The sequence below is a fragment of the Pantoea sp. X-Soil-ISGK-355 genome, from assembly GCF_059730805.1.
In genome coordinates, this window is the sequence record NZ_AP035971.1 from 574,225 (window position 1) to 631,895 (window position 57,671).

Annotated in this window: 35 protein-coding genes, 1 tRNA gene and 2 pseudogenes (1 of these 38 running past the window's edge); 18 read left to right on the top strand and 20 right to left on the bottom strand. The window is 50.9% G+C overall.

The window, feature by feature from the left end; all coding sequences use genetic code 11:
* Nucleotides 1–169 precede the first annotated feature (169 nt).
* A complete protein-coding gene (gene rtcR / locus AC6I8J_RS02525; protein WP_497825050.1) occupies nucleotides 170–1,750 on the bottom strand; it encodes an RNA repair transcriptional activator RtcR in 1,581 nt (526 codons plus the stop codon).
* A gap of 182 nt (nucleotides 1,751–1,932) precedes the next feature.
* Here rtcR and AC6I8J_RS02530 point away from each other — a divergent pair, with 182 nt between their 5' ends.
* The 12 genes from AC6I8J_RS02530 to AC6I8J_RS02585 all read left to right on the top strand — a co-directional run bounded on the left by AC6I8J_RS02530 (nucleotide 1,933) and on the right by AC6I8J_RS02585 (nucleotide 20,256).
* Nucleotides 1,933–3,156, top strand: a complete 1,224-nt coding sequence (locus AC6I8J_RS02530; RefSeq protein ID WP_497825051.1) for an RtcB family protein — start codon at nucleotides 1,933–1,935, stop codon at nucleotides 3,154–3,156.
* Between the two features lie 4 nt (nucleotides 3,157–3,160).
* Nucleotides 3,161–3,958: a nucleotidyltransferase domain-containing protein gene (locus AC6I8J_RS02535; RefSeq protein WP_497825052.1), complete on the top strand. Its 798-nt coding sequence runs from the start codon at nucleotides 3,161–3,163 to the stop codon at nucleotides 3,956–3,958.
* A 22-nt stretch (nucleotides 3,959–3,980) separates the two neighbouring features.
* On the top strand, nucleotides 3,981–5,600 hold the full coding sequence (locus tag AC6I8J_RS02540) for a hypothetical protein (protein WP_497825053.1): 1,620 nt from the start codon (nucleotides 3,981–3,983) through the stop codon (nucleotides 5,598–5,600).
* A 157-nt stretch (nucleotides 5,601–5,757) separates the two neighbouring features.
* Nucleotides 5,758–6,219 carry a hypothetical protein gene (locus tag AC6I8J_RS02545; protein WP_497825054.1) on the top strand — a complete coding sequence of 154 codons (462 nt, stop codon included), beginning with the start codon at nucleotides 5,758–5,760 and terminating at the stop codon, nucleotides 6,217–6,219.
* A gap of 29 nt (nucleotides 6,220–6,248) precedes the next feature.
* Complete coding sequence (locus AC6I8J_RS02550) at nucleotides 6,249–6,635, top strand: hypothetical protein (protein ID WP_497825055.1); 387 nt, start codon at nucleotides 6,249–6,251, stop codon at nucleotides 6,633–6,635.
* Nucleotides 6,636–6,784: 149 nt separating this feature from the next.
* Entirely contained in the window at nucleotides 6,785–7,816 is a 1,032-nt protein-coding gene (locus AC6I8J_RS02555) for a DUF1176 domain-containing protein (RefSeq protein WP_497825629.1), read from the top strand.
* Between the two features lie 122 nt (nucleotides 7,817–7,938).
* Nucleotides 7,939–8,023: transfer RNA gene (locus AC6I8J_RS02560), tRNA-Leu, on the top strand.
* Nucleotides 8,024–8,748: 725 nt separating this feature from the next.
* Complete coding sequence (gene dptF / locus AC6I8J_RS02565; protein ID WP_497825056.1) at nucleotides 8,749–10,398, top strand: DNA phosphorothioation-dependent restriction protein DptF; 1,650 nt, start codon at nucleotides 8,749–8,751, stop codon at nucleotides 10,396–10,398.
* Nucleotides 10,399–10,402: 4 nt separating this feature from the next.
* Nucleotides 10,403–11,728 (top strand): DNA phosphorothioation-dependent restriction protein DptG, encoded by a 1,326-nt coding sequence (dptG, locus tag AC6I8J_RS02570; protein ID WP_497825057.1) that lies wholly within the window; start codon nucleotides 10,403–10,405, stop codon nucleotides 11,726–11,728.
* Nucleotides 11,709–16,787, top strand: coding sequence for a DNA phosphorothioation-dependent restriction protein DptH (gene dptH, locus AC6I8J_RS02575; RefSeq protein ID WP_497825058.1), 5,079 nt, complete (start codon nucleotides 11,709–11,711; stop codon nucleotides 16,785–16,787). Before dptG ends, dptH begins: the two co-directional genes overlap by 20 nt.
* A 129-nt stretch (nucleotides 16,788–16,916) precedes the next feature.
* A complete protein-coding gene (locus AC6I8J_RS02580) occupies nucleotides 16,917–18,983 on the top strand; it encodes a ParB N-terminal domain-containing protein (RefSeq protein ID WP_497825059.1) in 2,067 nt (688 codons plus the stop codon).
* Nucleotides 18,970–20,256 carry a hypothetical protein gene (locus tag AC6I8J_RS02585; protein ID WP_497825060.1) on the top strand — a complete coding sequence of 429 codons (1,287 nt, stop codon included), beginning with the start codon at nucleotides 18,970–18,972 and terminating at the stop codon, nucleotides 20,254–20,256. Before AC6I8J_RS02580 ends, AC6I8J_RS02585 begins: the two co-directional genes overlap by 14 nt.
* A 33-nt stretch (nucleotides 20,257–20,289) precedes the next feature.
* Here the strand turns inward: AC6I8J_RS02585 and AC6I8J_RS02590 are convergent, their stop codons facing one another.
* From AC6I8J_RS02590 to dndB, 6 genes are all read right to left on the bottom strand, one after another.
* Entirely contained in the window at nucleotides 20,290–21,411 is a 1,122-nt protein-coding gene (locus AC6I8J_RS02590) for a PIN-like domain-containing protein (protein ID WP_497825061.1), read from the bottom strand.
* A gap of 95 nt (nucleotides 21,412–21,506) precedes the next feature.
* Nucleotides 21,507–22,627, bottom strand: a protein-coding gene (locus AC6I8J_RS02595) for an IS3 family transposase (protein ID WP_145032956.1) whose coding sequence is annotated in 2 segments (ribosomal slippage) — nucleotides 21,507–22,369 and nucleotides 22,369–22,627 — 1,122 coding nt in all. Because the reading frame shifts where the segments join, the coding sequence is not laid out codon by codon here.
* Between the two features lie 304 nt (nucleotides 22,628–22,931).
* A complete protein-coding gene (dndE, locus tag AC6I8J_RS02600; protein ID WP_497825062.1) occupies nucleotides 22,932–23,285 on the bottom strand; it encodes a DNA sulfur modification protein DndE in 354 nt (117 codons plus the stop codon).
* Complete coding sequence (dndD, locus tag AC6I8J_RS02605; RefSeq protein WP_497825063.1) at nucleotides 23,285–25,285, bottom strand: DNA sulfur modification protein DndD; 2,001 nt, start codon at nucleotides 25,283–25,285, stop codon at nucleotides 23,285–23,287. Before dndD ends, dndE begins: the two co-directional genes overlap by 1 nt.
* Entirely contained in the window at nucleotides 25,275–26,909 is a 1,635-nt protein-coding gene (dndC, locus tag AC6I8J_RS02610) for a DNA phosphorothioation system sulfurtransferase DndC (RefSeq protein ID WP_497825064.1), read from the bottom strand. Before dndC ends, dndD begins: the two co-directional genes overlap by 11 nt.
* Complete coding sequence (gene dndB, locus AC6I8J_RS02615) at nucleotides 26,906–27,991, bottom strand: DNA sulfur modification protein DndB (protein WP_045140816.1); 1,086 nt, start codon at nucleotides 27,989–27,991, stop codon at nucleotides 26,906–26,908. Before dndB ends, dndC begins: the two co-directional genes overlap by 4 nt.
* Nucleotides 27,992–28,298: 307 nt before the next feature.
* Between dndB and AC6I8J_RS02620 the strand changes: the two are divergent.
* The 4 genes and pseudogenes from AC6I8J_RS02620 to AC6I8J_RS02635 form a co-directional block, all read left to right on the top strand.
* Nucleotides 28,299–28,433 (top strand): annotated as a pseudogene (locus tag AC6I8J_RS02620) (helix-turn-helix domain-containing protein); the annotation flags it as partial.
* 380 nt (nucleotides 28,434–28,813) lie between these two features.
* On the top strand, nucleotides 28,814–29,143 hold the full coding sequence (symE, locus tag AC6I8J_RS02625; RefSeq protein ID WP_497825065.1) for an endoribonuclease SymE: 330 nt from the start codon (nucleotides 28,814–28,816) through the stop codon (nucleotides 29,141–29,143).
* A gap of 513 nt (nucleotides 29,144–29,656) precedes the next feature.
* Nucleotides 29,657–29,965 (top strand): contact-dependent growth inhibition system immunity protein, encoded by a 309-nt coding sequence (locus tag AC6I8J_RS02630; RefSeq protein ID WP_497825066.1) that lies wholly within the window; start codon nucleotides 29,657–29,659, stop codon nucleotides 29,963–29,965.
* 109 nt (nucleotides 29,966–30,074) lie between these two features.
* Nucleotides 30,075–30,851: a CDP-diacylglycerol diphosphatase gene (locus tag AC6I8J_RS02635; RefSeq protein WP_497825630.1), complete on the top strand. Its 777-nt coding sequence runs from the start codon at nucleotides 30,075–30,077 to the stop codon at nucleotides 30,849–30,851.
* Between the two features lie 76 nt (nucleotides 30,852–30,927).
* Here AC6I8J_RS02635 and AC6I8J_RS02640 read toward each other — a convergent pair whose 3' ends face one another.
* The 10 genes from AC6I8J_RS02640 to AC6I8J_RS02685 form a co-directional block, all read right to left on the bottom strand.
* Nucleotides 30,928–31,788, bottom strand: a complete 861-nt coding sequence (locus tag AC6I8J_RS02640; RefSeq protein ID WP_161736823.1) for a ketose-bisphosphate aldolase — start codon at nucleotides 31,786–31,788, stop codon at nucleotides 30,928–30,930.
* Nucleotides 31,789–31,793: 5 nt separating this feature from the next.
* Complete coding sequence (locus AC6I8J_RS02645) at nucleotides 31,794–33,218, bottom strand: PTS fructose transporter subunit IIC (protein ID WP_161736824.1); 1,425 nt, start codon at nucleotides 33,216–33,218, stop codon at nucleotides 31,794–31,796.
* A 109-nt stretch (nucleotides 33,219–33,327) separates the two neighbouring features.
* Nucleotides 33,328–33,801 carry a PTS sugar transporter subunit IIA gene (locus AC6I8J_RS02650; RefSeq protein WP_161736825.1) on the bottom strand — a complete coding sequence of 158 codons (474 nt, stop codon included), beginning with the start codon at nucleotides 33,799–33,801 and terminating at the stop codon, nucleotides 33,328–33,330.
* A gap of 15 nt (nucleotides 33,802–33,816) precedes the next feature.
* Complete coding sequence (locus AC6I8J_RS02655; protein ID WP_237566774.1) at nucleotides 33,817–35,334, bottom strand: BglG family transcription antiterminator; 1,518 nt, start codon at nucleotides 35,332–35,334, stop codon at nucleotides 33,817–33,819.
* 254 nt (nucleotides 35,335–35,588) lie between these two features.
* Complete coding sequence (locus tag AC6I8J_RS02660; RefSeq protein ID WP_260058988.1) at nucleotides 35,589–36,770, bottom strand: beta-barrel domain-containing protein; 1,182 nt, start codon at nucleotides 36,768–36,770, stop codon at nucleotides 35,589–35,591.
* Nucleotides 36,767–38,974 carry a type I secretion system permease/ATPase gene (locus AC6I8J_RS02665; protein ID WP_161736826.1) on the bottom strand — a complete coding sequence of 736 codons (2,208 nt, stop codon included), beginning with the start codon at nucleotides 38,972–38,974 and terminating at the stop codon, nucleotides 36,767–36,769. Before AC6I8J_RS02665 ends, AC6I8J_RS02660 begins: the two co-directional genes overlap by 4 nt.
* Nucleotides 38,975–39,002: 28 nt before the next feature.
* The gene (locus tag AC6I8J_RS02670; RefSeq protein WP_497825067.1) at nucleotides 39,003–40,475 is read right to left on the bottom strand and encodes a TolC family outer membrane protein; all 1,473 of its coding nucleotides are present in this window, start codon (nucleotides 40,473–40,475) and stop codon (nucleotides 39,003–39,005) included.
* 106 nt (nucleotides 40,476–40,581) lie between these two features.
* Complete coding sequence (locus AC6I8J_RS02675) at nucleotides 40,582–45,441, bottom strand: beta strand repeat-containing protein (protein ID WP_497825068.1); 4,860 nt, start codon at nucleotides 45,439–45,441, stop codon at nucleotides 40,582–40,584.
* Nucleotides 45,410–52,633, bottom strand: a complete 7,224-nt coding sequence (locus tag AC6I8J_RS02680; RefSeq protein WP_497825069.1) for an Ig-like domain-containing protein — start codon at nucleotides 52,631–52,633, stop codon at nucleotides 45,410–45,412. The genes AC6I8J_RS02675 and AC6I8J_RS02680 overlap by 32 nt, the downstream gene beginning before the upstream one ends.
* Before the next feature lie 1,174 nt (nucleotides 52,634–53,807).
* On the bottom strand, nucleotides 53,808–54,476 hold the full coding sequence (locus AC6I8J_RS02685; RefSeq protein ID WP_150010999.1) for a YecA/YgfB family protein: 669 nt from the start codon (nucleotides 54,474–54,476) through the stop codon (nucleotides 53,808–53,810).
* A gap of 355 nt (nucleotides 54,477–54,831) precedes the next feature.
* Here AC6I8J_RS02685 and AC6I8J_RS02690 point away from each other — a divergent pair.
* Nucleotides 54,832–54,987, top strand: a pseudogene (locus tag AC6I8J_RS02690) (serine hydrolase domain-containing protein); the annotation flags it as partial.
* Nucleotides 54,988–55,112: 125 nt separating this feature from the next.
* Nucleotides 55,113–55,628, top strand: coding sequence for an RcnB family protein (locus AC6I8J_RS02695; RefSeq protein ID WP_161735949.1), 516 nt, complete (start codon nucleotides 55,113–55,115; stop codon nucleotides 55,626–55,628).
* Between the two features lie 46 nt (nucleotides 55,629–55,674).
* Here the strand turns inward: AC6I8J_RS02695 and AC6I8J_RS02700 are convergent, their stop codons facing one another.
* The 3 genes in view from AC6I8J_RS02700 to AC6I8J_RS02710 are tightly spaced (at most 19 nt apart) and all read right to left on the bottom strand, a layout consistent with a single transcriptional unit that may run on beyond the window.
* Nucleotides 55,675–56,787, bottom strand: a complete 1,113-nt coding sequence (locus AC6I8J_RS02700; RefSeq protein ID WP_161735950.1) for an NAD(P)/FAD-dependent oxidoreductase — start codon at nucleotides 56,785–56,787, stop codon at nucleotides 55,675–55,677.
* A gap of 19 nt (nucleotides 56,788–56,806) precedes the next feature.
* Nucleotides 56,807–57,559 carry an amino acid ABC transporter ATP-binding protein gene (locus AC6I8J_RS02705; protein WP_061061528.1) on the bottom strand — a complete coding sequence of 251 codons (753 nt, stop codon included), beginning with the start codon at nucleotides 57,557–57,559 and terminating at the stop codon, nucleotides 56,807–56,809.
* Nucleotides 57,552–57,671, bottom strand: partial view of an amino acid ABC transporter permease gene (locus AC6I8J_RS02710; RefSeq protein WP_285086527.1) — the 3' portion only. 687 nt of this gene lie beyond the right edge of the window; only the last 120 of its 807 coding nucleotides appear in the window; the start codon falls outside the window, past its right edge — the gene reads right to left on this strand; it ends in the stop codon at nucleotides 57,552–57,554. Before AC6I8J_RS02710 ends, AC6I8J_RS02705 begins: the two co-directional genes overlap by 8 nt.

A 57,671-nucleotide genomic window follows, 5' to 3' on the forward strand; every position in this document is an offset into this window, starting at 1 on the left:
GAGGAGTCGACAAGCAACAGATTGGCAATGTAATGCTGCTCAAAAATAGAGATAACTATTATTGAGGCAATGCCAGAAATGGCGACAAAGCTCTGGCGCGACCTGGAAATTAATGGCCAGCGTTATCTGGTGCAGTGCAGTATTACAACTACGAAGGCCAACAGGTGCTTTATCTTTTAACCTCTTCCCAGCTCAGCCCAAACCGTGCCAGATACTTACGCAGGCGATCAGCATCGTTGGGCTGTTTTTTCCCCTGGCGGGAGACGGCAAACAGGCGTCGCCCCGCTTCGGAAAGCGAATCTGCCGTGCGGCAGACGCTTAACACCGTCTGTAGCTGGCACTCATCAAACAGATCGTACTGCGCTAAAGGGGGATCTGGCTGGGCAGCCAGCACAACCGGAGAGCACCAGTTGGTGCGCAGCCGGGCAATCTCTTCTTCTACCAGTTCCAGAGAAATCCTTCCCTGTTCCGCCAGGGTCGCCATACGTGTGACGGAAGCGCTTAGTTCGCGGAAATTGCCTCGCCAGCTGGCTTCTGCCGAGCAGGCGAAACGCAGAAAGTGACTTCTCGCTTCTTTATCAAATCGCACCTGCGTTTGCTGTTCACGTGTGTAACGCGCCAGCTCAAAATCCAGATTGGGTTCAATATCTTCGCGGCGTTCGGCCAGTCCCGGCAGTTGAAACGTCCACATGTTGATGCGGGCAAACAGATCTTCGCGAAAGCGGCCTTCGGCAATCCACTGTTGCATGTCCCGGTGCGTGCCGGCGACCAGCTGGAAATCGCTGCTGACTTCTTTATCAGAGCCGTAAGGGAAAAAGCGTTTCTCTTCAATGGCGCGCAGCAACATCGCTTGCTCATCCAGCCCCAGTTCGGCGATCTCGTCCAGAAACAGCATGCCGCCATCGGCTTCTCTCAGCAGGCCGCCGCGTGCCTGCTGCGCACCCGTAAAAGCGCCTTTGACATGGCCGAACAGCGTGGACATCGCATTGTCCCCGCGCAGGGTCGCGCAGTTAACCGCCACGAATTTCCCCGTCAGCCGGTGGCGGGCAAGTCGTAACTGATAGATCCGCTCCGCAAGGAAAGATTTGCCCGCGCCAGTTGGGCCGGTCAGCAGCATCGGGGCGGTGGAGCGCAGTGCAACACGTTCAATCTGTTCAATGAGACTGTTAAAGGTTGAGTTTCGCGTCTCGATGCCAGATTTTAAAAACGAGGCAGATTGCTGCTGTTCGCGCTGAAAACGGCTGGTCAGTGTGGCGTATCGGTTAAGATCGAGATCGATTATGGAGTAGTGGCCGAGTGCAGTAGGCGTCTCAGATCCCTTACTGGCTGGTGAGGTCTGCAAAAGACGTGCGGGCAGATAGCGGGCTTCAGTCAGTAAAAACCAGCAGATTTGTGCCACGTGTGTACCGGTAGTGATATGCACCAGGTACTCTTCGGCGTCGGTATTAAAAGGATAGCGGCTGACAAAATCGAGGAAGCTGCCGTAAACCTCTTCAAAATCCCAGGGATCGGCCAGCTTAACGCTGTGCAGCACAACTTCAGTGGCGGGGGATGCCTGAATGATATCTTCAGCCACTCGCTGTGCCATGTTGATATCGCGTGGCTGATAGAGCAGTTCCAGCCGATCGATCCTGAGATCTTCCTGCTGGCAAAGCGCGACGGTTGGCCGCCATTTACTCCAGCGATTTTCCCGCTTGCCACGCCTGTCCAGCACAGTACCCAGCACACCTATCACCACGTTAGCTTTCATTTTTATCCCATAAGATAAATAATTTATCCGATAAGATAAGTTCCATTATGAGTTGTGGCAATGCTGTGCGGTGCCCTGATTGTAAATAACGTTAATAATCAAGGTGATAAATTTTATTGTGCAGGGTGAGCTTTTTGGCACGGCATTCGCAATACCTAAGCCACAGCAACTAGGAGAACAAAATGAAAAATAGCTATCAGACCCTCCAGCAGGAAAAGGGCGTGCCGATAAAAATGTGGACTAACGGCGTGCCGGTTGAGCCAGAAGCGCGCGATCAACTGCTGAACACGGCAAAAATGCCGTTTATCTTTCGCCATCTGGCGGTGATGCCAGACGTGCATCTGGGCAAAGGATCCACCATCGGCAGCGTGATCCCGACTAAAGGCGCCATTATCCCGGCGGCGGTCGGCGTGGATATTGGCTGCGGCATGATTGCGGTGCGCACCTCGCTGATGGCCAGCGATCTGCCGGACAATCTGTCGGGCATACGTAGCGCCATCGAACAGGCAGTCCCGCATGGCCGCACGAATACCCGCTCCCGTCGTGATAAGGGGGCCTGGCAGACGCCACCACAGGAAGTGGATCGTCACTGGGCTGAACTGGCACCAGGATTTAAGACGCTGACGCAAAAGTACCCGACGTTGTTTAAAACCAACAACTATCAGCATCTGGGAACGCTGGGGACGGGCAATCACTTTATTGAAGTCTGCCTGGATGAGTGCCAGCAGGTGTGGGTGATGCTGCACAGTGGGTCGCGCGGTGTAGGGAACGCCATCGGCAACCTGTTTATCGCGCTGGCGCAGAAAGATATGCAGCAGCATATCGCCAATCTGCCGGATCGTAACCTCGCTTATTTTAGGGAGGGCAGCAGGCATTTTAACGACTATGTGGAAGCGGTGAGCTGGGCGCAGGATTTCGCCCGCCATAATCGCGAAGCCATGATGGAGCGTGTGCTGGCGGCGATGTCCCGTGTCATCAGTAAGCCTTTTAGTACGCACCTGGAAGCAGTGAACTGCCATCACAACTATGTGGAGCGGGAAATGCACTTTGGCGAGTCGGTGTTGGTGACGCGCAAAGGCGCGGTATCAGCGCAAAAAGGGCAGATGGGTATTATTCCCGGCTCAATGGGTGCGAAAAGTTTTATCGTGCGCGGCCTGGGTAACGAAGAGAGCTTCTGCTCCTGTAGTCACGGCGCGGGGCGAACCATGAGCCGCACGGCGGCGAAAGCCCGGTTTACCGTGGAAGATCAGCGACGTGCTACGGCGCATGTGGAGTGCCGAAAAGATAAAGAGGTTATCGACGAAATCCCGATGGCTTATAAAGATATTGATGCCGTAATGGCCGCCCAGTCTTCGCTGGTGGAAGTGGTGCATACGCTGTCACAGGTTGTTTGCGTAAAAGGATAAAAAAATGAGAACAGGATTGCATGGAGTGGATAGCGCAATGCGCGAGCACGTACGTGGCGTGCTGCGCCAGATAGAAGAAGAGCATTCAGTCAAAGTGCTGTATGCCTGCGAGTCGGGCAGTCGCGGCTGGGGCTTTGCCTCGCCAGACAGCGATTACGATGTACGTTTTCTCTATGTGCATAAACCGGAGTGGTATCTGCGTATTGAGCCGCCGCGCGACGTCATCGAGCTACCGATCGACGATACGCTGGATGTCTGCGGCTGGGAGTGGCGAAAAGCGCTGGGTCTGTTAAAGCGAGCTAACCCTACACTGATCGAATGGCTGGATTCGCCCGTGGTCTATCAGCAGGAAGCGGCTATCGTTGCTGATTTACGGGAAAGAATACCGGACTGGTTTTCACCATTACGGGCGCGCTGGCACTATCTCTCCATGGCGAAAAAGAACTTTCGGGGATATCTGCAGGGCGACAGCGTGCGGCTAAAAAAGTACTTCTACGTGTTGCGCCCGCTGCTGGCGGTGCAGTGGATAGAGGCCGGAAAAGGCGTGCCGCCGATGCGTTTTGAAGAGCTGCTGGCAGGGACGGTAACGGATCCCGCGCTGCTGGCCGAAATCGAACAACTGCTGGCGCGCAAGCAGCGTGCAGGCGAAGCGGAATATGGTGAGCGTATGGATCGCATCCATGCTTTCATCCACCAGTGCCTGGATGAAGGGCGCGTCAGTGAAACGCTGCCGGATAGCGAGCGGCGCGACTGCCGCGATCTTGATGCGTTGCTGATGAGAACCGTGCTGAGCATGGCGTAACTGACAAATAAGGGAATATAAAATGAAAGAGTGGATCGCCAACATCTTCCGTCAGCCTGACGAACAGCGTTTTCCGGTCGTGTGGCCACCAGAGCAGCGCGCCATCTATGACTGGCTGGCGCAGTGGTCGGAAGAAACGGGCGTGTTGCCTTACGCGGCTCAGACGTTGCCGGATGAGTTTTCACCGCAAGAAGATGAGGAAACGCTACGCTGGGCACCCGGTGCGCTGGACGGGGCCTTCGGTCATCATGTCGCGCGCGGCGACAACGAGGAACAAGCGACTCAGGTGATGCAGGCGATAAGCCGCGTGCTGCGGCGGAGCAGCAGTAAAAACATGCAAGCGCTGTATCAACTGGCAAAGCAGGATACACCGCTGAATTTTATCGACGATCTGCTGAAGATGATGAGTACTTCTCAGGCCATAGATGCCCGCCGCCTGCGGGCGCTGACGGTGTTCCTCGCGACACAGGCACCTGACCGTCAGGTGGTGAAATTAGCGATGGCGCTAATGGCGTTTTTCCCGTATCAGCAAAGCGTGAATATTCTTCAGACGTTAGGCAGCCATGATGAATTCACCCTTTATGCCGTGGTGGCGATGCGGACTATCCTGCCGCCAGAGGAGTTCGCGCTGGCGTGGCTGGCGCTGGCAAAACGCACCACAGGCTGGGGACGTATCCAGCTGATCGAGAGGCTGCCAGAAGCGCTGGATCAAACCGTTCGTCAGTGGCTGTTAAGGGAGGGCTATAAGAATGAAGTGATGGTGGAATATACCGCCTGGCACTGTGCCGAATATGGCCAGCTGCACTATGCGCTGGAAGGCGAGGTCAATGCGCAATTACTTCAGGGAGCCGGTGAAATCCTGCTCGGGATGATTAGCGGCGAGCCCGGCCCCGGTATCGAACAATATAGCTTTGCCGTGCAGGCCTGTGATCGTTACCTGGCGCATATCCTGCCAGGCTCAGCAGGCGACCTGCTGCATTATAAGGTTGCAGGCGAAATCGGCAGGCTGATGGGTGAAGAAACGTTTGCCAGCGAGGCGGAGAGGGAGCATCTGAGGGGGCTATGCGAGCAGATCCGTGCTTTACCCGAGTGGCCCGCGCTGATTGAGGCCGGGTTGCATGATGATGACAGCATGATTTTTCATACGGCACTTCAGCTTTGCAGAGAGCAGGGCGGCGATCCGTGGCCAGCAATTTATCAGCGGCACCGTGAAAAACCGGAAAGCGTCCTCTGGTATCAGTTGATGCAAACCGATAATCCGGATCATATCGCGCAGGTTATCGCGCTGGCAGAAAGCGAACTGGATCTGACTGCCATCAGTTGCGGACCGCAAAAATCCCAGGGGAGAGGGCCGCTATATCAGCAGCATTCGGCGCTCAGTTTTGTCCTGCAGGATTTAAGCCGTTTTCCCGGACAGGGCTGGATACTGATCCGGACAGGCTTAAAAAGCCCGATGACGTTTAGCCGTAATAAAGCACTGAATGCGCTGGAAGCCTGGCCGCAAGCCTCACTGCCAGCAGAAGCTGTTGCAATACTGGCAGAGGCTAAGAGCAGGGAGCCGGAAAAGGAGCTTCAGGATAGGCTGGCACAGTTACTGGAGCAACTGGTGGATAAGCATAAACGTCTGATTTGCCGCTTATGAAAATTGTCTGAAGTGGGGCCAGCGCTTGCCGATGCAGGCGGCTGGCTCGCCTCTGCAATTGCTGGAAAAGGCGCTGCTCAGAGCGGTAAAAACGGATAACGGCGTCATATCTTCCTGGATATAATCAGGAACTATCCGCGCAGTCCGGGATGTTTAAATGCATCAGATTTTTTCGTTTATTATTTCACTGCTGTCGTCAGCATTTTTCATTTTGCTCATCTGGTCTTTCTTCAGACCTTTGCCCCTTAAAAAAGGGCCCCCTCCTTCTCCAGGAGAGATGAAAAAGATATCGGCTAATACGCCGATATTAAAAAATTTGGGTATGAACACGGAAGATTATTACTATGACAGCGACTTTCTGTATCAGCAGCGTGAAGGCGAAACACTCTGCAAAGTGCCGCTGGAAAATATTATCAGGATAAAAGTCACCGGAACCAAAGTCAGTAATCGTAGAGTATGGCTGGTGCGTTACGTCACCGGGTCTTATCGCACCGAAAGGGAGTTCAGAGTCCTGAACAACTACAGCCTTTTTAATCGGGATTTTGCCGGTTTTCTTGCCGCCGTGAAAGAGGCCAATCCAGCGGCTGAGGTGCAGGAAATGACCCTGGGGCGACTGTAAATTGGCAGGATAGCGCGGAGCGCTTTAGCATGAGCAATGATATGGAACCCTCAATGGCGGACGTTATCGCTTTTGTCCGCGATTTTTCAGGATGCAGACGTGAAATAATCTATGAAAATACCTGGCTGGAAAAGGATCTGGGGATTACCGGCGATGATGGTGTTGAATTGCTGGAGGAGGCCGAAAAAGTTTTCGGCGTGAGCATTTCTGCAGAAGAAGGTGGTTTCAGGAAGGCGTTCTCTCTGAAAGAAAACGAATATCTTTTCCATAGTGAAGGCATCGATTTTTTTGGCATTGTTTATCTTTGCAGACGACTGCGCGGTATTCCTGCGCCTGTCATCCGCGATCTCTCTGTCGGCCAGCTGCATAGTGTGCTGGTTGAAGCGCTTAACAAAAAAGAAAGAGTTACCCGATAAGCGCATCGCCCAGGACGGGACGTAGCCTTTTTTCAAAGCCTGGCGGCGATTAACAATGGCTTTGGGTTCCCTCACACCGATGGTGAAAGAGTGATACCTGTGCTGATATCAGAAATAAAACCTGAGGGATTAAAGTGAACTGTAAACCGATGCTTTTCGTGCTGGCGGCGCTCTCCCTGTCGGCTCAGGCCGCCCAGAGCGGAAAAACGCTTGAGCACAAAGACTGGGAAGTTGTCTGTGATAACACTCTGACCTGCCGCATGGCGGGTTATGCCAAAGAAGAGGATCCGTCCGGCTCCATCCTGCTCACCCGTGCCGCGGGACCTGGAACGGAGACCGTGGGAGAAGTGACGCTGGGCGACACCGAAGATGACAGCGAACCAGCGGAAAAGCTGACGCTGTGGATCAACGGGAAATCAGCCGGCGATCTGGTAGCGGCTGATGATAACTGGCGAATGTCAGCTAGTCAGACCGCTGCGGTAATCAGCGCCGTTAAAGGCAGCGGTAAAGTTGAATTTAAAGGCGGCACAAAGCCATTCCAGCTGTCTGGCGAGGGCGCGTATGCCGTGCTGCTGAAAGCGGACGACGTGCAGGGCCGTATCGGCACGGCAGGCGCGCTCACCAAAAAGGGCAATAAACCGGAAAGCAGCGTGGCTAAGGCTGTGCCCGCACCGGTTATTCAGGCGGCTAAAACCCTCGGCGGCGAACCCCGTTTGCTGACTGCAGCAGAAAGCGACGCACTCAAAACCCGACTGCTTGCAACGGTCAATCATAACGACGATGACACCTGCGACAGCCTCTATTCACCGGCCGAAAACAGCGATCCGGAAACCGACGGACTCACGCTTACGCCACTGGATGACACACACGCCTTGCTTTCAGCGCTCTGCTGGCGTGCCGCTTATAACGAAGGATATGGCTACTGGGTCATTGATAATCAGCTGAAAGGCAAGCCTGAACTGGTGACCATTTCCGGGTCCGATTACGACAAGGGCGAGATTACCAGCGTGCAGAAAGGCCGGGGTATCGGTGACTGCATGAGCCAGGAAAGCTGGGTATGGGACGGCCTGGCCTTCCGCAAAAGCTATGAGGGCGGGACCGGCATGTGCCGGTATATCCATGCAGGCGGCACGTGGGATCTTCCGACGCTGGTGACTGATGTGAAGGCTGTATCGGGTTAAGCAGGTGAACCTGAGAACCCAAAAGACGGTTTTTTCAGCAGTTGCACATTCGCCTGCGGATAAGGGTTGCGGAAACAGGGGGTAACGGTATAATCCTCAACGTTTTCCGCATACCCTTCAGTGCCGAAGTGGCGAAATCGGTAGACGCAGTTGATTCAAAATCAACCGCCGCGAGGCGTGCCGGTTCGATTCCGGCCTTCGGCACCACGTATGCAAATTAAAGTCGCTTAAGGGCGGCTTTTTTTGTGTCTGATGCTCTGGAACTGAGCGTTTTGCATCCGATTCAACCTTTCAATATTTACAGTGAACCTTCTGTTTACAATCCCCTTCAACAAATAATTCTGCCCATACAATTTGCTTATATCTGGGTTAGTAAAATTATCAGCTAGATGTGATGAATAACAATAGCCTCACTAAGTTCTGCTGATTTGTGTTATGAGAGGGAAAGTAATGAAATAGAGTAATGTAACTATTACGCAATATGGTCTTTTGAATAAATCAATGACTGTGAAGACTTTCAGAAAATCTTCCTTAAAACCCACATTTTTACTTATGCTGAGTTAAAAACATATTTCCCAGATAATCTTTACAGCAACACACTGCATAACCATTTGACTAACAAGGACTTATGGCCGCTGTGAACAATACAAAATAAACCATAGTAGCTTACTGACCTCGTACAGCCTTCTGCCAGAAATAGTAGGTAAACAGCAGACAGAATCTATATATTATGAGAATCAGGTTCTTCTGGCTTTGACCAGAGGCAAAATCTGAACATCTATGTCCTGTAATCAACCAGATTGCTTTAGAGTCTGCTCTCGCAAGGCATGGATGGAGTATTATCAAACTAATAAATTTTCTCAATGTTCAGTAGAGTTAATATTTTCGTTTATATAGAATAGTTACAAATCCACATCAGAGACCGTGCGGTTATGAGCGCAATCACATTACAAAAGGCTTTGGGTGTACTTGCGAAGTCATCTTCGTTTTCCGTCACCACCGTGACACACCGCCAGAAAGATGAGTTCGATCAGTTGAAGGAACAACTCTTTGTTAAACAAGAGATTGAAGCCGAATTGCAACGCTATCTTGATGTTGCTAAACCTGGCGAAATCATTTTTTTGTGCGGTAGTAGCGGGGACGGAAAGTCAGAAATTTTAACCCGCTGTCAGTCAGATCCGCGTTATCAGCGGCGATTTAGTTTCCATCTGGATGCCACTCATAGCTTTGCCCCTCGACAATCAGCCATTGATGCTTTGAATGAGTTATTTGTTAATCATCATCAGCAGTCATCTCCATTGCTTATTGGCATCAACACCGGAATGCTTGCTAACTTTGCCCGAGAAGGCGCTGAATGCCATAAGGTGATTCGGTCTGCAATTGACTCATTTTTATTAGGGCAGCAGGATGCAAGCCGTCCATACCGTAACGGGAATTGTTCTTTTTTTGATTTTGAACACTATCCTAAATTCCAGTTTAACGAAAATAAAAACTATTCATTATTTATTAAAACCTTATTAGATAACTTAACTCGTGACGATGACAATAATTTATTTCAGTTTATCTTTCGGCGCGATGAGTCCATTAATCCAGAACTAAAAGAGGTCGCAAACTATAAATTGCTTTGCATGCCTGGCGTGCAGAATGTATTAATTACGCAGCTCTTTAAAGCGCGGTTGATTAAAGACCAGTTTGTAACGACCCGAACGCTGCTGGACTTTCTGCATCATCTGTTAATGGGCCCTGGCTACTTATTTGATAATCTCTTCATCGGTGCAGAAAATGATCTGATTAAAAAAGTTTCCGATTTTGATCCCGCCAGACTGCACACCTATGAACTTGATCAGTTTGTTTTGCGCTATGAACTGGGACTGGTTGACGCTGATCTCGATGATTTTTTAGCCGCACTTGAGCCGTTACACATTAAGTTTGATCGCCAGAGCGTTAAGGCCGGTGACGCAACCTCCTTGATCCGGCTTTTCTGGCTGTTGCAGCACGAGTCGTTGGGTAATGATTATCATCGGAGATTTTCCGCGTTCTTTAACGAATCATTGTTTGAACGTTACTCAGAAATCTGGCATTTGCATAGAAATTACACAGCAGATCCGGAGCAAAAAAGATCACTTAATCGCTTCTATACTTTTGAGCTTATCGCGGGTATCCAGCGCTATGCTAACCGCAAAGCACCTGAATTAAGTATGCAAAAAGAAGAGTTCTTTTTGGGTGAGTTTGGTGGGGTAAAAATAACCGCACCGGTAGAAGTGAAGCCCGATTGGGATGCTATCCGTAATAAACATACGGCTCATCCAACTGGCTTCGATGTCTATTTAAAGGTGGGGCGAAATCCACTGCCGCATATCCATATCGGGCTTAATTTGTTCGAATTATTAGACAAGTTGAATAATGGCTATCGTCCGAATAAATACGATAAAAATGCCATCGTGTTACTGGATGAAATTGTAGAGTTGATCGCGGAGCAGGCTAAATCCAGCAGCGAAATAAAATTTTATGATGGCAGACAACGGGTTTATCGTGCAAAGGCGGATGACGATATGATCACTATTAGTGGTATGGAGGGTTAGCAGAATGTACCCTATCGCAAACGAGTTAAAAGTAGGTAACAATCTACTGGATAGTTACCTGCCTGTGCGCAATAAGAACAACGATATTAGCTGGCAGTTCGTCACCGGGTTGGCCCTTAGCTACGCTCTGAAACGCAAAATCGAAGCCTACGATCCTGACCAATTCCGTGAAGATTGTAAAACACATATGCAGGAGATGCTTGATGAGCCTGCATTCTGGTCGGTGCTAGAACGCATGTATTTTTCTAGCCAGGATATTTTCCGTGTATCGCCTCTTTTTTTACTGTTTCACGCTCAGTTTGTGGGTGAAAAAATAAGTGCGGGTTCAACGGCAGATAAACGACTTGGCACGCTGTTTGCCAATTTGATGGGAGATTTCAGTCTTCCTTATCCCATACAGGACAGACTGAACTTCATCGAGCAGCAAATGCTGAATAAGCTCAATGGAAAAATAAAGCTGTTGGGTAAAGGACCGTTTGCCGAAGAGCAACCGTATCTTCCGTATATGGTCACGTGTTTTCAGTCCGATTTGGAGTTTTTGGCGGAGCACCCACAATACCTTTTACAAGAATTGACTAACACCCTACGTTTGTACGCCTTTAGCTGGTGCGCTCAACTAGCGCTCAATCTGGACAACTGGCAGGACGGCGAACCACAAAGCAAATCACTGTTTTTTATTCTTGATAGCGAAAAAGCCAGCTCCGAACGGGAAAAGGTGAAACGTTATGGCTATAAGCTGTTCGCCAGCCAGAGCGAAAAACTGTTCCCGATACTTTCCGCGCTGGAAGTGTTGCAGGTAAAAGGGGAGAAAAAACGCCCTCTCTGGCAGGTATATCAGGATTGTTTGAATTATCCGGATCCTCCAAATCAAGTGTTAGATGAGATTAATGCTTACATACAGAAATTTATTAGTAAGGAAGAACGAGATCTTCCTGCGCGTGACCGCGCAACAAACTTGGAAAGTGCTTTCAGGCAGCTATTATCCGTTGCCGTAGAGCAATTCCAGGATAAAAAAAATACCCGCGCGGATATAAATAGAAACTATATCAAGGAGCTGGAAAACCAGATTTGCACTGACTTCATTCAGGTGCGCGGTCGGGCAGGGAAAGTGCTGGTGCTGAATCAGGATCGTCTTCTGTTACTGACCAATCTCACTGTGGGCAAAAATGACAAACTTCGCCTGCATGAACTGCTGCGTGGTTTTGAACAGCGTGGCTTTTATCTGGACAACCAGTCGGCGCAAACGCTAGTGGCGTTTTATGAACGCATGGGAAATGTAGAGCGAATGAGTGATAGTGGAGACGCCGTGTATGTCCGTAAAACAGTATGAAACCTATCTGGCAGAAACCTTTATTGAATGGGTAGGTGGCATCATTCAGCCCGGCGAGCGCTACCAGTTCAAATCTCCCGATCCCGATAATGCCCTGAAACTCTGGGAAGCATTCGTCTCTCTGGCGGACGGCAATCAGTTGGAAATTGCACCAGGGCAATATATTGATTGCCTCCCCTGCAATGGTGTTCAGCTTATTCCTGTACTGCATGGAGCCGAGGCTCCAGCATTCACAGAAAACTACATTTCTCATTTGCGCGATGAAGTTGCAGGGCGCAGCGGCGTTTTTGCCCAAACAGCGCTGTTGATTATTCACAACAGTATGCTCGATACCCTGATTAACAGCACGAAAGACGTGGCGGCACCGGATGCTATCTGGTACCCACAAACTTTCAGTCAGCAACTGGAAAAGCTCATTACCACTGGCAGTAACCGTTCGGAATTGTCCCGCTGTTTGCTGGAAGATCAACTGTCGACGGTACTGGATGAAGGCGCGACCGTATTTGGTTTCTCTTCGCTGTATCGCTTGCTGGATGATGGCAATCTGGATTTCTCCGAGCTTCATCTGTTTAAAGATGATGAACTACTGAACTATAGCCAGAAGCAGCTACGCACTCGACTGAATGAAAACCGGAAATTATATCGCCAGATAGAAGATAGTGTTGAACGCTACAGTGGACAGCTAGAGAATGTGCTGCCTGAATTTAGTACAAAATTCATTCAAGAGCATTTTTACGATAAAGATGACTGGCGTGAGCTCGATTTTTCCGACTACAGGAAAGAGAAAGAACAGAATAGTGAACAAAAACTGGTGTTGGAGAACGTCTCTGTCGAAAACGGCGAGGTTTGGCAACGGGCGAAAAGCGCCAGTAAGGCAGGCAAACGTGACATCAGTCTGCTGGTGCAGGTGCAGCCAGGGCAATCAAAAGCTGAGCTGGAGTTCAGTTTTCAGGGTAATGATCTTCAGGATAACCAGATAAAAATTGCCCATAATCGCCAGTTAAAGAAAGCACCTTTCTGGCGCACCAGCCGGGCGGGAGGCAAGACTTCACGCATTATGGCATCGGTGCCTTTCGACGGGCATCCTTGCTTCTTTAGTCTCGAACTGACCAACCGCAATAATTCAGCTGAAGAGTATAAATTTCGCCTGTTGTTGGTCGAGCAGGGACAATTCTGGCTGAACGATATTCAGCACTGTTACCGCATTGAGCCAGGTAAAGAACAAATAACCCTGCAACTGGAAGATAACACGCTGCGTATTACCGAGTTTGGCAACCTGACCTGTACGTTGAATGACGAGAGCGAAGACATAGACTGCCAGCATTATGCTCAGGTGAATTTTGAGACGCTGGCAAATCAAAGTGACCTGGTTCAGTTTGCGATCGTTTCTGGCGATTCCCGTCTGTCGTTTAACATTGAGGGACCGGGAGCAGAAGAAGGGCTAACGCTGCCACTGCTTTTTGACCAAAGTCGTTTCAACAAATTGTTTAAGGAAGAGGGTAATGCAACCTGGAACCGACTAAAAGGGCGCATCATACTCGATAATACTGAACACAAGGTCGTCGGTGTACGCCAGCAGTTGTTGATACTGGAAGCCTCATTAATTGAGCAACGTCTGCTGGGTACGGGAAGTGACGATAGCGAGTTTGCGCTGGATGAACTTCTTGCCAGCTACCCCGATCTCCATAACGCTTTTGAGCAATTATTTGCCTACTATCATCATCGTAACACTCTGCCGAGTCTGGTGTCGTGGTCAGCGGAATATCGAACACTGGTCAGCTACATCGTTACTACGTTCGAACAGTCACTCCAGCAAATAGGCCTGAGCAGAGCGCTGACAGCACAAGAGAAACGTCTTCTGCATCTTGGAATCTGCCGCAATGAGAGCCATGAGCGCCTCTCTCCGCTGCATCCTCTGGTACTGGCTTACCATTTACAACTGGCAGAAACTATCGTTGCGGAGTCGGAACAGCACGATTCGGCATCATTTGCCACACTACCGCCGATCACTCTTGATCGCTTGATGGTTTCCGGGTTAGTGCCGTTTGTTTATCACAGTGAGCATGAATACGCGCAACTACAGCCGGTGGATGAAAACCGCTTCTGGATTGATGTGGTTCCCCAGCGGCAGGTCAGCCATGACTACGTTAAACGTTTGGTAAAAGACAAACTTAATGAATTCACGGACGCTTACGCCCGGTTGTTCCAGAGCGCTGAAAACAGTGCGTTGATTATCAATGCTATTAATCAAGGGAACGCCAAAGAACTGTTTCTGGGATTAGTAGAATATTTTAAGCAAGAAAAAGAGAAGGCTATTTCGGTTCATGTGAACTGCTACGATGAACGTTTGCTACCCAATATGTTCGATCACTTTGCAGAAAGTGGTAGCTATGAGCAACTTAAAAACGATCTCGATCTGAACAGCGGCGTATGGCGGGCGGAAGCCGATATGCTGATTGACCTGCTGCGTAGCCGGTTAACGTTCAGCAAGTTTGTTCTACCGTCAGAAAGCGACAAGCTGGCCTATGCACATCTGGCATTTTTCACCAATACAGCACCTGTGGATTGCCGCCAGATCCGCATTGAAGATGCGTCCAGTGGGGTATTGTGTCATGGGTTGATTGCTGGGGAAGGTGCTGAAACTCAGGGGGATGCTTACTTTACCGCGTTTGGACTGCGTGATGTGGATACTGAGTCCTACTGCGCCCTGCGTCTTGCCCGACTAATCGGCTGCCTGTGGCAACCTGCACGTCAAAGCAACACCCAGTATCATGGACAAGGGATCGGCCTGGCTGTGAGCGGCAATTTTAAGCAGCTGCTGAATTACTCCTACAATAGCGCGCTCTGGACCACCATTATTGATCCAAAAGTCACTCTCGATTTTTTCACCAGTCAGAAAGATGTGGTGCTTATCCACTATTCTGACCAGTACACCAGTTGCGCAGGCTACGATGCCGTCACCGTCACGAAGCAGGTTGATTTGTTCCTGCGGTTGCTTCAGACCGGAAGCCAGTCAGGGCAACCTGCTATTGATAGTCAGCATTTGCTGGCTGAATTTAATGCCTTTAACGGCGAATGGCTGCTGAAAATGCTGCGCTCCAATGAAAGAGAGCGTAAAGAGAAGCACGGCATTATAGGTGCATACAAATTTGTACAATCTATGTTGCACCAGTCAGACATTTGCTGGATTCCGTTATCGGTGGCCGAAATGATCCGTGTGTCCGGCAATGTCGGGCTGAAAATGAAAGAGAGCGATTTATCGAGAAATTTACAGGGTTATCGTAACGGCGCGATCTCCGATGATGTGCTCTTTGTGGGTTTCAAAGAAAACCGCCTCTATCTGTTACCGCTGGAAGTTAAAACCGGGGCGCGGCCTGACTACAGCTATGCAGGCCAACAGGCTCGTGAGTTGAAACGCTACCTACAGCAGGACCTTCTGGAACCACAAACGCTGGCATCACAATTGTACCGGGCGCTCTTTATTCGTCAGATACTTATGCAGGTGGAGAAACTGCGTCTGTACGGTGTGCTGGATGGCAACAAACTGGCTACCTTGCTGGAACGACGCGAATGGTGGTTAACGGGCGACTATCAGTTAGGTGAGTTAGCCGACTATGCGGACGGCTTCGTCGTGGCTCATGTAGACAGTGGAACTTGTTTCGATCTTTCTTATAAAGAGACAGCTGAGAATATTTTACAGATCGAAATCCCTTATTCACTGCTTCCTTCGTTGATTGCTTCGCAGGGGGATGAACCACCGTTGGCGGAACGTTACCGGGTGCCGGAAAAATATCGGCTTAAGCCAGAGTGTGATGCCAGTTCGTCACAACCCGAAGTCGTAGTAGAAGTAGCAACGCCGACTGCTGCACAGTCAATTTCAGAACCAGAGTTGTTACAGCCTGCTGTTCCGGTGGTGACACCTGATATTAGCGATACTCCATTACAGATCCTGTTTGGTCATGATGCAGTGCGTCAGAGCCCGTTACATTGGGAGCCAACCAACACCGCCAAGTTCATGAATACCAATACCGGCATTATTGGAACGATGGGCACCGGTAAAACCCAGTTTACTAAATCACTGGTCACACAGTTGATGCGTAATCAGTCCTGTAACGTTGATGGTAAACCTATCGGTTTGCTGATCTTCGACTACAAATCAGACTATGTAGACGAGGCTTTTCTTGATGCCACGGGTGCTAAAAAGTACAAGTTATTTAAGCTACCTTACAATCCCTTATCTCTGTTTGGCGACACGCCAATGTTACCAATCCACACCGCTGGTGGACTATCGGAAACAATGGCGAAAGCTTATGGGCTGGGCCATAAGCAGCAGCTCAAACTAGAAAATCTAATTTTAGAATGCTACGAAGCGGCAGGTATTTCGCCGGAAGATCCGACAACATGGTCAAGGACTGCACCGACGATTGAAGATGTATGGCAGCGCTTCCTCGATCAGGAGAAGGTTGAAGAAGATTCACTTTACGCAGCACTTTCTAAACTGGCGCGTTACAAGATATTCGAGACCATTCCGGAGAAGATGACCAGTTTGTACGAATTGATTAACGGCGTCACCGTGATTGAACTGGCTGGCTACCCGCCAGAAGTGCAAAACCTGGTGGTCGCGCTAACGCTGGATCTTTTTTACGCACAGATGCAAAAGCGTGGTAAACCAGTGGTGCGAGGGGATTATCGTCAGCTCACCAAAATGATTCTGGTGGATGAAGCCGATAACTTTATGCGTCAGGATTTTTCCAGTCTGCGTAAGATCCTAAAAGAAGGCCGTGAGTATGGTGTTGGTGCCATCCTGTCAACGCAGGAAATTACTCACTTTAAGACCGGGGAAAATAATTATGCTTCCTATATTTTGACTTGGATTATCCATCGTGTTTCTGAGATTAGGAATGCGGATATCAAGGCGGTATTTAACGTTGATGATAAAAGTGAGCAGGAGTCTTTGATGGGACAGATTCGGCAGCTTGAGAAGCATTTTAGTCTTTATGTGGATGGGGATAAGCGGGTAAATAAGATGCGTGATCGGGCGTTTTGGGAGTTAATCTAGTGACAGTTATTGAAGTGTTAGAAGACGTACTAATAAACATAGTTGATTACTTCAATTAACTAAGCTTGCGATCTCTCTATGGTGGCCTTAACCTTAGGACGGTAGCATTGATAATCAAGGGGAATTATTGTGTCAGGAATCAGAAGAAGCACTACAACTGGCTATACATACGCATTTGAAAAAGCAGGATCTTTTGGAATATTCAGTTCAAATGGCTCTGTTCCAGTTGAATATATGATGACATCATTCTCTGTGGATGATCTTGCGCAGTTATCTTATTCGAAAGATATTAACACCGATTTAAATTTTGATTATCTTATTCAGCGAGATATTGATGAGGAAAGAGCTAGGGTAGAAATAAGTCAATATATCAGTTCTAGCGAAGATCGAGTTCAGAAAGATATTGTATTTTTACCCCCTTTACTTGTCTCTATCGTAAATGTTGATTCAAACAATAAGCTTATAGACTATTATCCTAATTGCAGTTTGAATAGTACAGATGATAATGGAGTGATATTTGAGCGAGTTTGGCCTGGTATATTTAAAATTCGTAATTTTGAAATACAAAATGGTAAAGTCATATCTGTAAAGTATTATGGTTCAGAAATAAAAGATGAAGTGATTACGGTCGACATTAATCAGGCGATTATAAATATTAACAGTACAAGAGAAGGTGTCGCCGGAGCTAGACTTGTAGTTATTGATGGACAGCATCGACTTTTTGCTCTTAATTACTTAAGAAAAGAACATCCGGATAAAATAAAAAATATAGTGGTTCCGGTTTGTATTGTTTACTCTCCGTATTCTACGTTAATTAACTCAACTGTAGTACAAGTACCAACAATACCAGAGGTTTTAAGGAATTTATTTGTTGATATTAACTCAACTGTAGAAAGAGTCAGTGGACATTTCCTTACCTTACTTTCGGACAGATCGTTAGGCTCGATAATATGCAGGGAGTTCTGTAAAAAAATATTAAGTGAAAGACAGGAGTATGGATTAGGGTTGATTGAATGGAATACTAAAAAGCATAAAGAATCTCTCGAAATTTCTAGAGATTACACAATAACAAGCATTGGTGTTATCAATAATATCCTAGAAGATTGCTTTGGGACAAGAAATGGCATAAAAATACTAACGTCAATTTTAGGAATCCAAGAGTCAGCTAATGAATTTGATTTCTCAGAATTCGAGAACGACGAAGATGATGAGGATAATATCGTTTCAAATATCCCGGAAACTTTTCCATGGAGTGGTTTCCTTTCTAAGCATAAACCTATTTTAACAAAATTAGTAAATGAAACTTTAACAAAAACATTAGTAACTTTATTTTTTGAGACGAAATTTTTTGCAGACTACTACGACAACTTAAGAGGTTTTTTCGAAGAGCAAGAGGCGCAAATTAAATCGAATAGAAGTTGTGACTCAGGGGTGTTTTATTTTGCCAAAAAACATATTTTACTTAATGACCCAGAAACAAAAAAATCATTACCATTAATAAATGAATTAATCTCAGAGTTAAAGAGTCGAAAAGAAAAAATTGTTCCAAGTCTGGCTTCTAAATCAATATGCCATAAAGCTATGGTTGAAGCTTGGTTTTTATTATGCTCTAAAATAATTGTGCACAAGAAAGATCTTAAAATTGTTGATAGAATAATACAGTACTGCGTTGAAAGTGCATTCTCACCAAATGTTCAGTTATTTAACGAGCAGAGGCTTTTTATACAAGATACAATTTATATTAATCAGAGAATTAAAGTAACAAAAGTAGCCAGAAGGCAAATTGTCAGATTATTTTTCTCACAATTACTTCTAAAGTCTAATGTTGAAAGATTAGTAAACGACTTAAAAATAGATAATGAACTTCAAGATGTTCTCATTAAGTTTGCAAAAAGTGAAGTGGGTGCATATCTTAATCAAATGAGTAAAGATAAAACTAACACATTTATTAAAACATTTCGTAGTAATTATAACCTTGATGACATTGATAGAGATAAATTACTTGCGGCTGAAGCAAATCGTACAAAAGAAATAAAACAAAAAAATGCAAGCGAGGTATATACTGAGTTTGATGACTTAGTAAAATTCTATACTAAAGAGGGAATAGTGAATGCTTACCAAGATTTAACAAATTGCTTAAAATCAAACGACTTTGATTTTTCATTTGATAATGAGCCTTTTGATGATGAAATTTAAAACGACAAAAGAAATATATTTTTCGATTTTATATGATGATTCGTTAGACACGAAATTATCAGCTGCTGCGGCAGCTGATTGCTTCAAACATAAATTATTTTTCTTAATCAGTAATTCATCGGAAATAATTGAAAATGTTGTTACATTTTTGAAAAATAATTTTGATCTAAAGTGTGATATTGTTTTGCTTGATAGAAATTGGTTGCTTGATACAGTACCGTTCTTTATCTATGATATATTTGAAAGCCAAATTAAGATAACACAGATAATTCTTGAGGATAACTTAAGCCAGAAAAAAATGCTTCCGAGCAAGGAAGTGATTAATTCAGCCATAAGTAAACTAATTTCTGGCGAATCAGTAGATGCCAGCATCATTAGCAACCCAATAATTCGTAATAAAGTATCAAATGAAGTTAAAGTGTTAATTGCTGCAAGAAATTGCATTATAAATTATTATATTGGCGCAAGTGTGTTTTATCCATCGGTGAATATTTCTAACAGAACAAAAACTGACTTTGAAGGATTAAAACTAGAAGAGTATATTACTTCATTGCAGGATATTAGAAAACTAACTAATAATCATTCTCTTATAATAAATCAATACCTAAATAAAAAACTTGCCACTTTAGGGCGATACCTTCCCGTCGTTCCACAAATACCCAATGATGTTATAGACAAAACACGTCCGAGCAATTCTTTGCATGACGGATTCCCAACGATATATAAACTGTTGTCATGCTTTCAATATAAATCTGCATTATTATCTATTGAGTATAAAAATCCCAATTCAGCTTTTTTACATTCAATAAGAACTATAGAAACATATATAGAAGGTTTTTTAATTTATGCCAATATTGCAACAATTAGTGATTGCTATAAGAAAAATGCACTATTCGAAAAAGATGCATTTTTGATTAATAATCAAAAGGTTAGTGGGTTTGGGAAGAAGTATGCCTTGGCAGGAGATATTAATAATATAAAGAATCATAAATTTTATAAAAATATCAGGGAAATGATAGATCTGAGAAATAAATTATATTTAACCCATGGAAACATGAAAGCTTGCTCAATACTAACAAAAACATCCCTTAATTATATTAAAGCTATAATAAATCATATTGACTTACTTTATAATCAAAAAAGTCTTCCATGGAGTAAAATTTATCGAGACATAGATAAAAGTTTACAATTTGATTTTTATGGAGTAACTAAGTCATCATTATCGAATTCATTTATCCATAAAATTTCTATCCATTTAAATCGAGATGAATAAAAAATAAAAATTTTACCCTGGAAAGTGATAATGTTATGGCAGTAATTTATAAGTTGAGTCATCTAATGCCTCAAATAATATTTCTTTGCCAAGAAATAGGTCTCTTTCTTTACAATAATAATATATGGTTTTCCTAGCTGTTGCTTTCCAGTTAGCGGTTAGGGCGCGCAGAGGATTTTCTTCAATCCAAGAATATAACTCCTCCAGTTTCACAATTGGTCCAATAGCTCTAAAAGCTTGTAATATAAATTCTTTCCATGATGGAGATAATGACTGTTCAATGTCAGCTAAAGTAGATTCTGATATGCTGATTTTTCTTATTTTACTTGCAACTGAAATAAATTGAGTGGATGAAATAAGTCTAAAATCAACACCAGCTTTCATTGATACTTCAGTAACGAGTTCAGGTCTGGCTCCTAATATAATATTATTCTCCTTCCAGCACCAATCTTCCTTTCGCTCATCGGTAACCAGAATAATTGGCCTACTTGTAATTTTAGCTTGATTTAGTATTTCATGCCAAATTATAAAATCTGCATATTTTGATTTTATAATTAAGTCACCATATAACTTAACTTCATGTTCCTTATTTTTGGCATCTTTGAATCCAGGTGGTATTTTATTCTCAAATCTAAATTCTCCCTCCTTATAAAGAATTTCAAGTGTGTCTTTTGAAGGGATATCACCAATTCGGCCATCAAATAAATTCATTAATTGAATCTGGACTGGATCATGTCGAAAATAATTTGGATGCTTTTCCTTAACACTCTCGATAAAAGTTCGAAACTCCTCATCGAATCGCTCAACTAAATGGGCGACATCACCATACGGTATAGAGTGATGTTGCTTATCCGAAAAGAGACCTAGTACATCATCTTTAAATTTTCTACTTTTTCCTAGTAACTCATCAAATACCCTTGCTTGCTGTTGTAAGACAGTTACTCGATTGCTTTGATACTCTAGGGCGACAAAATAAGGTAGCCATATATTCTCTTTAAAATATTCAATAGCCCTTATAAAATCATCTGCAGCATTTTTAGGATATCTATATATATTAAGTAATGCACTAGTATCAAAACATATTGTAGCTTTCTTGAGCTCTATTGATTTAAGCTCTGGCAAAAAAGCTAAGTATCCTTTAAACATATTTTTCATTACCAATAACCCTCTATGTTTTCTCGGAAATCTTTTATTTGTTTATAACTTCTAAAAGAGGCTTTATGACCTGCCCCCAAGATTAGATACAACCTTCAGTTAGTAATGTCGGTTGGTTTTTCTTCATATTTCCCGTTTCGCCAGTCCGCTGCAAATTCAGCTGGCGTCTGGTAATCCAGCGATGAATGTGGACGGCACTCGTTATAATCCTGCCGCCAGTCGTTAATGATTTTCCTGGCGTGAACGATATCGCTGAACCAGTGCTCGTTCAGGCATTCATCTCTGAATCGGCCGTTAAAGCTCTCAATAAATCCGTTCTGTGTCGGCTTGCCCGGCTGGATAAGCCGTAGTTCCACACCATGCTCAAAAGCCCATTGATCGAGCGCGCGGCAGGTAAATTCCGGGCCCTGATCGGTTCTTATCGTAGCCGGATAACCGCGAAACAACGCGATACTGTCCAGAATACGCGTGACCTGAACGCCTGAAATACCGAAAGCAGCGGTGATCGTCAGACACTCCTTCGTGAAATCATCCACACAGGTCAGGCACTTGAGCCTGCGACCGTTGGCCAGTGCGTCCATAACGAAATCCATCGACCATGTCAGGTTCGGCGCATCCGGACGTAGAAGCGGAAACCGTTCGGTCGCCAGCCCTTTACGGCGTCGTCTGCGTTTTACGCTCAGTCCATTAAGGTGGTAAATACGGTATACCCGCTTGTGATTGACGTGAAGGCCCTCCCGACGCAGTAGCTGCCAGATGCGCCGGTAACCAAAACGTCTGCGTTCAAGCGCCAGTTCAGTGATACGCCCTGATAAATGTGCATCAGCAGATGGACGCTGAGCGTCATAACGGCAGGTCGACAGGGACAAACCTGTAAGCCTGCAGGCACGACGTTGCGACAGACCGGTCGCATCACACATAAACTCAACGGCTTCCCGCTTCTGGCCTGTCGTCAGTACTTTCGCCCCAGAGCCACCTGAAGCGCCTCCTTATCCAGCATGGCTTCGGCAAGTAGCTTCTTGAGGCGGGCGTTCTCCTCTTCAAGAGATTTAAGCCGCTTCACCTCAGGGACTTCCATGCCACCAAACTTCTTGCGCCAGGTGTAGAAAGTGGCATCGGAAATGGCGTGCTTACGGCAGAGCTCACGGGCAGAAACCCCGGCTTCCGCTTCGCGAAGAATACTGATGATCTGTTCGTCGGAAAAACGCTTCTTCATGGGGATGTCCTCATGTGGCTTATGAAGACATTACTAACATCGGGGTGTGTTAATCAACGGGGAGCAGGTCAAACATTATCAATGTTAACACAAAAGCTACGATAACATCACTAAACCTAGTCGTCTTACCCTGTTGTCGCGGTTGTGGATGCCTGTTTCAGGAGGTGCACGGCGCTCCTGTCCGCCGTGCTGTGTCTGGCTTAATGTTCCAGCGCGGTAACTGCACTATCTAATTTGTAGCTACGAACCATTCGCATATTTTGGAAAATATAGAGTGGATATATATTTATTGTTTCCCACTATTTTACACCCCAAATACAAAGTCTTTTAGAGAGCGATAATTTCTTAACGCCGAAATCCCATCCTCAACATGCGCCGCCCACGCCTTAATCATCGCCTTCTGATCTAATTGTGGATAAAGCATCTTTAACACCAGTTCTGTAGCTTGCAGTGTTTCCCCAAGCCATGTAATTTTATCCAGCACTAAAGAGCCATCCAGCTTCTTACTATCCCGCTCAGGCAAATAGCGAAACTCACTCTCCACCGAGCGGAAAAATGCCAGCCGAGCCGCGACATTGGGCGTAATTCCAGTATATCCCTTTAACTTCTTAAGCTGGTCTTCAGTCTGACGACTGAGCTGCATTCTGTTTGGGAGCATCAGACTGCCTCCTTGGTTAATTCCCAGAAATAACCGGGTTTCAGCGCCGATGATTTTGTGTGCGCATTAAACACAATTTCATAAGCATGAGAGATATCATCACGCAATTGATCGACAAAATAACGCTCATCCACTTCCGTATCTGTAGACAGCAACACTACCTGATGGCTGGCAAACGGGAAGTAATGATTAATCAGTTTATCTCTATGTTGAGAGTCTAAACGGCCCAATGGAGTATCAATGATTACCGGCAAATCACGACCAGAAGTTTTTGCCAGGGCCTCAAGAATCGCAATCGCATAGATCTGTTTCTCTCCGGCAGAGAGTAATTTGCGATTGATCACTGAGCCGTTTTCATCCACTAATTCCACATCAAACGTTTCAGGGTTGATGTGTGCACTGAGCTGTAAATCTTCTTTACGAGCTAATTTACGGTAAGCACCTTCAAAATTCGCTGATAGCGTTTTCACCCTTGCTTGAGTTAAAAGTTCGCTGTAGCGGTCAAGCAGGTTGATTGTTTCTTGGGCATTATTAAATGCACTATCGGAGTTATATTGATTACGTGCCAGATCGTGTGTTTTTTGTACCTGACGAGCACAGTCCAGTTGCAGCTGTTTAGTTTGTTTTGCTTCTTCCAGCAGCGAGCGATACTCCTGCCGTTTACTCTCGCGTTTACGGTCAAGTTCCCGAAGTTTTTCAAATATATCGATAAGTTGATCATCTTCCGGTGCACGAGCAATGTTTGCCGCGGCTTGCTCAAGCTGCTCTTCAACTTCAGCCAATTGGTTACGATAAAGATCAAAACGCTGCCACGCTTTCTTGCTGTCCTTTTCGATCGATTGTTGGATCATCCCAGCTTCACGTTCGGAGATGTCAAATAACAGCTCACCTTTCGGTTTTCCAGCCAGATAATCTTTCAGATTATCTTCAATTGATTCGGCAGCAATTTTGCCAGTAGTTCCTGAGCGGAATGAAATATCATTTTTCAGCTGCGTAAGAAATTGAGTTAATTCCTTTTCAAAACTGTTCGCCTGCTTAATTTTTATCTCTGCACTAATTTGCTCAAGCAAAAGTCCTAGAGTCTTAGGTGCCAGAGCGTAAGGTAGTGAGCTATCGCATTCATGGCGCAATGCTTTTTCAAGGCGATCTTTATCTTTTAACAGAGTGTCAACTTTCTGTTTTTCCTGTGCTTTTGTCTGAGCAAAAGCACCACCTTGTGCATTCAGAAGTGCTTCATATCGGTTGATTTCTTTTGATAGCAAGTCAATTCGTATTTTGGCAAAATCAGCTTTTTCTAAAATACTCTCTGTCTGGAAAGCAAACTGCTTAACCTGTTCTTCAAGTTCAGCAAGCTTTTGTTGTTGGGAGTGTGCTAATTGGCTGGATTGCTGACGCTTAACAAAGATCATTAAATCATTTCGAAGTTTCGCGATGAGATCTAAACCTAACAAGCGACGTACGGCTGTACGCAGAACATTACCAGAGTCATCTTCAGCCAGCTCTGCAATTTTTTCACCATCAAAGAAGAACAAATCGGCAATTCCATGCGGAATTAATTCATTCAAGAACCCCTGGCATTGATCATAATCCAGCTCTTCAAGGAGTTGGTTATCTTGCTGGAGGGATAGTTGATCTTTTTTCCCTTTTTTCCATGTTCGCGTGACAGTAAACTCAGCTTCATGCCCGCCTTTATTATAGGTGAAAACAAGTTCAATCGACGCTTCACTTGGCCGTTTATCCGTCGTTAATCCGTTGTGAATTAATGCGCTGAGTTCTTCAACATACTCTTGTTGTTGAGTTGCTGGGCCAAACGCTAACCGACCATACAATGCCAGTCGGATTGCAGACAGAATTGATGTTTTTCCTGCTCCGTTAAGCCCACCGAAAAGAACTATCGGACGCGGGTTATCATTGTTTTGGCGCTTTCTCGGGGCCAAATCAATGACATGAGTACCATTAAATACACGGAAATTACGCAATACCAGCTGTTTAATTAACACGTTCTTTTTCCTCACTGGTAAGCAGAGTCGGCTCGCTCACTTCGGCAATTCTGCGCTGCAAGATCTGTAGTTCGGCTTCCAATTTTGCTACTTCATCCTGATGAATATCTCGGTCGTTCCGTTTCTGTAAGGCTTGTTGTTGCTGTTTAATCTCTTCGAGACTGCCCCAGTCTTGTTTCAAGATGGTGCCAAGTTTTTCGAAGATACCTTGACGGCGGCTGAGTCCTTCCATAGAAACCTCAAGCTCAATCAGTTTCATAACCATCTCAGGAACCACCTCAAACCCTTGGGCGATCTGCTCAAGCAGTTCCGCATCGCTAGCATTGAAACGTGACTGGTCGTCAATAATCCAGTCCAGGTCTTTCCCGTAAACGTCGCGATAAATACCTGGCAAAGTGTCATACCAGTCCGGCTCATTAGGATCTTTCAGCCATTCCTGGCGAATAGCGTGTAGCTCCGGCTGCGTAATTAACGTGATGGTATGGCCCTGATCGTTCAAATCGCGCTCAATTTCCAGCAAATCTTTAAGCCACTTTTGACGATATTTGAGCCAGTAAGGGCCGGGAACATGCTTACGTTCCGCACTGATTTCTTCGCCGTCCTTGGCATATTGATAACTCACTTTACCGGTACGGCGCTTATAATTGCGGAACGTATCTTTATTTACTGGGTCGGTGGTAAATGCCAGCAGATCGCGATATTTCAGCAAAGGGGACATCCACTCTTCACCATTCTGGATCAGGCTTTCCATTGCTTTATCTTTTGTAACCACGGTACATGTCCAGCATCCAAAGCGTGAACTACCGCAAGATGGCGTACTGTCATCGATAACAAGTGGACATTCGCCTTGCGCTGAAGAGTCCATGTACAGTGTCCACAATGGACGGTTGTTACCACCCCATGGGTTTTCCCACTCATCAATATCATCTGGAGAATAGCGGAATGCACCTCTGAGTAATTTCCAGACGTCTTCAGTGTCCCAGGTATCGATAGGGGTATAGATAAATGCATTTGCAAGAGTGGTATGCCTCGCCAGGCGGGTACCATCAATTTTATGTTTGGCTATGACCTGCGCGCGTGATGCGCTTTCGCTGCTACGTGATCCAAGTACAACGATGACTTCATCAAACTGGCTGACTTTATCTTTGATAAAATCGCTTACCGGGTTGATTTTCATGCGCTCAGTACACCAGCGGAAACTACGGGTAGGGGCCGGATAACCTTTACCTAGCAGATTGACCCAGAAGGTTTCGTGGGTCTTTGGCATGACAGCATGCTGAGTGATTGGAAGCCCAGCGCGTTTAGCACCGGCTTCAATACGTTGCATGGTCTTCTTGATCAAATCCACTACGACTGGTGTTTCTACCAATGTGTCGGACGAAACAAGAAACACGTCTTTCTGCCGCATAGCGGGCGGTAGTCCAAGTAGTGCGAGGTATACCAAAGTAATGACAGCGCTGGAATCTTTACCCCCGCTGTAGCCAATCACCCATGGACGCTTATCAGCACAATAGATACGTTGTACTTCAGATACGTATTCTGCCAGGGGCCGCCCGGCAAAATTTTCCTGGTTGATAAAATCTTCGTAATCGGCCAGATCGTGGGCCTGAATCAGTTTACTCATGAGATAACCATTTGAGCTTCGAGCTCTTGTTCTTCATTTGAAAGGGGGAGCGATAAGGCGATTTTAAGAGCATTGCAGGTAAGCTGGATAGATGCCGTCGTCTTACTGAGTTTACCATGTTGCATTGCACGTTTTGTAAGCTCTGGGCTGCTTTTACGCCAGTCAAACTCTCTAAGCTCACAAATTATTTTTTGCCATGAGTCAGGGTGCTCTGAGAGCAGGCAGTGACCCAGTAAACCCAGAGCCTGAAGACCTATGCCGTGTGCATGAACATACTCCTGGCGAAGTTGAGCAGGAGATACCTCTTTTTTTGCAGCTAATTGCCAGTCTGGCATGACCTGAAATATCGCTTGCCAGTAGAGGGCCGCAAGGTCAGAACACTGCTCAACATCATTGGCTTTAGGTTCTTTTCCCAGCAGAGAACGCGTAGCTTGCTTGATGCTGCTTAAGGTGAAGAGTTTGTTTGAAAACTTACTGATGCTGGATTTTTCCATTTCAGTTAGTCCGATAAAAGGCTCGATATTCATAGCCAGATACCGTGATAAGTTCGAACTGATATCTCTGTGGTCGTAAAGTGTAGCAAGAGAAGGGCTTGGCCTGATGGCATATTTGTTCAAATCAGCAAACATTTGCTGACTGCGTTTAAGCCCTTCATCTACAAAGAATAATACGGGAATATTATCTTGTCCCAACTCAGGCCTTGCATCCAGTGCGTCTTCTATCGCTTTCCTGCGATGCTGCCCATCATTGATTAAAATTTGTGCCTCCATGGGCACCCGCAAAGTCCCTAAGTTATTGGAACCCGAATACTCATCGAACTGCACATCTACTGCAATTGAAGCAGTTAGAGCTGAAAAAACATAATCACTTGGATTTTCAAGTAAGTAGCGGACCATTTCAGGTATGCGGGCTTTATTGAGTGTTCTTTGTGCACGCAACTCAGGCGGTACTTCATTTTCGTCAAAACTGAAAATTTTGGGGATTATGCGCATTGGGCAGGTAGCGATATAGAACGGTCTGCCTGCCTGGATTCCTCTGACAGCGGGGAAAGAGTAGCAATAATCAGTGTCAAAGTTCGCCATACAGAGGTTACCTGGAAGTAATATTCATTTTACGTAAAAATAAACGTTTTATAGGCTTGTGTCATCTTTTTTTACGTAGAGTCTTCACTTTTTTTGGCGTTTTTTCCGGAATTTGGTATGAGATGTAACTCTCTTTAATTCAATAGGTTATATGAAAGCCTAAATTGTAAGCTTAATTTTTTAGGTGCGTTTTACTCGCTCATTTAACCACCTAACTCAAACCATGTTTTCTCATGTCCTGACTAGCCTTGTAAGCTCAAACTAAGCTCTCCTCACACCCGAAAAAACACTCTCCATTAGTGACTTTTCCCAGCCTTTCAGCCATTTGAGCACCAGCGTGTCAACGGTGCAGAAATGGGAAAATGGTGTAAAACGTCCAGGTGGATTATCGCTGAAGCTGCTTTGCGTGTTACAGAAGCATGGGTTGAAGGTGTTGGTTTGAGTTGATAGAACTGGCTTATTTCCGCGTTGGTTATTTCAGGAAAATAAGCCCAATATCGATCTGACAGGCTGCCAACAGCGCCGCCGCGTTGCTGGAAAAATTAAATCCAAATGTGCAGCCAGTATAGTTAAAAAAGTCACGTGAAAAATATCAATCCTTATATTTCTGCGCACCTTGCTGGTGCTCTTCTTATTGTTTTCTGCTAAAAATTCCTTAAGCTTTATATTCAAATGATTTTATAAATAGCTTATTAAAGGCTGTTTTAAGCTGGACTTTTCTTGTCATTCTTGATGATATATACAGGTATTTAGCGCGGTACGGATGTGCTGCAACACACCCGCGCCGCTAATCACAATCACTATTTATAGGGAATAGTAATCATGACTGACGCCCATTCTATTGCACAACTGTCTGAACCAGAAGTCTCTCCTGCAAATAACCGGAAATTAACGGTTAGCTATGCAAGCCGATATCCGGATTACAGCCGGGTACCCGCCATCACCATGAAAGGACAATGGCTGGAAGCTGCCGGTTTTGCCACGGGCACAGCAGTAGATGTAAAGGTAATGCAAGGCTGTATTGTGCTCACCGCCCGGCAGGAGAGCGAATTGATGCAGTCTCTGCGCCAGGTATGCAAGCTGTCGGCGCGGAAACAAAAGCAGGTGCAGGAGTTTATTCAGGTTATTGTCGGTAAACAGAAAGTCGTCTGAATGAAAAGCCGCTCCCGATATCGCTTCGGGAGCGGTTAACTATCAGGAAGCCACTACCTCCATCAGTACATTAGTCCTTCGTATCATTTAATAGCTTTACTTCGCTTTTACCTCTTAGATAGAAGAAACTGATTTTTAAATTTCCTGTTATAAAATAAAGGCTGTTTGACCGGTATTGTTGAAAATAATATGTAAATTTTAAATCAGGAAATTGCAAAAGCAACTTATATCGTCTGGTCTTCCTGATGAATTCATCAACAAAGGCGATACACTCAAATGCTGCAACCTGTGGCGCGCACATCCACGACATACTACGGCTTTGATTTTTAAATCACGTTTTAGGATCAATCTTTGTTAAAGTGACTGATGGTTATAGCTACAATAATGGGCGTGACTGTTGACACCTCAAAGAGGCTTTGAGCAAGCATGCTATAAGGTCCGTATAACACTTAAATTCGAGTATTAGAACTGTAAGATCTTTATCATCCTTGCTGCTTATCCGATGGTATAGTTATGAAAAACCTTAACATAGCCGGACTGGATAGCCTAATCGCCATTTACTTTGGACAGGACTATGATTTGTTCGGTAGTGGTGAAAGTGTAGATGCTCAAATCAACGCATGGATTGCAGATTCCACAGCTGCTTCCCGACATAGTTTGATTGGTGATATTGAGCAGTTTATGAGGGAGAGTGACAACCTGGAGGAGGACTTTAAAAGCCGCTATGGCGCGGAGTTTTCTACAGACTTATGGGAAACTACGCCTGCAGAATTTCTCAAACTTTTGAAGAAAAAGGTTAGTGCATCTCTTTCTCAAGGCTGAATGCTGATTTGCCATTTGGCTAAAAGCTCCCCCAATATGAACCCTTGCTGATGAGGTTGTACCTGCATTGAGTCGCCTGACCGGACGCAATCCACTGAACGGGAAATGGTTGTGGCGATGCCGATCTCTGCCGCTGGTCATCGCGCTGCTGCTGACAGGATGCGCCCGCTCTGACGCGCTGTGGACGGTCACGCATGACCTCTGCATGAATAACTATCACTACCGTCGCGATCCGGCACCCTGCCAGCAAATCTATCTGCCGCAGGACAGCACACAGGGCTACAGCATCATCCAGAATCCTCGCCACAGGCTGCACTTTATTCTGGTGCCGACGGTAGCGATGTCCGGCATTGAGAGCATTACGCTGTCGCGCCCCGGACGTCCCGATTATTTCGGCTACGCCTGGTTAATGCGCTATCGTCTGATGGCGGCCTATGGCGCTAAAGTGCCTGAGGATCGGCTTGGCATGGCGCTGAATTCCGCTTATGGCCGCAGCCAGAATCAACTGCATATTCATCTGACCTGCCTGCGGGAAGATGTTTATCGCCAGCTTCAGGCCGAGCGCCCCTATATTCATAATGACTGGCGACCCTTGCCCGACCGTTTGCTGAATCACACCTACTATGCCCGTCGCGTTATGCAGCCGACGGCGATGAGGATCTATCCTGTCTCCTCCGTGGCGCGCCATTTCCATCTGTCCTCGCCGCAGCTGGCGGAGTCTGGTGTGGCGCTCATCCCGACGACGTTCTCGGGAGAAAAAGGGTTTATCCTGCTAACCACCCGGCGCGGCTGGGATAAGGGCAACCGGGCGTCCGTTGAGTCGCTACTGGATAAACGCTGCGCAATTCTTTCAACACCGCCAGCTGATGTTTCAGCTGGGGAGTAACTAACAGCGCCACCAGCTGACGTTTCAGCTGGGGAGTAACTAAACCTCACCCCAGCCATCCACTCACAACAACCCTTTATCGATACAGCCCCGCTTTTCCCACAGAACTAAACAGCGCCATCTTCGCCGCGACGACTTCACTCGCCGCCTGCATCGGTTTAACAAACAGAGCATTAGGCTCGTGTCCGCCCTGTTTCAGCTCCTGCTCCAGTGCCACGAAGAACGCCTTCTTCATATCGCTGGAGATATTGATTTTCCCGACGCCATAACGGATCGACTCCGCGACCTCGCTGTCTTTATTACCCGAACCGCCATGCAGCACCAGCGGTATATCAACCACCTTACGGATCTGCTGCAGGCGCTCGATATCCAGCTTCGGCTGCTTCCCTTTGGGGTAGAGACCATGCGAGGTGCCGATAGCGACGGCCAGCGTGTCGGTGCCGGTCTCGCGCACAAAGGTCTCTGCCTGCTGCGGATCGGTATAGAGAATCTCATTACTGCCGCCTTCGCCGCTGCCTTCCGCCACACCGATGGTGCCGAGCTCTGCTTCTACAGAGACATTAATCGTGTGCGCTATCTCGACAATCTTCTTCGTCAGCGCAATGTTCTGCTCAAAAGGGTGAGACGAGGCGTCAATCATCACCGAGGTAAAACCGGCGTAGATCGCTTTCATCACCTCTTCAAGCGTGCGGCCATGGTCCAGATGGATCACCACCGGCACACGTGCCTGAATCGCCAGCGTCCGCAGATAGCCGATGAATTCCGGGCCGGTAAACGCCATCTCTTCGGGATGGATCTCCAGAATCAGCGGTGAATCCAGTCGCTCGGCAGTCTCAACCGCCACGCGTCCAAACTCTGCGCTGGCGATGTTGAACGCGCCCACACCAAACTGATGACGCTGGGCAACGCTGAGCAGATCTTTCATGTTGTAAAGCATAGGTTTTATCCTTGTTTTGCAGGAACGGAGATATCTTTTTTCAGGAACAACAGGATCAGCGCGGTCAGCAGACTGCCTGCGGCAATCGCAAACAGATAACCCATGACGTTGCTGATCACGTTAGGAATGAAGATGACGAAAATGCCGCCGTGCGGGGCGCGGGAAGCGCAGCCCAGCATCATCGACAGGGCGCCCGCTAATCCGGAACCCGCCACAATGGCCGGAATGACGCGCAGCGGATCGGCGACCGCGTAAGGAATCGCGCCTTCGGTAATAAATGACAGGCCGAGGATGTAGGTGACCTTGCCGGTCTCGCGCTCCTGCTCGGTAAACTTGCGGCGGAAGAGGGTGGTCGCCAGCGCGATGCCCAGCGGCGGCACCATGCCCGCCGCCATACAGGCCGCAATCGGTCCGTAAATCCCGCTCGACATCAGGCCAATCGCAAACATGCAGACGGTCTTATTGAGCGGGCCCCCCATATCAAAGGCCACCATCATGCCGAACAGCAGGCCGAGGATGGCCGCATTGGTGTTACCCAGCGAAGTGAGGAAGGCGGTCAGCCAGCCGAGCAGCATTTTGATTGGTTCACCAATCAGCAGCACCATCAGTGCGCCTGTCAGCAGCACGCTCAGCAGCGGCACGATTAAAATAGGTTTTAACCCGGCGACGGCTTTGGGCAGGTGAATATGGTTGGTGATCAGCAGCGTGATGTACCCGGCCAGGAAGCCGGCAATCAGCGCGCCAAGGAAGCCGGAGCCGGTGTGAATTGCCATCATCCCACCTACAGCGCCCGCCACAATGCCCGCTTTGCCGCTGATGGACTGGCTGATCCCCAGCGCAAGAATCGGCAGCATCAGGGCAAAGGCCGAACCGCCCCCGATGTCCGAAAGCATCTTCGCTATCGGGCTGAAATTAGCGTCCCCTGGTGTGGCCGCAGTAATCCCGAATGAAAAGCTCAGGGCGATCAGAATGCCGCCAGCCACCACAAACGGGATCATCAGGTTCACACCGGTGATCAGGTGCACATAAATCTCTGAGATCCAGGAACGGGAACCTGACGCCTCGCGAGCGCTGTTAGCCGGTTCAGACGTATTGTTCTGTGGGGCGGAATCGATCAGCCTGGGCGCCAGCTCGCCGTTCACAATGGCGCTGAGTAATCCTTCAGCGTCTTTCGCGGCACGGGTGACGGGGACCTCGATCACGTTTTTGTGCTGGAAGCGCGCCATCTCAACTTTCTTATCCGCGGCGATTAACACCACATCGGCCTGATGAATATCGTCGTCGCTGAAAATATATTCGCTTTCAATCGCGCCCTGGGTTTCAACTAATACATTCAGGCCCAGTTTTTTTGCCGCTTTTTTTAAATTACTTTCGGCAAGGTAGGTGTGGGCGACACCTGTAGGACAGGCGGTAATGGCAATAATGTTCATAAACGTTCTCCAGTGAAAATTTTATATTTATGTTTTTCGGTCTGAAGGGATGGCTACAACCTGGAATACCTCCTTTGGTTTTTTTATTTCATACATATCTCCGGTTTATTCAGGCTCCCGAGCGGGATAACAGTAAATGAAACATCTCTTCGCGGTGTTGCACATTCAGTAATTGCTCGACCACATCTTCATCACCTAGCGCAATAGATATTCTGGCGAGCATTTTGATATGGCCGACATCTTTGTCGGACTCTTTCACCGCGAAGAGAATAACCAGCCGGACTTTGGTGCCATCGATGGTCTCCCACGGAATATCCCGGCGTAAACGCCCGACGGCAATCCGGGTTTTAGCGACGGCAGCGGATTTACCGTGCGGAATAGCAATGTGATTTTCAAATCCGGTTGAGCCTAATTCTTCACGCAGATAAACATCGTTCAGAAACGTGGCTTTATCGGTGACCGCGCCGGTCTGGCAGAGCAGGTCGGTCAGCTGAGAAATAATCTGCTCTTTCGTCTGGCAATCGACATCGAGAATAATACACTCTTCTTTCAGGACTTCATTAATAGCCACGGCTGTAGTCATGTTGCTTCTCCATTATTAATTAATCGAATTCGATACCAGACACTCCGTTACTCTTGCGATATCTTTCGCCGAAAACAGGGCCGAGACATAGACCACCGGTTTTTCCAGCGGCTCCAGCCGGATGGTGGAGATCACCACGTCACACTCATGTCGTTTCAGGGAGTCCGCGATGTTTTTCCCTGGCACGATGTCGATAATCTTCCAGTCAGGAAAGGCGCGGATAATCCGCCCGTAAAGCAGCTGCGAGGTACCCAGACCGCTGGAGCAGACCAGCAATACCCGTTTTACCTTGATGCTGTTTTCGATGGCGGCCTGAATATGCACCGTCAGGTACGCCACCTCATCGTCACTGATCTCATCCAGGCTGTACTCCTGCGTCAGCTGGCTGATGACCGCTTTGACAGCGGCGAACACCGTTCCCAGCTCGGTCCGGATGTCATGCAGCAGCGGATTTTTAATCCGGATGTGATATCTCAGACGGTTCAGCATCGGCTTGATGTGCGAGGACAGCGAAGCCTGCAGGTTCTGGTCCGTGGTGATTTCGATATTGATGCGCTGGGCTACGCGGGCAATCAGCGCTTCGGCAAAGCGGGTTTCACGTTCGGATATCAGCGACTCATCGTGCTGGGGTGTCTCGCCGCCCGCCTTACCGGAAGAGACCAGATACTGATAGATGGAGTGCGACTCTTCGGCCACCAGTACCGTGTTGTACGCGGTCTCGATGCGTTCTATCACCGCCAGCGAAACCTGCCAGGCGTGATGGTCGCTAACCCGACTCATAGTCACCGCGCGGGCGTCTGTCCTGTGCATCGGCGAGTGACTCCGGTGGATCAGCACCAGAATATGGGTAAACAAATTAATGTAGTAAGGATCGCTAATCGTATATTGCAGTTGCTGTTCAATAAAACTAATTAATTGCAGGGTAAAGTGGACAGCCTGCTGACCAAATTTCTCTGAAAGCTCCTGCAACGTGCTTTCATCCAGACGACTTTCCATCATGTCCTGACGGTTATAAATGGATTTTAATACCAGCGCTTTCATCGCCATGCGAATATTCTGGTCACTGCCTTTTATGCTGGTACCGACGCGGCTTTTTAATAAGGTTAAATCAAACTGAAGTAACCAGGCTTCTAATGTTTTTAAATCATTCACTATTGAAGCGCGACTGATAAAATATTTATCTGCCAGTTCGCTGATGGAGGAACTTTTTGGTGACAGCATTAATAAATCCGACGCTATTTTCAGCATCCGGAAGTTACTGCTGAAATCATCCACCTCGGATGAGAAAATCCGGCGTGCGGCTATTTCTGACTGCGCATCAGCGAATTTAATTGTGATCCCTCTCCCACTTTTACCGCTGAGGTTGATTCCCTGCTCAGAGAGTTTTTCATTAATATCGGCGATGTCACGGCGTAAGGTTCGGGTGGTGATGGCTGTTTTTTCTGAAATAGTGTGCAGGCTCACATAACTGTTATGAGAAATAAGCTGTCGCATAATCGTCAGTTGCCGCTCAGTCAGCGCCTTCGTCATCATCAGGTTCCGCTTAATCAGTTATTCACCTTGTCAGTTATCATCTAAGCAAAGGCACTATGCCATGTAAATATTAAAACATGGCCACAACCCGACGGTCAGGCTGACCACCTGAAAGTGAATTTTCGAAATATTTTGAGAGGAGGTTAAAGAATATCAGAACAGGGAAGGGGAAGATGAGTGGGTGCCTGATGGGCGGGGCAGTGCATGAAATCCGGTGTTAGCTGCCCCACCAGCAGGGGCAGCAAATCTTATGTTTACCTCTCCCGCAGCGCTTCCTTCGCCCGGTTCAGCGGTTTCATCAGATACTCCATGATGGTTTTACTGCCGGTATGGATCTCACCCATTGCGATCATCCCCGGATAAACCGGAAACTTTTTCCCTTTTTTATTGACCAGATAATCCTTATCGGTGCGGATGTAGACGCGGTAATAGTACTGGTCGCGATGAACTTCATCCTGAATGGTGTCGGGAGAAATAGAGGCCACTTTGCCCTCCAGACCGCCATAGATGTTGTAGTCGTAGGCCGTGAGTTTCACCACGGCACGCTGGCCGGGCGTGATAAAGGCAACATCGCGCGGGGCAATCTGCGCCTCAATCATCAGCTGCTCATCCAGCGGCACAATTTCCATCAGATTGCCGCGCTGCGGAATCACGCCGCCAACGGTGTTCACCTCGATATCTTTAACGATCCCTCTGACCGGCGTGACAACGACTGTGCGCTTAAGTGAGTCCGCTCGCCCGATGATAATGGAGCGCTGAGACGCCGCTTCGGCATTGGCTTTCGCCAGCTCTTCACGGGCCTGCACGATATAGTTATTTTCCGCGTCGTTGAGCTTACTTTGCAGGTCGTTAGCCTGACGTTTCAGGCGCAGCACTTCCACATTGCTTGCCGCGCCTTTTGCCACCAGGGAAGAGGTCAGCTGCAGTTCGCGGTTAATCAGACTCAGCGCTTCAGTCAGGCCGCTGATGGTTTTGCTGTAGTTCTCACGACGCGAGTGATAAAGCGCCGTCTCAGCGGCCACCAGGGACGGATCCGCTAAAACTTCCGGCGGAAAGGTCAGCGGCGTGCCTGCCGTCTCAGCCTGTAAGCGGGCCGCCGTCGCGAGCGCTGCGCGTAAACGCGACGTGCTTTCCTGCACACCGGAGTCAATCTGGGTGGGATCCAGCAGGGCCAGCACCTGGCCCGCCTCAACCACATCGCCTTCGTGAACCTTCAGCTCTTTGAGGATCCCGCCTTCCAGCGACTGGATGATCTGCTCGTGTGAGCTGGGTACCACTTTGCCGACACCAACGGTGACTTCATCCAGTTCAAAGTTAGAAGCCCAGACAAAGAACAGCAGCAGCATGACCAGCACCGACATGATGATCAGGCCGCCGGAAGAGACGCGCTGACGGGAACGCTGATGCTTCTTTTTACGGAATAAGGAGAAACTCATGCCTGTGCTCCCTGCGGTTTAACATTGACGTTGCCCTGATGCGGCGCGGCACTGGCTTCGGGCCGGGTGACCAGCATCTCTGCTTTTGAGCCATCCCGCGCAATCCTGCCTTTATCCATCAGCATGATGCGGTCAACCAGCTGCAATACCGCCGGGCGATGCGTGGCGATAATCAGCGTACGGTTGCCCATCCACGTCATCAGCCGCTCAATCAGATGTTTTTCAGCGGCATCATCCAGCCAGGCGGTCGGTTCATCCAGCAGCAGCACGCTGGGCTGGCGGAGCAGGGTGCGTGCCAGCAACAGCTGCTGACGCTGTCCGCCAGACAAGCCTTTGCCGCCTTCCTGTAACAGATAATCCATGCCTTCCGGCAGGCGCTGAATAAAGTCGAGTGCGCCGCTGATCTCCAGGGCCTGAAGCATCTCCTCTTCTGTCGCCAGCGGCATGCCCAGGCGTAAGTTCTCGCGAATTGTGCCGTAGAACAGGGATGCGTTCTGGGTCAGCAGCCCGACGTCACGCCTTACATCCAGCGGGTCAATGGAGGAAAGCCGCACGCCATCCAGCAGCAGGGCACCTTCACCCGGCTGCAACAGACCTGCCATCAGCTGCAACAGCGTTGATTTACCGGACCCGTTACGCCCCAGCAGCGCCACTTTCTCACCGGCTTTAATGGTCAGCTTTTTCACCGTCAGCACCGGATCAGCGGAGTTCGGGTCGTAGCGATAGATGACATCAGAGAGCGCATATTCGCCGTTAATGCGCGGGCGATGAATACGGATGCTGCGCTCTGGCTGATCGACCTCGCTGTTGAGCAGGTTCTCCAGTCCTTCGCGCGCCACTTTGGCCTGCTGCCAGCGGCCAAATATCATCGCCAGCTGGCCCAGCGGTGCCATCATGCGTGACGCCAGCATCGAGCAGCCAATTAACACGCCGGTAGAGAGGTCACCGCTCATGGCAAAAAAAGCACCCACCAGCACCACGCTGACATAGGCAACGGTCTGGACTTCACTGGTCCAGCTCATCAGCAGGCCGCTGACAAAACGCTGCTTCTGTGAAGATTTACTGATCACCTCATTCAGGTGATTCCACTGGTTCTGAAAGTAGGGCTCTGCGCGCAGCAGCTTGATGTCATCCATGCCCTGTACGGTCTCAACCAGCATAGCGCTGCGCACTGCGGACTCGCGCATGGTCGCTTTGGAGAGCTTCGCCAGCGAACCCTGCGCCAGCAGGCCCGGAATAACAATCAGCGGAATCGCCGCCAGCGGAACCAGTACCAGCCATCCACCCAGTAACCAGAGGATAAACAGGAAGATGATTAAAAAAGGCAGATCGGCAATTGCTGAAATGGTGGTCGAGGTAATCAGTTCACGGATCTGTTCCAGCTCGCGGATCTGGGCAATAAACGATCCGGTCGATTTGGGCCGCTGATCGTTACGGATCCGCAGCGCGTGACCAAAGACGCGATCGGAGATGCGCAGATCCGCGCTTTTACCGGCTGCATCAGAGATATGCGTGCGGATGATACGCATCACAAACACGCAGGTCAGGGCGATCATGACGCCGCCAAACAGCACCCAGAGAGAGGGCACCGACTGGGAAGGGATCACCCGGTCATACACCTGCATGGTGAAGAGCATCGCGGAGAGGCCCAGCACGTTGGAGATCAGCGACGCAAACATCACGTTTACATAGGCTGGCCACTCACGAAGAATGGTCTGCCACAGCCAGTCAGCACGATGTGGCTTAATATAGTCATCCACCCGCGCATCCGGCACGGAAGACTCCGGCTTCGCCAGCAGTACGCGCCGTGCATGCTGCGACAGATCTTCAATACTCAGCGTGGTCTGCAGCTGTTTTTCACCGCTCAGCATCACGCTGACCTGGCCATCCTCGCCCACCGTGGTGATGACGCCGACGCCGCGAGGACCGAAATCGACGATCAACGGCATGCGCCACGGATCGAGCTGATCCGGGTCAAACGCGTCAAAAATGACCAGCAGGCCGAGCTGGCGCGCCATATTTTCAATCAGGGCATCCTGTGAAAGGTGCTGCATGTGCCATTCCGCTTCCCCTTTCACCCGCTCAGGTGAACCATCAAGGCGGTAATGTTTCGCCACCAGCAGCAGCGCGTCGAGCCAGGGGGTATAAGCCTTTTTCGCGTGAGGCTGTGCTGATGCATTTTCGCTGTCAGATATCGTGTTCATTATCATCTTCTCTTAATTGCTGACAGAATTACGGCGCAATGCGCAGTCCCTGAATGACCTTATTATTTAATTCAAATGCTTCACGTGCCATACCGGTTACTACCAGATAATTAACCGAGGAGGCCCACAGATCGCAGCGGGCATTAATTAAATCCTGCTGAGCACGGCTTATTTCCTGCTCGGCGTTAAGTAAGTCGAGTACGTTTCGGTTACCCAGCGATAAATATTGCTCACGATAAAGGGAGCGCGTCTCCATAATCGTTTTCATCCGGCGCGTCAGCAGGCTGATATTTTTTTGTAATCCCTTTACGCTCTGGAAATAATTTCGTTGCTGATCGCTGATCTCCAGTTTTTTACTGGCTATGGTGGTTCTGGCTGCTTCCAGTGCGCGGGCACTGGCACTTTCCTGCGCCACTAATGCGCCGCCCTGATAAAGCGTACTGTTAACAGACAGATAAACGTTCTGGTACTGGCTATGGCGCTGATAATCCGCAATGTCGCCGATATATTTATTGGTGCTGGCTTCAAGCGATAAAGTGGGATAGCGCTGCGCTTTGTAATTACGTAACTCGGCCAGTGCCACGGCGGCATCGGCCTGGGCGACTAAAATAGTCGGGTTACGGTTTAAATCGATCCGGGCATTCTGACGCTCAATCAGCGGCAGCAGCGAGATCGGTGCGGATATTTTCTTTTCGGCAACCGGCTGGCCCAGCAAGGATTGCAGATGGTATTTCTGCTGCTGGAGTTTGATTTCCAGATCCAGTTGCTCTGCCTGGGCGGCTTCAACCCGCGCCTGCGCCTGAACCGGATCCACCCGTGTGCTGGCTCCGGCATCAGCACGCATTTGCGTCAGCGCCAGGATATCCCGCAGGGCTTTCACCTCTTTCCTGGAGTTATCAAGCAGCTGCGTCGAGCGATAAACGTCATTCAGTGCCAGTGCGGTTTGTTCAATAATGGTGTCGATCTGCATCAGAACAGTGGCCTGCTGGCGCAGATATTTCGCGCTGGCCTGATCGACCGCGCTGCCGGTTTTACCAAAGTCGTAAAGCATCTGAGAGAGGCCGACGGTGGCGATATGGCCGCTGCCTTCATCCTGCTGTCGACCGGTTGTGATGCCCGCTTTTATAGAGGGCAGATAGCCCGCTTTTGCGGCATCAATGGTGAACCCTGATGACTCCAGCGTCGCAATGCTGCTGCTGATGGAGGGATGATGATTCACCGCCAGCTGGATAGCCGCCTGCCAGTCAGCCGGAAAGCTTTCAGCCCCGTTCGACGCCGCAGGCTGCATTTCAATTTCTGCCGGATTAATTTGTAATTTGTCTGCCAGCGCCGATCCGCCCGCAGGCAAGGTGCCGGGATTTGGTGTTTTAGAAAATACGCCCCAGAAACCTGCCGGTGCTTCATTAATGGCGGGTTCGCTGCCTGAGAAAAGTTTTTGATCGGCAGCAAAAGAATATTGGGTAATAAGAATACAGTGCAAAATGATAATAATTTTTTTCATGATGTTTAGATAATTAAATATATCTCCGTCATAAAAGGTGGATTAAATCGCGGGGAAGTAGCAGGCTGGTGTAAATAACCCAGCCTGCTTTTAATGCGGATATTAATTATCCGATGGTGATGTCGTCTTCAATATATAACTGTACCACGGAGCCATCGGCTGCAGAACTGGTGTAATGGTTATAGTTAACCCCATTTGCCACTATTCCGTCTGCCTGCTCCCAGTTACCATTCAGCGTCACCGTGTCGCCATTTTCCCCTCTGACATATAACGTATTATCGTTATCAGTGACCTTCAGCAGACTTTCTGCGCTTATTACCAGATTGTCTTTTCCGGCATCCGTCATCAGGTCGATGGTTTCAATATTGCTGACCCTGGCGGAGATATCGCTAAGGTTCAGCGTTCCCGTGCCATGCCAGGCCAGCGTATCGTTACCATCGGCACCGTTGATAGAGATGAAATCGGTGTCATAGACTTCGAAAACATCTGCACCGCGGGTGCCGGTGAAGGTAATTGCGCCGCCTTCGCTGCCATCAACATCAACGCCCAGGTTAAAGCTCAGAGAGGCATTGCTGCCGTCTGACAGGGCATAGGTGAAGGTGTCAGTGTTTCCGCTGTGCGCATACGCATCATCCACCACGTAGCTGTAGTGACCCGCTTCATCGATAACCAGCGTGCCGTAGGCACCCTTGAAGCTCACCGCATCGTCAGTGATCGCGGTGGTTTCACCGTTCTGGCTCACCGATACCACGGTCAGATCGGCGGAGACATCCTCGATGGAGCCGGCAAGATGCTCTGCCACTTCGTTGAATTGCAGACCCTGCTGAACATAGAGTTTGATTGCCGTGCCATCCAGCGCCGTGCTGGTGTAGAGGGTGTAGGTGATGTTATTCAGCGTTTCCACGCCGTTAACAGCCCACACGCCCTGCAGTGAAAGGGAGTCATTGCTGCCACCCCTGACATACAGCACATTGTTGGCATCCGTGATTTTCTCAATATCATCGGCACTAATCAGCAGCGCCGTTGCCTGGGCGTTATCCTGCAGATCGATGATTTCGATATTGTTCACTTTGTCCGCAATCTCACTGACATTCAGCTCGCCTGTGCCATTCCAGACCAGCGTATCCTGACCCGACTTCCCGTCCACCGAGGTGAACTGGGTGTCGTGAACGGTGAAGCTGTCATCACCAACGGTACCGGCAAAGATCAGCGCGCCACCTTCAGAGCCATCCACGGAGACACCCAGCGTGATCACCAGATTTTTGGTGCTTCCATCCGCCAGAACATAGGTGAATGAATCTTCACTGCCGGTCAGTTTGATCACCGAGTCACTATTCAGTGTGTAGCTATAGCTGCCATCGTTTTTGATCGTCAGCGAGCCATAAGTCCCCGCGATAGTGGTTCCCGCAGCAGCAACCAGCGTATAGCTTGCGGCACCGGTCACAATACCCGCCGTTATTGACGTCACTACCAGCGAACTGTCACTGGTGCTGTCGCTGGTAAAGACCGAACCATTGACGCTGGAACTGGTGCTGACTTTATAGTCGGTGGTGCTGACAATGTTCACTGCCACTTTCACGGTGAGCGCGTCATAGCTGGTAGACCACAGGAAGCCAGGATGTCCGGACTGCGTGCTGTCGACCACGATGCGGTAGGTTCCCGCATTCTGACCCTCCAGCGAGACATTCAGCGGACTGCCACTGGTGATCGCCTGCGTGCCGCTGGTCACGTTGTCCCAGCGCAGCGTCTGCTCGTTGTAAACCTGCAACGACCAGTTCACCGAAACAGTATTGCTGGCATTGATCGACGTCCCGGTCACGCTGACATTAATCTCCTGCAGATCGCTGATGCTGTTAACCGTGAAGCTCTCACTGGTAAAGCTGCTGGTTGCGGTGTTCATCGTGGTGCTCTGCGCCACGCTGTCACTGAGCAGAGCAACGTCGCCGGTCACGTCGGCCGCATTGTTTTCAGAGGCGGTTTCGGTGCTGCTCAGTTTCATGTCGCGATCAACGTAGAGATTCACCGTCTGACCATCAGCGGTCGTGCCGACGTAATGGACGTAATCCACGTTGTTGACCACTTCGCTGCCTGCCAGCGTCCAGCTGCCAGAAAGGGTCAGTGTGTCGGTGATGGCACCTTTAACAAACAGCGTGTTATCGGCATCGGTGATGTCCGCCACGTTTTGTGCGGTGACCACCAGATTATTCACTGCGCTGTCATTAACCAGCTCGATCTCTTCGATGTTGCTGATTTTCGACTGCAGCTCGCTGAGCGTCAGGGTGCCGGTACCGCTCCACACCAGCGTATCCAGACCTTCACCCCCATCAATGTGGGTAAAGCTGGTGTCGCTCACGTTGAAGATATCGTCGCTCGCCGTACCTGTGACATCCTGCGCAGCGGTAACGGTATATTCCGTTCCATTCTGGCTATCCGTATAGGGAGTTGAGGAGAGAGTAACCCCCTGCTGCACGTAGATATCGACCAGGGTACCGGCAGCGGTGGTGCTGGTATAGTGCGTGTAAGTGATGCTGTCGACAATCACCGTGCCACTGTTGATCCAGGTGCCTTCCAGCGTCACGCTGTCGCCAGCGATGCCCTTAACATAGAGCGCATTACTTTCGCTGGTCACATCTTCTACGCTCTGCGCATCCAGCACCAGGTTGTCACTGCTGGTGGTTGAGGTCAGCATGATCGATTCGATGTTGCTGACTTTCGCCGCGACGTCGCTCAAGACCAGCTTGCCATTGCCATGCCATGCCAGCGTGTCATCGCCAGCCGCGCCATCTACTGAGGCAAAGCTCGTGTCATACACATCAAATACATCGTTGACTTCGGTGCCGTGGAATACCAGTGCACCGCCGTTGCTGCCGTCAACCTCAACGCCCAGATGGATCGTGACGGTGGCGTTAACCACTTCACCATTTGCGCCTTTCAGCGCGTAGGTAAATACGTCTTCAGAGCCCGCTGGCAGTGTGGTGGTGGCAGGGGTGTAGGTATAAGCACCGTTGTTATAGATCACCAGAGTGCCATACTGACCCGCGATAGATACGCCACTTTCGGTCACCCAGGTATAGCTGTCATCGACCGTCACATCGCTGGTGCTGTCACCGGCTTTGGCATACATCCGTGTATAGATGGAGCTGAGCTTATCAACCGCACCGTCTGTGCCTTCATCGGTCAGAACGTTGCCGGTTGCGACCTCATTCGCGGTGATAACGTATTCGGTGGGACTGACTGTCTGAACTGACATATCCAGTTTCACCACGTTTGTTGCACCTGTGGTTGAAATCGCTACGCGGTAGGTTCCCTCACCCAGGCCGTCCAGCAGCGACGACATCTCCAGGTTCTGGATAACTTCATCGTTATGCTGTCCGGCTGCCACGACGGCAGTCTGCGTTTTCACCGTGGTCCACGTGCCATCACTGTTCTGCATTTGCACGGCGTAAGTGATGTTTAATGGTGTGGAGAAGTTGTTGCCAAATGCTCCCCATTCGGTTTTTAACGACAGCGAACCGGTAACCAGGTCATCATTCCCTGCCAGGGTAAAGGTGGAACTGTAGTTCTCGGTCCCGCCTGCGACCAGCTTAACGTCGGTATTCGTCGCGCTGGATGACTCATAAGTCACTGTAACGCTGGCATTCGCCTCGTTGCTGGAAGCGATATCCGTAACAGCGGTTGCAGAAGGATCGGTAGCATCCCAGCTCAGATCCAGCGCCTCATTTGTTGTACCAATCTGCACGTAAATCTGAGCCGATGAGCTCTGACCCGTAGCGGAGTCGGTAATGGTGTAGGTAAAGGTATCCACCTTACCGATGCTTTCCATAGCGGAAACAGGCGTGTAGACATAGCTGCCATCAGCGTTGATGATTAGCGTGCCATACTGACCGACCAGCGTGGCGGTTTGGGTGGTGGCATCCAGCGTGACAGATGTCACGGTGCCATCACTGTTGGTCACGCTCGCCGCGCTCACAGAGGTGTAGGCACTGTGCGGAATACCATCTGCCCCATAGACGTTGTCGACATCTGTTATCACATTGCCGGTTGCTGTGGTGTAGTCGGTCGGTGTGCCCTGTTCAGCCAGCGTATAGACGGTTTTAGAGGCTTCCAGATTAAAGCTTACGCCAACGTTAATACCGCTGGTGGTGTAAACCAGCTGATACTGGCCGGCAGTCAGACCGGTCAGCGTGATGGTGGAAGTTGATGCGCCCAGTCCGAACAGGCCAAACAGGTTTCCGCTGTTCTCTTCAGACACGGTGACCCAGGTGCTGGTTGACGAGTCATACTTCTGCAACACCAGTGTCGAGTTACTGGCGACGTTAACGAAGGCAGAAGAGGTCGCTGTTACATCAAGATCGATAATGGTGCCGTCTGCGACCACAATCGGATCGCTGACGATCTTATTGTTAAACGCGATCAATCCGCCGTCCTGCAGGATGGTTCCCAGATCCTCACTGACATCAACCGGATAGGTAAAGCCTACCGCAGCACCTGAGCTGACATTGTCAGATGCCGTCAGGGTGATGGCCTGCACATTCAGATCCAGCGTGCCGGATGGATCGCTGCTGTTGCCTGCCGTGTCCGTGACAGTAAAGGTCACTTCATGGGTGCCATCATACAATCCGTCAGTGGCAGTAATGGTCCAGGTACCATCCTGGGCGACGGTGGTTTCGCCGACGATCTGACCTTTGTCATACATCGTGACGGTGGCACCCGGCTCAAGATCGCTGCCGCTGAAGGTGAGTTTGCTATCGCTCTGGGTTTCGGCTGTATTAATAGCCGCACCCACTTCATCCGTGATCACTACCGTAGTAATGTCCACGCCTTCAGGCGCAACAGAATCCACGAGATAACTTACGGATGCAGTCTCACCGCTGCTGTTACCTGCAGCATCGACAGTCTCAAACGTAAAGCTGTGATCACCCTCAGTCAGGGCTTCAGATGGCGTGAAACGACCAGCTGCCGTCATCTGCAACCTGTGCTTCACCCAGTACTGTGCCATTATCGCGAACAATAATAGTGGTGCCCGCTTCCTGCCCCGATGTACTAAAGGTCGGCGTGGTATCACTAATCGCACTGCCAGCGGCGAACGTATTGCCAGCATCGTCAGAGACGACCACAGTGGCCACATCAAGCAGATCTGGTGCAACGGTATCGACCACGACGTTAATGGTATCGCTGCGGGTGTTTCCTTCCGCATCCGTTACGGTGACGATCAATGCATGATCACCGTCAGCCAGTGCTGCGTCAGGCGTAAAGCTCCAGCTTCCATCCTCAGCAACCACGACACTGCCCAGCACGGTTTCGCCATCGGCGATGGTGACTGTTACATCCGGCGTCTGATCCTGACCGCTAAAGGTCGGTGTGCTGTCGTTAATGGCTTCACCATTCACAATCACATTGCCGGCATCATCTGTCACCACAACACCCGTGTTGATGCCTTTGGTTGCCGAGATTGACAGGTCCAGCGCTTCAGATGCACCGCTGCTGTTGCCGACTTCATCGGTGACTTCGAAAGTGAACTGATGTTCACCATCATCAAGCGAGGTTGAAGGCGTAAAGGACCAGCTGCCATCTTCGCTGACCGTGGTTTCACCCAATACGGTTTCACCATCGCGAATAATCACGGTCGCTCCCGGCTCCAGCGCTGTGCCACTGAAGGTTGGCGTATTATCTGCTGTGATACCGGCTGCGGTGATAGTGGCACCGTCGTTATCGACCATTGTGACCGTAGAGATATCAACCCCTTCAGGCGGTGTGGTATCGACAGTGACGTTGAAGACTCCGCTGGCACTGACGCCTTGTGGATCAGTAACGGTGACCTCGATGGCATGCGCACCGTCAGCCAATCCAGCGGTTGGTGTGAAGGTCCAGCTGCCGTCCGCACCTACAGTCACAGTGATCAGCGTGGTATCGCCGTCAGCGATGACAATAGTGGTTCCAGGTTCGAAGTTTTTACCGTTGAACGTTGGCGTACTGTCACTGATAGTGTCGCCATCCAGAATAGCGGTACCGTTATCATCAACGATTTCCATGGACGGCGCGGTTTGCACCACGACATTGATGGTGTCATTGACATGGTTACCGCTGGCGTCTGTACCGTCGACAACCAGGGCGTGCTCGCCATCGGCCAGTGCGGTATCCGGCGTGAAGGTCCAGCTGCCGTCGTCGTCCACGGTGGCGGTGCCTATTTCGGTGTCGCCATCCGAGACAGTTACGGTGGAACCGGGCTTCATACCACCGCCGTTAAGGGTCGGTGTGCTGTCACTGGTAGTCGCGCCGTCGGCTATCGGATTGCCGGCGTCGTCGGTCAGGCCCGGCACGGTGGCGCTGGTGTCGACGGTCACGTTCACGGTATCGCTCATGACGTTACCGTTCGCATCGGTGCCGTCAATAACCAGCGCGTGATCGCCGTCGGCGAGTGCTGCATCCGGCGTGAAGGTCCAGTTGCCGTCCGCGTCCACGGTGGCGGTGCCGATTTCAGCATCGCCATCAGAGACGTTCACGGTAGAGCCCGGCTGCATGCCGCCGCCGCTGAGGGTCGGGGTGCTGTCGCTGGTGGTCGCACCGTCGGCGACCGGGTTACCGGCGTCGTCGGTCAGGCCCGGCACGGTGGCGCTGGTGTCAACGGTGATGTTCACGGTGTCGCTGACCGTGTTGCCGTTCGCGTCGGTGCCGTCGATCACAAGGGCGTGCTCGCCGTCGGCCAGCGGGGCGTCAGGGGTAAAGGTCCAGCTGCCGTCGGCGTCCACGGTGGCGGTGCCGAGCTCGGTGTCGCCGTCGGAGATCACCACGGTGGAGCCGGGCTGCATGCCGCCGCCGCTGAGGGTGGGGGTGCTGTCGCTGGTAGTCGCACCGTCGGCGACCGGGTTACCGGCGTCGTCGGTCAGGCCAGGCGCGGTGGCGCTGGTGTCGACCGTCACGTTCACGGTGTCGCTGACCGCGTTACCGCTGGCATTGGTACCGTCAATGACCAGCGCATGCTCGCCGTCTGCCAGCGGTGCATCCGGCGTAAAGGTCCAGTTGCCGTCCGCGTCCACGGTGGCGGTGCCGATTTCAGCATCGCCGTCGGAGACGGTTACGGTAGAACCCGGCTCCATGCCGCCGCCGCTGAGGGTCGGGGTGCTGTCGCTGGTGGTGGTGCCGTCGGCGACCGGGTTACCGGCGTCGTCGGTCATGACCGGCGCGGTGGCGCTGGTGTCGATGATGACGTCTACAGCATTGCTGACGTTGTTGCCGCTGGCATCAATACCACCTGTGATAAGCGTGTGTTCGCCATCATCCAGCGCAGTATCTGGCGTAAACGTCCAGTTGCCATCCGCGTCTACGGTAGCTTCACCGATCGGAGTGTTGCCATCTGTGATGACCACGGTGGAGCCGGGCTGCATGCCGCCGCCGCTGAGGGTCGGGGTGCTGTCGCTGGTGGTGCTGCCGTCGGCGACCGGGTTACCGGCGTCGTCGGTCAGGCCCGGTACGGTTTCGCTGGTGTCGATGATGACGTCGACGGTGCTGCTGCTGGCATTGCCGTTTGCGTCGGTGCCGTCAACGACCAGGGCGTGCTCGCCGTCATCCAGCGGCGCGTCCGGCGTGAAGGTCCAGCTGCCGTCCGCGTCCACGGTGGCGGTGCCGAGCTCGGTGTCGCCGTCGGAGATCACCACGGTGGAGCCGGGCTGCATGCCGCCGCCGTTAATGGTCGGGGTGCTGTCGCTGGTGCTTGCGCCGTCCGCCACTGCGTTACCGGCGTCGTCGGTCAGGCCCGGTACGGTGGCGCTGGTGTCGACCGTCACGTTCACGGTGCTGCTGCTGGCGTTGCCGTTCGCGTCGGTGCCGTCAATCACGAGCGCGTGCTCGCCGTCGTCCAGCGGGGCATCCGGGGTAAAGGTCCAGCTGCCGTCCGCGTCCACGGTGGCGGTGCCGAGTTCGGTGTCGCCGTCGGAGATCACCACGGTGGAGCCGGGCTGCATGCCGCCGCCGTTAATGGTCGGGGTGCTGTCGCTGGTGCTTGCGCCGTCCGCCACCGGGTTACCGGCGTCGTCGGTCAGGCCCGGTACGGTTTCGCTGGTGTCGACGTTCACGTTCACGGTGTCGCTGACCGCATTACCGTTTGCGTCGGTGCCGTCAATCACAAGGGCGTGCTCGCCGTCGTCCAGCGGCGCGTCAGGGGTAAAGGTCCAGCTGCCGTCGGCGTCGACGGTGGCGGTGCCGAGCTCGGTGTCGCCGTCGGAGATCACCACGGTGGAGCCGGGCTCCATGCCGCCGCCGTTAATGGTCGGGGTGCTGTCGCTGGTGGTGCTGCCGTCCGCCACCGGGTTACCGGCGTCGTCGGTCAGGCCCGGTACGGTTTCGCTGGTGTCGACCGTCACGTTCACAGTGTCGTTCACCGCGTTGCCATTCGCGTCGGTGCCGTCGATGACCAGGGCATGCTCGCCGTCGGCCAGCGGGGCGTCCGGGGTAAAGGTCCAACTGCCGTCGGCGTCCACGGTGGCGGTGCCGAGCTCGGTGTCGCCGTCGGAGATCACCACGGTGGAGCCGGGCTCCATGCCGCCGCCGTTAATGGTCGGGGTGCTGTCGCTGGTGGTGCTGCCGTCCGCCACCGGGTTACCGGCGTCGTCGGTCAGGCCCGGTACGGTTTCGCTGGTGTCGACCGTCACGTTCACGGTGTCGTTCACCGCGTTGCCATTCGCGTCGGTGCCGTCGATGACCAGGGCATGCTCGCCGTCGGCCAGCGGGGCGTCAGGGGTAAAGGTCCAGCTGCCGTCCGCGTCGACGGTGGCGGTGCCGAGCTCGGTGTCGCCGTCGGAGATCACCACGGTGGAGCCGGGCTCCATGCCGCCGCCGTTAATGGTCGGGGTGCTGTCGCTGGTGCTTGCGCCGTCCGCCACCGGGTTACCGGCGTCGTCGGTCAGGCCCGGTACGGTTTCGCTGGTGTCGACGTTCACGTTCACGGTGTCGTTCACCGCGTTGCCGTTCGCGTCGGTGCCGTCGATGACGAGTGCGTGCTCGCCGTCGTCCAGCGGGGCGTCAGGGGTAAAGGTCCAGCTGCCGTCCGCGTCCACGGTGGCGGTGCCGAGCTCGGTGTCGCCGTCGGAGATCACCACGGTGGAGCCGGGCTGCATGCCGCCGCCGCTGATGGTCGGGGTGCTGTCGCTGGTGCTTGCGCCGTCGGCGACCGGGTTACCGGCATCGTCGGTCATGCCGGGCACGGTTTCGCTGGTGTCGATGATGACGTCGACGGTGCTGCTGCTGGCGTTACCGTTCGCGTCGGTGCCGTCAATCACGAGCGCGTGCTCGCCGTCGTCCAGCGGGGCGTCAGGGGTAAAGGTCCAGCTGCCGTCGGCGTCCACGGTGGCGGTGCCGAGCTCGGTGTCGCCGTCGGAGATCACCACGGTGGAGCCGGGCTCCATGCCGCCGCCGCTGAGGGTGGGGGTGCTGTCGCTGGTGGTGCTGCCGTCCGCCACTGCGTTACCGGCGTCGTCGGTCAGGCCCGGTACGGTGGCGCTGGTGTCGACCGTCACGTTCACGATGTCGCTGACCGCGTTGCCGTTTGCGTCGGTGCCGTCAATCACGAGTGCGTGCTCGCCGTCGTCCAGCGGGGCGTCAGGGGTAAAGGTCCAGCTGCCGTCCGCGTCCACGGTGGCGGTGCCGAGCTCGGTGTCGCCGTCGGAGATCACCACGGTGGAGCCGGGCTGCATGCCGCCGCCGTTAATGGTCGGGGTGCTGTCGCTGGTGGTGCTGCCGTCCGCCACCGGGTTACCGGCGTCGTCGGTCAGGCCCGGTACGGTTTCGCTGGTGTCGACGTTCACGTTCACGGTGTCGTTCACCGCGTTGCCGTTCGCGTCGGTGCCGTCGATGACGAGTGCGTGCTCGCCGTCGTCCAGCGGGGCGTCAGGGGTAAAGGTCCAGCTGCCGTCCGCGTCCACGGTGGCGGTGCCGAGCTCGGTGTCGCCGTCGGAGATCACCACGGTGGAGCCGGGCTGCATGCCGCCGCCGTTAATGGTCGGGGTGCTGTCGCTGGTGGTGCTGCCGTCGGCCACTGCGTTACCGGCGTCGTCGGTCATGCCGGGTACGGTTTCGCTGGTGTCGACGTTCACGTTCACGGTGTCGCTGACCGCATTGCCGTTTGTGTCGGTGCCGTCAACGACCAGCGCGTGCTCGCCGTCATCCAGCGGATTTTCCGGCGTGAAGGTCCAGCTGCCGTCGGCGTCCACGGTGGCGGTGCCGAGCTCGGTGTCGCCGTCGGAGATCACCACGGTGGAGCCGGGCTCCATGCCGCCGCCGCTGAGGGTCGGGGTGCTGTCGCTGGTGCTTGCGCCGTCCGCCACCGGGTTACCGGCGTCGTCGGTCAGGCCCGGTACGGTTTCGCTGGTGTCGACGTTCACGTTCACGGTGTCGCTGCTGGCGTTGCCGTTCGCGTCGGTGCCGTCGATGACGAGTGCATGCTCGCCGTCGTCCAGCGGATTTTCCGGCGTGAAGGTCCAACTGCCGTCCGCGTCCACGGTGGCGGTGCCGAGCTCGGTGTCGCCGTCGGAGATCACCACGGTGGAGCCGGGCTGCATGCCGCCGCCGCTGATGGTCGGGGTGCTGTCGCTGGTGCTTGCGCCGTCGGCGACCGGGTTACCGGCGTCGTCGGTCATGCCGGGCACGGTTTCGCTGGTGTCGATGATGACGTCGACGGTGCTGCTGCTGGCGTTACCGTTCGCGTCGGTGCCGTCAATCACGAGCGCGTGCTCGCCGTCGTCCAGCGGGGCGTCAGGGGTAAAGGTCCAGTTGCCGTCTGCGTCGACGGTGGCGGTGCCGAGCTCGGTGTCGCCGTCAGAGATCACCACGGTGGAGCCGGGCTGCATGCCGCCGCCGTTAATGGTCGGGGTGCTGTCGCTGGTGGTGCTGCCGTCGGCCACTGCGTTACCGGCGTCGTCGGTCAGGCCGGGCACGGTTTCGCTGGTGTCGACGTTCACGTTCACGGTGTCGTTCACCGCGTTGCCGTTCGCGTCGGTGCCGTCGATGACGAGTGCATGCTCGCCGTCGTCCAGCGGATTTTCCGGCGTGAAGGTCCAGCTGCCGTCCGCGTCCACGGTGGCGGTGCCGAGTTCGGTGTCGCCGTCGGAGATCACCACGGTGGAGCCGGGCTGCATGCCGCCGCCGTTAATGGTCGGGGTGCTGTCGCTGGTGGTGCTGCCGTCCGCCACCGGGTTACCGGCGTCGTCGGTCAGGCCCGGTACGGTAGCGCTGGTGTCGCCTTCTGCCGGGTTACCTGCGTTGTCCCCCGCGCCCGGGGTAGAATCACTGCCATTGTCTTCTGCCGGGATACCTGCATCATCACTCACGCCCGACGTTGTGTCGTCGGTGTCGATGATAACGTCGACAGTGCTGCTGCTGGCGTTGCCGCTGGCGTCGGTGCCGTCAACCACGAGCGCGTGCTCGCCGTCGTCCAGCGGGGCGTCAGGGGTAAAGGTCCAGTTGCCGTCTGCGTCGACGGTGGCGGTGCCGAGCTCGGTGTCGCCGTCAGAGATCACCACGGTGGAGCCGGGCTGCATGCCGCCGCCGCTGATGGTCGGCGTGCTGTCGCTGGTGCTTGCGCCGTCCGCCACCGGGTTACCGGCGTCGTCGATGAGAGATGGCGTTGTGGCAGGAACAACGCTGGCAGCACTATTGTCTTCACTGGTTGCTGCAGAGTTATCTTCATTCGCTGCTACAGAGTTGTTATTTCTTGAACCCCCACTGCCACCAGAGTTTGACGCTGCAGCCACACCAATCAATGCAGCAAGACCACCTAAAACACCTCCCGCTACATAGACATTGTCCGCGATAAGGGGATCCGTCGAGGTCGAAACAAGTTCATAAACGCTATTAACCGAATCATAGTCATACGCGTAAATCACACCGTCTGAACCAGAGGCTGTCATGACCGGTATTTCTTCTGCGCTGACGTTCTGCAGGATGATGTCATACTGCTCACCCGTGACATCATCCACCAGCTTGAATTTCATCTGGCCATTCGCTTTTGACGCAATGATCTTCTGGGGAGGCTGCCCATCAACACTGTGAACTTCATAGGACGCAGCCTGTGGCATTGACTCCAATGCCAGCGACTTTCCAGGTTGTAAAGCATGTTTAGCAATAACATTGCCCTGAGTATCTTTAATAATTAATTGTGTTTTCATTTTTCACCAATAGTGTTGAAATGAATCTGGCGGTTAAAAAGTAGCCAGATGCTGCTGTGTTATTTTGATAAAAAAATTTAAAACAGTGAGTTAACCTCCAGATGGCAGTGAGTTATGGCCCGATAACGCGGTGTCATAAAAATGACTAAAAATATATTTTTTATCTTAACGCTTAATAATTAGTGTGATTTGACACTCTGTTTAATAATGCTGACCGGTTTTTTCTTAGCTCTGCTATAGGGTTGGTTATTCATTGCCATGGCAAGGTTTTATCCTGTTTGATGGCTAAGCACTTATCTGAGTAGATAGATAAGTGTTTATCACTTTCATCACTCATATCTTATAGAGAGAAGGATGGTTTAGTTAGTTCTTTAACTTTAATCTGTATTCTTACAAATAAAATCATGAAAGGGAATTTACACACTCTTATCCACACGCTGTAGAGGAGTAATCTAAGTTGGTTTAATCAGACAGTATAAAATAAGTTATTATGGATTTTTTTCGATTTTAAACTCCGAAAAAAAACTGATCAGACCTTGCATGCAGGAATTTTTTGTCAATATTGTGTAAATGTATTTAATAATCCGCTACCAGCGCAGAAATGATTTTTGTTTGTTTCTGTTTTTATTAATAATTAATAATATCAGTAGCTTATATGTATTTATTCGGCCTGATTGAGCATTTTCATTATAAATTTAAACGTAGAAAATACGATTGGAGTTAATGCTGTTTTAACAAGAAATAATCGTGCATTATCACATGGCAATAAATAACATCGTTTCATATTTAGCAATAAATGCACTTTTCAAAATCAGCTCATTGATAAGAACGATAGATCGCAATTTTATAACTGTTGTTAAAATAAAGATGTATATCTATCAGGGTTTATAGGGAGTGATAAACCCGGGCAGGCTATACCTGATTTGAAGTTAATGATGGGTTTTTAAACGCAACATTTTTGCTTTTTAACGATGTAGAGTGAAAAATTATTAACTTTCATTCCTGATCGGGAAGGGTGCTTAATACAGAAGGGTAAAATCGTGCTTACCTCAGCGATAAGCATGTTGCTGTTCAGACCGTAGACTGTTTAATCGGGGAAGGTAACGGATAGATAATCTGGCGAGACCTGCCGGGCGGTGGTAACACCCGGCAAGTGATTGAGCTAATCAGTCAATTAATGAAGACAGCACTGCTTATACTTTTTGCCGCTGCCGCACGGGCAGGGATCGTTACGGCCGGGCAGTTTCTCAGCTGAAACAGGTTTCTGTGGCACGGGAATCGCTTCCGGCTGGGAGATCCAGTGGTCATGCAGCGCCAGCGCAGCAGGGCGGATTGCCTCAATGCTGGCTTCCATCTCCTCCGGCGTCATAGCGTCAATCTTTTCGAGGTTCTCTTCCACGCCGTGCAGGGCGATAGCATCCAGCGCAGGCTGCAGATCCGCTGGCAGAGCAGACCAGTCGGTCAGCGCGACACCGCGCATATAGCCGAAGCACCATTCTTCAACCACGGTAAACTCCAGACCCTCCATCTCGCGGATGCCAAACAGCGGTTCGAACTGCTCCGGGAATTCAGATAAGCGATCAGCCACATCATTCATATGCTGGAAGCACAGCGACATAAAACGCGTCATTTCACGCTCGTTGCTCCATTTTGGAATCTGCTTCTCGCCACCCCACAGCGCCACCAACCACTGGCTGGGTTCGACGGTCACAGGGCCGGAGAGAACGGCAGTCAGCAGACCATCCAGTTCGGAGACATCAATAATCGACGCTTCGCTGCCATATTTTTCCAGCATATCTTCCAGCCATTGCAGCTCTTTTTCGGACAGTGGGCCTTCTTTCATGCGGTTGCCTCCCGGGCATATCAAATTTCAGCGCGGCGTTAAGCCTCAAAACCGCAGCAGTGTACACCCTTGTGGGCTGCAACACAGCTAACCCTGTTCGGGCATTCCCTGGCAGTTAAACCGTGTTCAGCCTCTCTGTCACCTGTTATGCAACTACAGTCACGTACGTTCTGGCGCTGCAGCCGCTCAGCTACGCGTTAAATAAATGACTGACAGAAGGAAAACAGCGTTTCCTGCAGCATGGTTTTGGCTGGCTTTTTCACACGGATCGTCGCTATCGGCCAGTGGATGGACAGATTAACAATGCGACCTAATCTGCCTGCTGGCGGATGGTGTCACCTTCTCGCAGATCTCCGCGCTGTCGGGCTATATCGGCGCCTACGCCAGTTTTATCGGCTACGACAAACGTCACGGTAATGCGGTTGTGGTGCTGCAGAGCGGCTTTAACCGGAGCAACAATTCAGGCATTGCGTTGTTGGTCGATCTGGCAACTCAGGATAAAGTGGTCTGATCCGTTATCTGGCCTGTGTGCAGTAAGGCAAACAGCGCTGTTTTCCCTGCACATAGCATCAGCACAACGGAACGGAAGTGCGATAAACTTTAGCCTGACTGTCAAAATTCAACGTGGAAATCATTATGCGCAGGACTCAACGTGTACTTTTATCAATGGGATTACTGGTTGGCTCGCTGAGCCTGATCCCCGCTGTACAGGCTGCTGGCGAAGCAACGGATACCGTTCCGCCACCGCCGCAGATCCAGCCCGCTAATCCTGATGCTCAGACCGCGACGCCTGATACCGGCAGCGTTCAGCCAGATGCCGGTGCGGCGCAAAACCAGGCACCGACCAGCTCACAGTCTAATGATGGTATTACGCCCACCACGCCAAACACGCCGTCAACGGTGAATGGTGCGCGCCCTGATTATGAACTCAGCACCATCATCATCGACTACAAACAGTACAAAATCGGTGACATCGTGCCAGAGAAGTACACCGATAAAACTTTCACCATTACCGAGTGGCAAAAGCGTAATCTGCCTGCCCCGCAGGAAAATACTCACTGGGCGTATATCAACGCCAACTACATTCTGATTACCAATGACACTGGCAAAATCGTCATGGGTAAATCGGGTGATATCTTCTTCCGTGGCTAATTCCGTGGATAAATAAAATCAGCCGGTCGTGATGACCGGCTTTTTTTTAGCTGAAACGTTCTGCACTAAAGCTGGCCAGCATCGGATGCTTCTCACCGCTTACGATCTCCTCCGCCAGTAATTCCCCGACAATCAGCGCCAGCGTTGCGCCCGAATGCGTGAACGCCACATAACAGCCCGGCACCTTTTGCAGTTGTCCCAGCACCGGATCGCCATCGCCCGGAATCGGCTTCAGGCCAGTCTTCCAGCTCTGAACGCTGAGCGGCTCGTCACCCCGTAACAGCTTGCTCGCTTCGTCCGCCAGCTTTGCCACGACCTGCTCATCAATATAGTAATCACCTCCGGCCAGCGGCTGGATATCCTCTTCATACCAGTCATGATCCAGCGCGTAACGGTTGCCGGGATTAGGCCGGATGGCGGCGCGGGGCGTGTTCAGCACCGCTTTCAACTCATGGCTGCCTGGTTCCGTGATGACCAGCATGGAGACCGGCGATCCGTTGGGGATCGTCACGCCGAGAGGTGCTACCACATCCGGTGTCCAGGGGCCACAGGCGACCACCACCGCATCTGCCCGCAGCTCACCCTGTTCAGTGCGGATGCCACAGGCGCGGCCCTGATCGGTGAGCACGCTGGCTTTACCGGCATGTTCTATCACTTCACCCCCGCGCGCCCGAAACTGATTCACCAGATACTCTGTGAGGTGTGGCAGGCTGACCCAGCCTTCACCAGGATTAAATATTGCCTGCGACGGCAGCGCGTCGGGATTGATGGCCGCATCCGCCTGCGCCACGTTATCCGCAGTCATGAGTTGTGAGTCGTAGCCGTGGGTTTTCTCATAAGCATGCCGCGCCTGGGTTCCGGCTGCATCGTCTTTAAACCAGCAGAGCCCGCCATCAAAACGTAGCCAGTCAAGGTCAGGATGTTGAGCAAACAGGGTGCGATAGCGATCGATACCCGCCATGCGCAGCGCATGGTAGGGCAGGGAGCGCTCACCCGCTGAGTTGAGCCACGACAGTGAACGTCCCGATGCGCCGGAGCAGAGTGCAGCTTCGGTCACCAGCGTCACCGCCGCTCCGCGTTTTGTCAACTCCAGCGCCGTCGACACACCGATGACGCCACCGCCCAGTACCACCACTTTTATTTCATTTTTTAACGCCATTATCAGGTTCCTTGCTCAGTTACAGCACTTCAGAGAGAAAACGTTGCAGTCGCGGCGACTGCGGTGCATCAAAAATGGCACCCGGCGGTCCGGCTTCAACAATCTCGCCTTCGTCCATAAACACCACCTGATCTGCCACCTTGCGTGCAAAGCCCATTTCATGGGTCACTACAACCATTGTCATGCCGCGACGGCAGAGATCCGCCATCAGCGTCAGGACACCTTTCACCAGTTCGGGATCGAGCGCGGAGGTCGCCTCGTCAAACAGCATCACCTCGGGATCCATCGCCAGCGCGCGGGCAATCGCGACGCGCTGCTGCTGACCGCCGGAGAGATCGCGTGGCCGGTGATCGGCGCGTTGCCCCAGGCCCACCTCTTCCAGTCGCTGACGCGCAATCGCCATCGCCTGCGCTTTAGGCAAGCCTTTAACCCGCCACGGGGCCAGCGCCACGTTCTCCAGCGCGCTGTGGTCGGGGAAGAGATTGAAATGCTGAAACACCATGCCAATCCGCAGCCGCAGCGCATCGGGTTTGTCGTGCAGCACCGATCGGTCAGCCAGCAGCACATCCCCGGACTGCGGTTCATGCAGCCGGTTGATGCCGCGCAGCAGCGTCGATTTACCCGAGCCGGATGGTCCGATAATGCAGGTAGTACTGCCAGGCGCGACCCGCAGCGAGACGTTACGCAGCACCTCAATCGGGCCATAGGCCAGCGTCAGATCGCGCAGCTCCAGGCTGGCGCCGTGCCAGCTCGCGCCGTTCAGGTTATTCATGGGTGCCTCCGATTCGGGGTTGCGTGACCAGTGAAACCCCGGGCGCTCTGACTTCATCCACTTCTTTTAAGCCGCTTTTCGGTGCCGTCAGGCGACGGCGGCCGGTGCGATA

What these genes read in the sequence shown, in the direction of transcription:
- rtcR (WP_497825050.1), bottom strand. Translation starts at nt 1,750, where the DNA reads ATGAAAGCTAACGTGGTGATAGGTGTGCTGGGTACTGTGCTGGACAGG.
- AC6I8J_RS02530 (WP_497825051.1), top strand. Translation starts at nt 1,933, where the DNA reads ATGAAAAATAGCTATCAGACCCTCCAGCAGGAAAAGGGCGTGCCGATA.
- AC6I8J_RS02535 (WP_497825052.1), top strand. Translation starts at nt 3,161, where the DNA reads ATGAGAACAGGATTGCATGGAGTGGATAGCGCAATGCGCGAGCACGTA.
- AC6I8J_RS02540 (WP_497825053.1), top strand. Translation starts at nt 3,981, where the DNA reads ATGAAAGAGTGGATCGCCAACATCTTCCGTCAGCCTGACGAACAGCGT.
- AC6I8J_RS02545 (WP_497825054.1), top strand. Translation starts at nt 5,758, where the DNA reads ATGCATCAGATTTTTTCGTTTATTATTTCACTGCTGTCGTCAGCATTT.
- AC6I8J_RS02550 (WP_497825055.1), top strand. Translation starts at nt 6,249, where the DNA reads ATGAGCAATGATATGGAACCCTCAATGGCGGACGTTATCGCTTTTGTC.
- AC6I8J_RS02555 (WP_497825629.1), top strand. Translation starts at nt 6,785, where the DNA reads ATGCTTTTCGTGCTGGCGGCGCTCTCCCTGTCGGCTCAGGCCGCCCAG.
- dptF (WP_497825056.1), top strand. Translation starts at nt 8,749, where the DNA reads ATGAGCGCAATCACATTACAAAAGGCTTTGGGTGTACTTGCGAAGTCA.
- dptG (WP_497825057.1), top strand. Translation starts at nt 10,403, where the DNA reads ATGTACCCTATCGCAAACGAGTTAAAAGTAGGTAACAATCTACTGGAT.
- dptH (WP_497825058.1), top strand. Translation starts at nt 11,709, where the DNA reads ATGTCCGTAAAACAGTATGAAACCTATCTGGCAGAAACCTTTATTGAA.
- AC6I8J_RS02585 (WP_497825060.1), top strand. Translation starts at nt 18,970, where the DNA reads ATGATGAAATTTAAAACGACAAAAGAAATATATTTTTCGATTTTATAT.
- AC6I8J_RS02590 (WP_497825061.1), bottom strand. Translation starts at nt 21,411, where the DNA reads ATGAAAAATATGTTTAAAGGATACTTAGCTTTTTTGCCAGAGCTTAAA.
- dndE (WP_497825062.1), bottom strand. Translation starts at nt 23,285, where the DNA reads ATGCTCCCAAACAGAATGCAGCTCAGTCGTCAGACTGAAGACCAGCTT.
- dndC (WP_497825064.1), bottom strand. Translation starts at nt 26,909, where the DNA reads ATGAGTAAACTGATTCAGGCCCACGATCTGGCCGATTACGAAGATTTT.
- dndB (WP_045140816.1), bottom strand. Translation starts at nt 27,991, where the DNA reads ATGGCGAACTTTGACACTGATTATTGCTACTCTTTCCCCGCTGTCAGA.
- symE (WP_497825065.1), top strand. Translation starts at nt 28,814, where the DNA reads ATGACTGACGCCCATTCTATTGCACAACTGTCTGAACCAGAAGTCTCT.
- AC6I8J_RS02630 (WP_497825066.1), top strand. Translation starts at nt 29,657, where the DNA reads ATGAAAAACCTTAACATAGCCGGACTGGATAGCCTAATCGCCATTTAC.
- AC6I8J_RS02640 (WP_161736823.1), bottom strand. Translation starts at nt 31,788, where the DNA reads ATGCTTTACAACATGAAAGATCTGCTCAGCGTTGCCCAGCGTCATCAG.
- AC6I8J_RS02645 (WP_161736824.1), bottom strand. Translation starts at nt 33,218, where the DNA reads ATGAACATTATTGCCATTACCGCCTGTCCTACAGGTGTCGCCCACACC.
- AC6I8J_RS02650 (WP_161736825.1), bottom strand. Translation starts at nt 33,801, where the DNA reads ATGACTACAGCCGTGGCTATTAATGAAGTCCTGAAAGAAGAGTGTATT.
- AC6I8J_RS02655 (WP_237566774.1), bottom strand. Translation starts at nt 35,334, where the DNA reads ATGATGACGAAGGCGCTGACTGAGCGGCAACTGACGATTATGCGACAG.
- AC6I8J_RS02660 (WP_260058988.1), bottom strand. Translation starts at nt 36,770, where the DNA reads ATGAGTTTCTCCTTATTCCGTAAAAAGAAGCATCAGCGTTCCCGTCAG.
- AC6I8J_RS02665 (WP_161736826.1), bottom strand. Translation starts at nt 38,974, where the DNA reads ATGAACACGATATCTGACAGCGAAAATGCATCAGCACAGCCTCACGCG.
- AC6I8J_RS02670 (WP_497825067.1), bottom strand. Translation starts at nt 40,475, where the DNA reads ATGAAAAAAATTATTATCATTTTGCACTGTATTCTTATTACCCAATAT.
- AC6I8J_RS02675 (WP_497825068.1), bottom strand. Translation starts at nt 45,441, where the DNA reads ATGACGGCAGCTGGTCGTTTCACGCCATCTGAAGCCCTGACTGAGGGT.
- AC6I8J_RS02680 (WP_497825069.1), bottom strand. Translation starts at nt 52,633, where the DNA reads ATGAAAACACAATTAATTATTAAAGATACTCAGGGCAATGTTATTGCT.
- AC6I8J_RS02685 (WP_150010999.1), bottom strand. Translation starts at nt 54,476, where the DNA reads ATGAAAGAAGGCCCACTGTCCGAAAAAGAGCTGCAATGGCTGGAAGAT.
- AC6I8J_RS02695 (WP_161735949.1), top strand. Translation starts at nt 55,113, where the DNA reads ATGCGCAGGACTCAACGTGTACTTTTATCAATGGGATTACTGGTTGGC.
- AC6I8J_RS02700 (WP_161735950.1), bottom strand. Translation starts at nt 56,787, where the DNA reads ATGGCGTTAAAAAATGAAATAAAAGTGGTGGTACTGGGCGGTGGCGTC.
- AC6I8J_RS02705 (WP_061061528.1), bottom strand. Translation starts at nt 57,559, where the DNA reads ATGAATAACCTGAACGGCGCGAGCTGGCACGGCGCCAGCCTGGAGCTG.